The 57,671-nt window shown below is 49.6% G+C and carries 46 protein-coding genes and 1 pseudogene (2 of these 47 running past the window's edge); 33 read left to right on the top strand and 14 right to left on the bottom strand.

Annotation, left to right across the window (positions count from 1 at the left end; all coding sequences use genetic code 11):
* On the bottom strand, positions 1-1,469 hold the 5' portion of the coding sequence (locus Q7P33_RS04475) for a serine hydrolase (RefSeq protein WP_303867723.1). The gene continues 523 nt to the left of window position 1, outside the view; the window shows 1,469 of its 1,992 coding nt (coding positions 1-1,469); it begins with the start codon at positions 1,467-1,469; its stop codon lies off the left edge, out of view.
* 257 nt (positions 1,470-1,726) lie between these two features.
* Here Q7P33_RS04475 and Q7P33_RS04470 point away from each other — a divergent pair, with 257 nt between their 5' ends.
* On the top strand, positions 1,727-2,362 hold the full coding sequence (locus Q7P33_RS04470) for a nucleoside triphosphate pyrophosphatase (protein WP_303867720.1): 636 nt from the start codon (positions 1,727-1,729) through the stop codon (positions 2,360-2,362).
* A gap of 123 nt (positions 2,363-2,485) precedes the next feature.
* Here the strand turns inward: Q7P33_RS04470 and Q7P33_RS04465 are convergent, their stop codons facing one another.
* Complete coding sequence (locus Q7P33_RS04465) at positions 2,486-2,968, bottom strand: dCMP deaminase family protein (RefSeq protein ID WP_303867717.1); 483 nt, start codon at positions 2,966-2,968, stop codon at positions 2,486-2,488.
* 151 nt (positions 2,969-3,119) lie between these two features.
* Between Q7P33_RS04465 and Q7P33_RS04460 the strand changes: the two genes are divergently transcribed.
* Positions 3,120-3,578, top strand: coding sequence for a VanZ family protein (locus Q7P33_RS04460; RefSeq protein WP_303867714.1), 459 nt, complete (start codon positions 3,120-3,122; stop codon positions 3,576-3,578).
* Positions 3,579-3,645: 67 nt separating this feature from the next.
* Positions 3,646-4,521 carry a nitroreductase family protein gene (locus tag Q7P33_RS04455; protein WP_303867711.1) on the top strand — a complete coding sequence of 292 codons (876 nt, stop codon included), beginning with the start codon at positions 3,646-3,648 and terminating at the stop codon, positions 4,519-4,521.
* A 143-nt stretch (positions 4,522-4,664) separates the two neighbouring features.
* Here the strand turns inward: Q7P33_RS04455 and Q7P33_RS04450 are convergent, their stop codons facing one another.
* Positions 4,665-4,916: a hypothetical protein gene (locus Q7P33_RS04450; RefSeq protein WP_303867709.1), complete on the bottom strand. Its 252-nt coding sequence runs from the start codon at positions 4,914-4,916 to the stop codon at positions 4,665-4,667.
* A 327-nt stretch (positions 4,917-5,243) separates the two neighbouring features.
* On the opposite strand from Q7P33_RS04450, the gene recQ reads away from it, so the two are divergent.
* The 3 genes from recQ (at position 5,244) to Q7P33_RS04435 (ending at position 9,089) form a co-directional block, all read left to right on the top strand.
* The gene (gene recQ / locus Q7P33_RS04445) at positions 5,244-7,430 is read left to right on the top strand and encodes a DNA helicase RecQ (protein ID WP_303867706.1); all 2,187 of its coding nucleotides are present in this window, start codon (positions 5,244-5,246) and stop codon (positions 7,428-7,430) included.
* A gap of 12 nt (positions 7,431-7,442) precedes the next feature.
* The gene (locus Q7P33_RS04440) at positions 7,443-8,216 is read left to right on the top strand and encodes a TraX family protein (RefSeq protein ID WP_303867703.1); all 774 of its coding nucleotides are present in this window, start codon (positions 7,443-7,445) and stop codon (positions 8,214-8,216) included.
* Between the two features lie 102 nt (positions 8,217-8,318).
* On the top strand, positions 8,319-9,089 hold the full coding sequence (locus Q7P33_RS04435; protein ID WP_303867700.1) for an arylamine N-acetyltransferase: 771 nt from the start codon (positions 8,319-8,321) through the stop codon (positions 9,087-9,089).
* A gap of 243 nt (positions 9,090-9,332) precedes the next feature.
* Here the strand turns inward: Q7P33_RS04435 and Q7P33_RS04430 are convergent, their stop codons facing one another.
* A complete protein-coding gene (locus tag Q7P33_RS04430; RefSeq protein WP_303867697.1) occupies positions 9,333-10,253 on the bottom strand; it encodes a PfkB family carbohydrate kinase in 921 nt (306 codons plus the stop codon).
* 462 nt (positions 10,254-10,715) lie between these two features.
* On the opposite strand from Q7P33_RS04430, the gene Q7P33_RS04425 reads away from it, so the two are divergent.
* Positions 10,716-11,351 carry a hypothetical protein gene (locus Q7P33_RS04425; RefSeq protein WP_303867695.1) on the top strand — a complete coding sequence of 212 codons (636 nt, stop codon included), beginning with the start codon at positions 10,716-10,718 and terminating at the stop codon, positions 11,349-11,351.
* A gap of 32 nt (positions 11,352-11,383) precedes the next feature.
* On the opposite strand, the gene Q7P33_RS04420 is transcribed toward Q7P33_RS04425, so the two are convergent.
* Positions 11,384-12,295 carry an exopolyphosphatase gene (locus tag Q7P33_RS04420; RefSeq protein ID WP_303867693.1) on the bottom strand — a complete coding sequence of 304 codons (912 nt, stop codon included), beginning with the start codon at positions 12,293-12,295 and terminating at the stop codon, positions 11,384-11,386.
* Positions 12,296-12,677: 382 nt separating this feature from the next.
* On the opposite strand from Q7P33_RS04420, the gene Q7P33_RS04415 reads away from it, so the two are divergent.
* The 5 genes and pseudogenes from Q7P33_RS04415 (at position 12,678) to Q7P33_RS04395 (ending at position 15,982) form a co-directional block, all read left to right on the top strand.
* Complete coding sequence (locus tag Q7P33_RS04415) at positions 12,678-12,875, top strand: cold-shock protein (protein WP_070369908.1); 198 nt, start codon at positions 12,678-12,680, stop codon at positions 12,873-12,875.
* 115 nt (positions 12,876-12,990) lie between these two features.
* Positions 12,991-13,149 carry a hypothetical protein gene (locus Q7P33_RS04410; protein WP_303867692.1) on the top strand — a complete coding sequence of 53 codons (159 nt, stop codon included), beginning with the start codon at positions 12,991-12,993 and terminating at the stop codon, positions 13,147-13,149.
* A 97-nt stretch (positions 13,150-13,246) separates the two neighbouring features.
* A pseudogene (locus tag Q7P33_RS04405) lies at positions 13,247-14,550 on the top strand (DEAD/DEAH box helicase).
* 119 nt (positions 14,551-14,669) lie between these two features.
* Positions 14,670-15,533, top strand: a complete 864-nt coding sequence (locus tag Q7P33_RS04400) for a response regulator (RefSeq protein ID WP_303867690.1) — start codon at positions 14,670-14,672, stop codon at positions 15,531-15,533.
* Positions 15,524-15,982: a chemotaxis protein CheX gene (locus Q7P33_RS04395; protein WP_303867687.1), complete on the top strand. Its 459-nt coding sequence runs from the start codon at positions 15,524-15,526 to the stop codon at positions 15,980-15,982. The genes Q7P33_RS04400 and Q7P33_RS04395 overlap by 10 nt, the downstream gene beginning before the upstream one ends.
* 362 nt (positions 15,983-16,344) lie before the next feature.
* Here the strand turns inward: Q7P33_RS04395 and Q7P33_RS04390 are convergent, their stop codons facing one another.
* The 3 genes from Q7P33_RS04390 to Q7P33_RS04380 all read right to left on the bottom strand — a co-directional run bounded on the left by Q7P33_RS04390 (position 16,345) and on the right by Q7P33_RS04380 (position 20,778).
* Positions 16,345-19,320: a methyl-accepting chemotaxis protein gene (locus tag Q7P33_RS04390; RefSeq protein WP_303867686.1), complete on the bottom strand. Its 2,976-nt coding sequence runs from the start codon at positions 19,318-19,320 to the stop codon at positions 16,345-16,347.
* A gap of 346 nt (positions 19,321-19,666) precedes the next feature.
* Positions 19,667-20,200 carry a hypothetical protein gene (locus Q7P33_RS04385; RefSeq protein ID WP_303867685.1) on the bottom strand — a complete coding sequence of 178 codons (534 nt, stop codon included), beginning with the start codon at positions 20,198-20,200 and terminating at the stop codon, positions 19,667-19,669.
* Positions 20,197-20,778 carry a PadR family transcriptional regulator gene (locus Q7P33_RS04380; protein WP_303867683.1) on the bottom strand — a complete coding sequence of 194 codons (582 nt, stop codon included), beginning with the start codon at positions 20,776-20,778 and terminating at the stop codon, positions 20,197-20,199. Before Q7P33_RS04380 ends, Q7P33_RS04385 begins: the two co-directional genes overlap by 4 nt.
* Before the next feature lie 555 nt (positions 20,779-21,333).
* Between Q7P33_RS04380 and rsgA the strand changes: the two genes are divergently transcribed.
* From rsgA to zupT, 15 genes are all read left to right on the top strand, one after another.
* The gene (gene rsgA / locus Q7P33_RS04375; protein WP_303867679.1) at positions 21,334-22,410 is read left to right on the top strand and encodes a ribosome small subunit-dependent GTPase A; all 1,077 of its coding nucleotides are present in this window, start codon (positions 21,334-21,336) and stop codon (positions 22,408-22,410) included.
* A 31-nt stretch (positions 22,411-22,441) separates the two neighbouring features.
* The gene (locus tag Q7P33_RS04370; RefSeq protein WP_303867676.1) at positions 22,442-23,275 is read left to right on the top strand and encodes a lipase family protein; all 834 of its coding nucleotides are present in this window, start codon (positions 22,442-22,444) and stop codon (positions 23,273-23,275) included.
* 38 nt (positions 23,276-23,313) lie between these two features.
* Positions 23,314-23,790: a GNAT family N-acetyltransferase gene (locus tag Q7P33_RS04365; RefSeq protein WP_303867673.1), complete on the top strand. Its 477-nt coding sequence runs from the start codon at positions 23,314-23,316 to the stop codon at positions 23,788-23,790.
* Positions 23,791-24,285: 495 nt separating this feature from the next.
* Positions 24,286-25,749: an anthranilate synthase component I gene (gene trpE, locus Q7P33_RS04360; RefSeq protein WP_303867670.1), complete on the top strand. Its 1,464-nt coding sequence runs from the start codon at positions 24,286-24,288 to the stop codon at positions 25,747-25,749.
* Positions 25,749-26,327 (top strand): aminodeoxychorismate/anthranilate synthase component II, encoded by a 579-nt coding sequence (locus tag Q7P33_RS04355; RefSeq protein WP_303867668.1) that lies wholly within the window; start codon positions 25,749-25,751, stop codon positions 26,325-26,327. Before trpE ends, Q7P33_RS04355 begins: the two co-directional genes overlap by 1 nt.
* Positions 26,324-27,352, top strand: a complete 1,029-nt coding sequence (gene trpD, locus Q7P33_RS04350; protein ID WP_303867666.1) for an anthranilate phosphoribosyltransferase — start codon at positions 26,324-26,326, stop codon at positions 27,350-27,352. The genes Q7P33_RS04355 and trpD overlap by 4 nt, the downstream gene beginning before the upstream one ends.
* Entirely contained in the window at positions 27,349-28,131 is a 783-nt protein-coding gene (gene trpC, locus Q7P33_RS04345) for an indole-3-glycerol phosphate synthase TrpC (RefSeq protein WP_303867664.1), read from the top strand. Before trpD ends, trpC begins: the two co-directional genes overlap by 4 nt.
* Positions 28,132-28,151: 20 nt before the next feature.
* Positions 28,152-28,760, top strand: coding sequence for a phosphoribosylanthranilate isomerase (locus Q7P33_RS04340; protein ID WP_303867662.1), 609 nt, complete (start codon positions 28,152-28,154; stop codon positions 28,758-28,760).
* A 287-nt stretch (positions 28,761-29,047) separates the two neighbouring features.
* Complete coding sequence (trpB, locus tag Q7P33_RS04335) at positions 29,048-30,232, top strand: tryptophan synthase subunit beta (RefSeq protein ID WP_303867660.1); 1,185 nt, start codon at positions 29,048-29,050, stop codon at positions 30,230-30,232.
* A complete protein-coding gene (trpA, locus tag Q7P33_RS04330; RefSeq protein ID WP_303867658.1) occupies positions 30,225-31,013 on the top strand; it encodes a tryptophan synthase subunit alpha in 789 nt (262 codons plus the stop codon). The genes trpB and trpA overlap by 8 nt, the downstream gene beginning before the upstream one ends.
* 552 nt (positions 31,014-31,565) lie before the next feature.
* The gene (dhaK, locus tag Q7P33_RS04325) at positions 31,566-32,561 is read left to right on the top strand and encodes a dihydroxyacetone kinase subunit DhaK (RefSeq protein WP_303867655.1); all 996 of its coding nucleotides are present in this window, start codon (positions 31,566-31,568) and stop codon (positions 32,559-32,561) included.
* Between the two features lie 31 nt (positions 32,562-32,592).
* Entirely contained in the window at positions 32,593-33,231 is a 639-nt protein-coding gene (gene dhaL / locus Q7P33_RS04320; RefSeq protein ID WP_303867652.1) for a dihydroxyacetone kinase subunit DhaL, read from the top strand.
* A 2-nt stretch (positions 33,232-33,233) separates the two neighbouring features.
* A complete protein-coding gene (gene dhaM / locus Q7P33_RS04315) occupies positions 33,234-33,617 on the top strand; it encodes a dihydroxyacetone kinase phosphoryl donor subunit DhaM (RefSeq protein WP_303867649.1) in 384 nt (127 codons plus the stop codon).
* A gap of 181 nt (positions 33,618-33,798) precedes the next feature.
* Entirely contained in the window at positions 33,799-34,398 is a 600-nt protein-coding gene (locus tag Q7P33_RS04310; protein ID WP_303867646.1) for a hypothetical protein, read from the top strand.
* A 201-nt stretch (positions 34,399-34,599) separates the two neighbouring features.
* Entirely contained in the window at positions 34,600-35,409 is an 810-nt protein-coding gene (zupT, locus tag Q7P33_RS04305; protein ID WP_303867643.1) for a zinc transporter ZupT, read from the top strand.
* A gap of 47 nt (positions 35,410-35,456) precedes the next feature.
* On the opposite strand, the gene Q7P33_RS04300 is transcribed toward zupT, so the two are convergent.
* On the bottom strand, positions 35,457-36,512 hold the full coding sequence (locus Q7P33_RS04300) for a DUF3089 domain-containing protein (RefSeq protein ID WP_303867640.1): 1,056 nt from the start codon (positions 36,510-36,512) through the stop codon (positions 35,457-35,459).
* 561 nt (positions 36,513-37,073) lie between these two features.
* On the opposite strand from Q7P33_RS04300, the gene Q7P33_RS04295 reads away from it, so the two are divergent.
* Positions 37,074-41,162 carry a leucine-rich repeat protein gene (locus tag Q7P33_RS04295; RefSeq protein ID WP_303867637.1) on the top strand — a complete coding sequence of 1,363 codons (4,089 nt, stop codon included), beginning with the start codon at positions 37,074-37,076 and terminating at the stop codon, positions 41,160-41,162.
* Between the two features lie 113 nt (positions 41,163-41,275).
* On the opposite strand, the gene Q7P33_RS04290 is transcribed toward Q7P33_RS04295, so the two are convergent.
* Positions 41,276-42,532: a DUF3298 domain-containing protein gene (locus Q7P33_RS04290; RefSeq protein ID WP_303867635.1), complete on the bottom strand. Its 1,257-nt coding sequence runs from the start codon at positions 42,530-42,532 to the stop codon at positions 41,276-41,278.
* A 196-nt stretch (positions 42,533-42,728) separates the two neighbouring features.
* A complete protein-coding gene (locus Q7P33_RS04285) occupies positions 42,729-44,900 on the bottom strand; it encodes a lectin like domain-containing protein (protein ID WP_303867632.1) in 2,172 nt (723 codons plus the stop codon).
* A 565-nt stretch (positions 44,901-45,465) separates the two neighbouring features.
* Between Q7P33_RS04285 and Q7P33_RS04280 the strand changes: the two genes are divergently transcribed.
* From Q7P33_RS04280 to radC, 4 genes are all read left to right on the top strand, one after another.
* A complete protein-coding gene (locus Q7P33_RS04280) occupies positions 45,466-48,120 on the top strand; it encodes a methyl-accepting chemotaxis protein (protein ID WP_303867630.1) in 2,655 nt (884 codons plus the stop codon).
* 234 nt (positions 48,121-48,354) lie between these two features.
* Positions 48,355-48,981 (top strand): hypothetical protein, encoded by a 627-nt coding sequence (locus Q7P33_RS04275; RefSeq protein WP_303867628.1) that lies wholly within the window; start codon positions 48,355-48,357, stop codon positions 48,979-48,981.
* 169 nt (positions 48,982-49,150) lie between these two features.
* On the top strand, positions 49,151-49,594 hold the full coding sequence (locus Q7P33_RS04270) for an Hsp20/alpha crystallin family protein (RefSeq protein ID WP_303867626.1): 444 nt from the start codon (positions 49,151-49,153) through the stop codon (positions 49,592-49,594).
* A 172-nt stretch (positions 49,595-49,766) separates the two neighbouring features.
* Positions 49,767-50,453, top strand: a complete 687-nt coding sequence (gene radC, locus Q7P33_RS04265; protein WP_303867624.1) for a DNA repair protein RadC — start codon at positions 49,767-49,769, stop codon at positions 50,451-50,453.
* A gap of 63 nt (positions 50,454-50,516) precedes the next feature.
* Here the strand turns inward: radC and Q7P33_RS04260 are convergent, their stop codons facing one another.
* The gene (locus Q7P33_RS04260; RefSeq protein WP_303867622.1) at positions 50,517-53,048 is read right to left on the bottom strand and encodes an ATP-binding protein; all 2,532 of its coding nucleotides are present in this window, start codon (positions 53,046-53,048) and stop codon (positions 50,517-50,519) included.
* Between the two features lie 60 nt (positions 53,049-53,108).
* Complete coding sequence (locus Q7P33_RS04255) at positions 53,109-54,176, bottom strand: HD domain-containing phosphohydrolase (protein ID WP_303867619.1); 1,068 nt, start codon at positions 54,174-54,176, stop codon at positions 53,109-53,111.
* A 428-nt stretch (positions 54,177-54,604) separates the two neighbouring features.
* On the opposite strand from Q7P33_RS04255, the gene Q7P33_RS04250 reads away from it, so the two are divergent.
* Positions 54,605-54,763, top strand: a complete 159-nt coding sequence (locus Q7P33_RS04250; RefSeq protein WP_303867615.1) for a phage holin family protein — start codon at positions 54,605-54,607, stop codon at positions 54,761-54,763.
* A gap of 102 nt (positions 54,764-54,865) precedes the next feature.
* On the opposite strand, the gene Q7P33_RS04245 is transcribed toward Q7P33_RS04250, so the two are convergent.
* On the bottom strand, positions 54,866-57,671 hold the 3' portion of the coding sequence (locus Q7P33_RS04245) for a cadherin-like beta sandwich domain-containing protein (protein WP_303867613.1). The gene runs 920 nt beyond the window's last position; only the last 2,806 of its 3,726 coding nucleotides appear in the window; its start codon lies off the right edge, out of view; its stop codon occupies positions 54,866-54,868.

Raw genomic sequence — 57,671 nt, 5'->3', positions numbered from 1 at the left:
GCGGTTCGGGTTGGCAGCATGGTGGCATTGATCGAGCCGGTTTCTCCTGTCAGCGAATAATGCATCAGAAACTTGGTGCCAAAGTTTTCTTCCAGTTTCAGGCGTTTGTCGGTGCCATAAAAATAGCCGTCATCCTTATAGTTGAGCGTATCCACGAGGGTAAAGCCAGCATCGGAATTACTGTAGAGATTCATCACGCCGGCGGTTTGATTAAAGTCGAGTTTGAGAATATTGCCAGAGAGCGTGTAATATCCGGCATAGGCCAGCAGTTGCTCCGGCACTGCTGCAGCTCGTGGTGCGGTGGTGATGGTTGTTGATCCACTGGGGATCACGCCTTTTTCAGCGAGGAGGGTTTTTGCGATCACATCAGTGATTGCGGTGGTGTCCGCCGGTCCGGCAAAGGTCAGAGCGATGGTGATGTTCTGATCGGGCAGCAGATAGAGCATCGAATGATAATAACTGGTATCGCCACCTTTATAAATCAGGCGAACCCCCAGTTTTTCGTAGGCTTCATCACTAATACTGTCCCAGCCCAGTCCGAAGGCTAGCTTGGGGGTACCGCTGGGCACCGTCTGACTGCCATACTGGGCGGTGAAAGACTCGTCCACCCATTTGCGCTCAACGATTTTTCCAGCCAGGATGGCATCTCCAAATTCAGCCAGATCATGGGCGGTAGAGGCAATCCCCCCGGCACCAAGGCTGTTGAGATACTCCAGTGCGGCCGCAGTGCCGTCACTCGTGTAGGCCAGGGCCACATTATCATTGCCTTCCTTGAAGTAACAGCTGGTGTTGTTCATGTTGGCGACAGATAAAATGTTCTTACTCAGGTAATCAGCAAAAGGCATACCGGAAACCTTTTCAACCAGGGCCTGGGCCAGGGTGAAACCGTCATTGCAGTAGATGCTGATGATTCCGGGATCACCTTTTAATGAGGACTCGTTTAAATTGGCCAGAAAATAGTCCATGAATTCAGCGCTGGGTGCCGTTGTGCTGGTGTCATAACTGTAGGTGCCGTTTAACGCGGAGGTGTGATTAAGCAGCATCCGCACCGTGATCTGCTGGTAGCGGGGATCCTTCATGGTGAATTCCGGCAGATAGCCGGTTACCGGCTGATCGAGATCAAGCTGGCCGTCCTGGCAGAGCTTAAGCACCGCCATGGTGGCAAACATTTTACTGACCGAACCGACATTAAATTGGGTATTGGTGTCAACTGGAATAGCGGCGGTGCGGTTGGCCATTGCAAAACCTTCTTCGTAGACGATCGTACCGTCTTCACAGATTGCTACGGCGGCGCTTGACGCCCCACCGGCAGAGATCGCCTGCCATATTTCGGTTCGGGTGGCGGTGATGGTTTCTGGATACGCCGATTCTTTATTTGCTGCTGAGCCACTTGTCGTACAGCTGGTGGTGGTAAGAACCAGTCCGGCGATGAGAAGACAATAACCAATCCATATTATTTTTCTGTTCATATCCTGATCCTTTCATTATTTACACTTGAACATACGGGATTTGGCAACATTGTGGTCCGTTGTTTAGTCGTCCCGTGTGAAAAATCCAAAACTATTGTGTTTATAGACTATTTTAACCGAAATAAACGTAATTGATTGTTTTTTTTCAGGGGATTGCTTATGATTTTTCGTCGATGAAGACAAGAACATCGATGGGTGGTTTTGTTTATGAAAAAATGATACAATAGCGTTATCTTTTAAAAAATCGGAGGTAACCCTTGCAACCCCAAATCATTCTGGCCAGCCAGTCTCCCCGTCGCCAGGAGCTGTTTAAGCTGGTGCTCAGCAGTCATGGCATAAAAGAATTCGCTGTTCAGGCGGCCGAAATTGATGAAAAACGGATTGAAGCAGAAATTTTAAAAAAGTGTGATGAAGATTTTCCGGACATAGTCAAAAAACTGGTTGGTGAGCTGGCCGCTCGAAAAGCCCGGGTAATCCAGAAAATTAATCCCCGGGCGTTGGTGGTTGGTGCCGATACGATGGCGGTGTTGGGTGATCAGATCCTCGGAAAACCAGCTGACGAAATAGCCGCCTACCAGATGATTAAAGCGCTTGCTGGAAATACACATCAGGTTTTAACCGGGGTCAGCATCTGCTACCGGAATCATGAAGAGCGTTTTGTTGCCACCTCGACGATCCGCTTTTATCCCTGGGATCACCAGATGAAGCGGCAGGTGGCGGACTACGTGGCCTCCGGCAAAGCAATGGATAAGGCTGGTGCCTATGGTATTCAGGAAGAAGCCGGTCTCTGGGTTAAATGGATAAAAGGCGACTACAACACTATCGTTGGCTTGCCGATTGCCAAACTCAACCGCCGGCTTGGCGAACTGCTCACGCAGATCGCCAGCCAGTAATTTTTTGGCACCCGCAGTTTAGCAATACCCCCGTCATCAGGTAAAAATACTGTGGATTTTACAAAGATAGCACAGTAGCGGCACTGACCGGGGCCATTCGCTGCTGAATCATTTTACGGATTGTTAATACAGCGACAAGTCACTGTAGAAGGTGGGGTTTAAAAATTCTTTCAGGGTAATGCCAGCCATTTTAAAGAGCCTCCTGGAAACCTGGGTAGCATCAGCATCCGGGTATTTGTCTTCCAGATAGACCACCTTTTTTATTCCGGCCTGAATAATTGCTTTGGCACATTCATTACAGGGAAAACAGGTAACATACAAAATCGAATCAACCAGCGAGCGGCCATCAGAATTTAAGATGGCATTTAATTCAGCGTGGCAGACATAGGCGTATTTAGTCTCCTGAAATGAACCGTCCCGCTCCCAGGGCAGGACATCATCGCTGCAGCCTTTGGGCATGCCGTTGTAACCGGTGGATAGAATAATATTGTCCTTATTGACAATGCAGGCTCCTACCTGAGTGTTGGGATCTTTGCTGCGGCGGGCCGACAACAGAGCAATCCCCATAAAATATTCTTCCCAGGTAATATAATCATGTCGTTTCATGGCATTCTCCAGTTTTTTTCTTTAGTTTACCATAATTTCAGCTAAAAGGGGGACGGTGATGAAAAAAATAATGGATTGCCAGTGATTAAATAAATTAAAGAATCGGATAAAAAAATGATATCTGATGATACGGTCAGGAAAGGGTCACGAAATGAATAAAAAGCGATTAATGTTAGTTTTGACCTGGTCGGCTACCCTGATCTGGATGGGTGTCATCTTTTATCTTTCGAGTCAGCCAGCTACCCAGTCGGCGCATCTCAGCACCGGCGTTAAAAACGAATTACTGGGGGTATTGGGACATTTTATCCCAGGCATTGAAACCCTGGAAATTACCAGTCTCGATTTTTATATCCGCAAAAATGCGCATTTTATCGCATATTTCATACTTGCCGTTCTGATGCTGTTGGCGCTGCTTCAAAGCGCTGCTCCCAAACCGGTCTATCTGGCTCTGGTGATCTGCCTGCTTTACGCCATCTCCGACGAGTTCCATCAATTGTTTGTGCCCGGTCGCTCCGGTCAGTTCCGGGACGTGCTCATTGATGGGGCCGGGTCGTTGCTTGGCGTTTTAGTTACCGCCTTAGTAATTAATCGGATTTCACGGCGCTTTTAGGATTCCTCCGATTAATTCCTGTCAAAGGGGGTATATAATAAGCAGCCAATACAAGGAGGTCTAACTTATGAAATTCAGAGAATTTACGGTAAATAATCACTCAACGAGAGAATTTATGGATGAACGTGTGAACGAAGGGGATATCGGGGTAATTAAAGCCTATTTAGATGAGCTTAACAGCACGATCGGAAAAGAAAAGGGCTTTTCTCTGATCCTACTGGAAAACGGCGCTGATGTTTTTGAGGATCTGGAAGGTTTTGGTGGTTATGGTGGGGTAATGATCAAGGGCCCTCATTATATTGCTCTGCGGCTGGATCGGCTTGATCATGAAATTGAAGTTTATGGAGCGTTTTACCTGCAATCCGTGGTTAAAAAGCTCTATGACCTGGATCTGGGCAGTTGTTGGATCTCTGTTGATGGAATCATACCGTCTCAAGTAGAACGATTACTGGCTGGTCAACCGGGGATCATCCAGCATTTACTGGTGTTTGGTAAACCCGAAAAAAAAGAGAACAAAGGCGATAAACATAAAACGATTGTTAATTGTGATGCCAAGTATGAACAGGATCCGTATGGGTTGGCAATTATTTCCACACCTGATGAAAGTCGGTTGTCAGTGGTTGAGACCATTTTTCTTAAGACCTGGGGAAATGTGGCTCCCTACGAAGAAATGGAAAAGCGGGGAGTGTTGGATTTACTCTATTATGTCAGAAACTCACCCTCCTATCAAAATGCTCAACCGTGCCGGTTGATTCTTAAAGATGGTTATGGAGAACTGTGTGTGGTCAATCCGGAGCAGGAAGAAAACTATACTGATGCCGGGATCATGCTGTTTATCCTGGAGGGTCTGGCTAAAGAAATGAGTTTCCCTTCCAACTGGCATTTTATTCAGGATGATTCAGATAATAAAGACTATCGTCGGGTTGCCCATTTTGATCTGTAAGGGTGTAATTAAGAACGATTGTTAAAATAAAAAGGAGCTGTTGCCGCCGGTCACGATGGGCAACAGCTCCTTTAGTATTTTTATAGTAGGTAAATGCGAAACTGGGGGCAAAGCTCATGGTAGTTTCGCAGTTACCTATGTTGTTATAAGGTTTGGAGATGAGCATTGGAACGATTGAGATAGAGAAAAGCCAACTCCAGTTTCATTTCGATGCTATTTTTAAGATAATCCCATTCATCAGATCGTTGCTTTTTAGCTAAAGCAATTTCATTTTTTGAAGGCGTGCTGGTGTGACAGGGGGTGATCGTTTGATTTTTGCATGTTTTTAGAATCAGTGAAATATCGCTAGTCTCTGGATGGTTTTCATAATAAGTTGCAAATCGTGACTGTACCATTGTTATTTCCTTTCGTTAAACAAGATTCAATTGTAAAAGTAGCGAAAAATTTCGCTGCTTATTTGGTGTGTAACAGATCGACTGCTGATCTGTTTTTAAGTATAGACTAAATTTGTTAAGGACTTTTGAACAAAATGTTAAGCTTTTGTGAAGATTGCCAAAACGTTATTTCGAAGTGCCGATGGAGATTAATTCGATTGAGCCGTTGCAGGAGTTTATGAAGACACTGCATTCCTTGTCAGGGGTGCTTTTTTATCTTATAATAAATACTTAGATAAGCCGGTGAAATGATCAAGACAGTGATCGGGATGTATGAGGAGGTTACTAGTGACGCTAAAAAAAACTTTGAGCCAGTATTTTGGCTACGATACCTTTAAAGAGGGCCAGGAAAAAATCATCACCGCCGTCCTCAATGGCCAGGATGTACTGGGAATTATGCCTACTGGTGGGGGAAAATCGCTGTGTTATCAGCTCCCGGCCATCGAGTTGCCCGGTATCACACTGGTGATCTCGCCGCTGATTTCACTAATGAAGGATCAGGTCGATGCGCTGGGGGAAATGGGTATCCCGGCCACCTTTTTAAACAGCAGCCTTGATGAGCAAAGCTATCAAAAACGGCTGGCTGAGCTTCGGGCCAATCGCTACAAGCTCCTCTATATTGCTCCGGAACGGCTCTGTGCGCCGGGCTTTGTTGAGCTGATGGGAGCGCTTATCGTGTCGTTGGTGGCAGTGGATGAAGCGCATTGTATCAGTCAGTGGGGTCATGATTTTAGGCCCCATTATCGGGAGATTCCCGGTTTTATCGGGAGTCTTACGCCCCGACCGGTGGTAGCCGCCTATACGGCCACCGCCACGATCCCGGTTATAAAGGAAATCAAAACGCTGCTTGGTCTGCGTGATCCGGTGGAATCAATTATCGGCTTTGACCGGCCCAACCTGCTTTATCAGGTGGTTAAGACCGGCGATAAGTTTGGCTATGTCACAGACACCATCACGCAAACCTTTCCCGGCCAGTCGGGGATTATCTATTGTGCCACCCGCAAAACCGTCGAAAGCCTCACGGCCAGGTTGACTGGTTTGGGGTTTTTAGTCGGCGCTTATCACGGCGGCATGAGTCCCGAGGAACGGGAGCGTAATCAGCAGGATTTTATCAATGACCAGCTGCCGATCATGGTGGCCACCAATGCCTTTGGGATGGGGATCAACAAGCCGGATGTGCGCTTTATCATCCACTATAACATGCCCCAGAATATGGAGGCCTATTATCAGGAGGCCGGACGTGGCGGCCGGGATGGTGAGCCCAGTCACTGCACGATCCTTTATTCGCCGGCGGATATTGTTAAGCAGAAGCAGTTGATTGGGCTTAATCAGACCTCACCGGAACGGCAGACGCTGCTATTTGAAAACCTCCAGTATCTGGTTGATTATTGCCATACCAATGACTGCCTCAGAAAAAGCATCCTTTTGTATTTTGGCGAAGAGGCCGATTATGAGCGCTGCGGCAATTGCGGGAATTGTCTGGATCAGTCCGAAATGGTGGACATCACCCGGGACGCCCAGAAGATTTTGTCCTGTATTTACCGGATGAAAAATCGCTTTGGCCTGAATATGGTGATTGCGGTGCTGCGGGGATCGAAAAACAAAAAAGTGTTGGAGCTGGGCTTTGATCGGCTGTCCACCTATGGCCTGATGGCCGAACACAGCGCCGAAAGCCTCCGGGAACTGATTATGACCCTGGTGTCCAAAGGATACATCGTTGTTACCGCCGACGAGTACCCGGTACTGAAATTGACTAAAACGGCGGGCCGGGTTTTAAAAGGCGAAAAAACCGTCTATCATAAAAAACGCCTGCTTAATCTTACGACCACCAAAACCCGCAGCGTCGGTAAAAGCACTGTCCCGGTGGATTACAATGATGCCCTGTTTTCCGAACTGCGGGCCTTGCGACGGGAGATCGCAACGGATAAAGGACTGCCGCCCTATGTGATCTTTCCCGATGCGGCTTTAAAGGAAATGGCCGCCTATTTTCCCCGAACCGAAGCCGATTTTCTAAACATCACCGGCGTCGGCCAGGCCCGCTATGATCATTATGGTTCGGTCTTTATCGAAGCGATTAGCCGTTTTGCCGATAACAATCCGATTACCCTCCGGTCCCGGCCGGAACCAGCTGAGTCGGAACCCCGAGTGGCCCGGCCACAAGCGGGCGAAGAAGAGCTAAAGATCCCTTCCTGGGAAATCAGCTACGATTTATTCGCCGGGGGACTGTCGATTGCCGAGATCGCCAGACAGCGGGAGCTGACCGAAAACACCGTCCTGGGTCACCTGATCCGCTGTGATCAGGAAGGTCAGACGATTGATTGGACGGATTTGGTTGATCCCGAAAAAGAAGTGGCAATTATCAACGCCATCGGCACCGTCGGCTTGGAGGCTCTGCGGCCGATCAAGGAAGCGCTGCCGGAGCACTATTCCTACGCGGAAATTAAAATTGTGATCCAAAAAAATGGTTTGCAGTAGAGGGGAGAAGCAATGAACTCGACATGTTTAAAACTGATTGCCCTGATTTTGATGCTGCTGGACCACATCGGACAGTTTATTCCGGGCACGCCGCTGTGGCTCCACTGGGTGGGGCGGATTTCAGCACCCGTCTTTATGTTTTGTATGGCCTGGGGCTTTTATTACACCCATGACCGCAGGAAATACCTACTGCGGATGTATTTTTTTGGTGTGGGAATGGCAATGATCGCCCTTATTTGTAATAATATTGTGGCTGATCCTTACGCCATGATGACCAACAATATTTTTGTGACCCTGCTGCTGGTGGCGGTGATTGTCTGGCTCATTGAGCTGCGAAAAACCGAAAAGTCCAAAGGCAACCGCTATCTGGCTTTGTTCGCCGGCTATCAGGTATTGACAACGATTCTTTGTATCGTGATTGCGCAGGTCGTGCCGCTGATGGGGATGATGAGTTTTGTCGGCGCCATCACCGGCAATCTGATTTTTAATGAAGGCAGTTTCATTTTTGTCTTTCTGGGAGTGCTGATCTATTTTAACCGCACCGACAAGAAGCGGCTGATCCTGTCCTATGGGCTTTTCTGTCTGGCTTTCCTGGGGCTGGAGTGGTCCCTTGATCCCCGGCCGACGGCACTGCTTTACAATAATTATCAGTGGATGATGATCGCATCCCTGCCGCTGATGCTGTCCTATAATGGTGAAAAGGGGCGGGGACTGAAATACCTGTTCTATGTTTTTTATCCGTTGCATATCGTGGTGCTGTTTTTTATTGGCAATCTTTATTATTAGCCAGGCGGTGATGCTGTTCGGCGGTGAGCTCAATTAGCTATTGTTTTTCCGGTAATTCTGGTATACTAGCCATATCTTTGAAATGTATAAAGAGGAGAAGCGATGCCAGATAAATTATTTAACCTTGAGGACTATTTTAGACGGATTCATTACAGCGGTGGCACCGAGGTGTCGGCGGCAACCCTTACACAGTTGCATCTTGGCCATGTGATGGCGATTCCCTTTGAAAACCTGGATGTTTATGCCCAAAAACCCATTTCTCTGGAGCTTGATGCGCTCTTTAGAAAAATTGTCATCAATCGTCGTGGGGGCTATTGTTTTGAGATGAACGGATTGTTTGCAGCGGTGTTGACCGAAATGGGCTTTTTGGTCAGCAGCCATCTGGCTCGGGTCTATCAGGGTGGTTTTGAGCATTCGGGAAAAACCCATCGGGTGCTGCTGGTAAAAGCCGATGGCCAAGCATGGCTCTGTGACGTGGGCTTTGGCGGCAATGGTCTGGTGGCGCCACTGTTGTTTGAAGAAGGTTTGGAGCAGGAGCAGTTGGGCCGCTGCCATCGGGTGATGGCCGATCCGGATTACGGTTACCGGGTGGAATTTAAGACCCCAGGCGGGTTTGAACCAATCTACGCCTTTACCCGGGAAAACTGCAGTCCGGCCGATTATCTGATTGCCAATCATTATACCTCCACCTATCAGGAATCCTTTTTCCGGCAGGCACTGATGTGCACTTTGGTCACCGAAACCGGTAAGATTACCTATTTCGATGGCCACTTAAAGATCATTGACGGTGAAACCATGACCGAAACCACCATCACCGGCGAGGCCACCATCAAAGAGGCCTTGAAAAGCTATTTCGGGCTGGAACTGGCATAAAAACTGGTACAAAAAAAGCAACAAATTGCGATGGTGGTTTGTTGCTGAGGTTAGCGAATACTTCCGTACCGACCAATTGTTAATCCGTTGTTCGCCACAAGCTCGGACAGGCGTTGCCGTGTCCGCCTTGATGCGTACAACATGATGTAACAATTGTCGGTACTGGGTCGTGCTGCTAAACAAACAATATACTAAAAAAGCAACAAACCTTAAATCGGCTTGTTGCTTTTTGCGTTATATGACTTATTTCTGGGTGGCCAGGAAGGCATCAATTTCGGCAGCGGTAGGCAGCGATGGTTGGGCGCCTAACTGGGTACAGGTCAGAGCCCCAGAAGCGCTGGCATATTTGGCCGCGGTAACCAGATCCCCCATTTCCACATAGGCTTTCGCCAGGGTACCCGTAAAAGCATCCCCAGCGGCGGTGGGATCGATGGCATCAACTTTGTAGGGGGGGATCATCACATCAAGGCCGTCGCCATAGAGATAGGAGCCGCGATCGCCCAGTTTCAGAACCACGAATTTACAGCCGTTACGTTCCATCAGTTTCTGGGCAGCGTCTCGACAGGATGCGTGATCGGCGGGATAGATACCGACCAGAGCCTTGGTTTCGGTTTCGTTGGGAGATAGGATGGTGACCGGGGGTAGTTTTTCAAGTGGATAATCCTGGGCTGGACCGGCATCCAGCACGGTGATGATACCCTTTTTATTGGCCAGTTCAATGGCTTTGGCATTGGTTTCCAGGGGAATTTCAAATTGTAGCAGAACCGCATCAAAATCATTTTCAAATACTTTTTCCAGTTCATCGGGAGGAGTCAGCATGTTGGCTCCGGGGAAGATGATCAACCGATTCTGGCCGTTGTCTTCCAGGGTTATGGCCACAAAACCGGTGTTGGCACCAGGCTTGGTGATCGTAAAGGTGGTGTCAACCCCTTCTTTTTTCCAGCAATCTAACAGATATTCACCATTGGCATCATCGCCGATGGTCGCATAAGCAGAAACCTGGGCGCCGGTACGGGCGGCTGCCACTGCGGCATTGCTGCCTTTGCCACCGGGCGCATTGCGGTAATCGTGTCCTAAAACACTTTCACTGGGTTCAGGTGCCCGTTCACACCGAAGAATTAGATCCATCATTACGCTACCGACCAATAAAATTTTAGCTGCCATAAAAAAAGCCTCCTTTTTATTTACCGGGTCATTTCAGAACAAATCACACCATCCATAATGATGAGAGTACCAGACCATCAGTTAAACAGATTGATCCCACTGAACTGAAAATATTACATACATCCCGGCGGTTTGTTTACATATGCAAACATTATCATGAGATGAAGACGTTGTCAAATGAATTGAGTGAAAAAATATCAACTACAATCTGGAAATAATTGCAGATTCTAAAAGTAAAGGAAGAATATTTTGTTTTGGGATCGTGAGACGTCAAAACGACAGCGATTATGGGAGAACTAAAGCGGATGTGTTCTTTAGAATTGACAAAGGTATCGCTTTTGTTTAGAATTAGTTCAGTGAAAAGTGTTATTGTAGAGACGTATGATATCACTTTTTTGCAACGGGTCGTGACGCTCTACCCGTGTTGACACAATTATTGAATATAAAACAGGAGAAGATTTGATGAAATTAAAAATTCCAACAATGGCGAACAAAAAAATTCCCAAACCACTACTGTTTGGTGGTATTGCGCTTATTATTTTAGCTGTTGTGGCTGTTGTGGTGTTTGTAATATTCGGTGGCGCCAAGAAAGAGATCAGCACCGATCCCCTTAACCTTTATAATCAGGTGCTGGTGGGAATGACCAAAGACGAAGCAGAAAAAACGTTGGCGGTTGAGGGTTCAGCCAAGGGTAAAGGCTTTAACTATATTGATGAAAATACCGGGTATGGGGTGACCGTCAGCTATGATACGGTGGCCACCACCGGGGCTGAAACGTCCGATTCGGAAGAAGCTCCGGAGATCGTTGTTTTCAAACAACTCTATGTGCCCGACGATACCTATCTGGACGGTCTGGTCAATGCCAATGTCACGGCGGATCAGGTTAATTCTCTTAAAGAAGGAATGGCGTATGAAGAAGTTAAGACCATTATGGGCGGCGTCGACGGAACCGAAATCAACTCAGCCTATAACAAAAAGGATCCCGCCAACTCCTATTCGGTGATGGCCTGGTTTAATCCCGATCACTCGGTGGCCTACCTGACTTTTCAGGGATATAAGGGCTCCCTGAAGGTCTTTGAATTCCGGCCAGCGAAATAACAAAAGCGCAACCAGTAACGGTTGCGCTTTTTTTATGCGCCCTTTAGCACGTCGACAATGGCGGTGATGGTGGCATCGGCATCAGCGTAGGGAACCTGGCAGGTGCCGACCATGTGATGGCCGCCGCCGCCGTATTTGAGCATCAGTTTACCGATGTCAGCGGTGCAGCTGCGGTTTAAGATACTGTAGCCGCAGGCAATCGAAACATTCTGTTTTTGCTTGCCATCGACAATCCAAAGGCTGACGTTCTGGTCGGGGTAGAGGCTGTAAATCATAAAACGATTGCCGGTGTAGATGGTTTCCACGTCCCGCAGATCAGTGACGATCACATTTGCTTCAATGCGGGTATGGGCATGAACCATTTCTGTAAAAAGGCGGGTCTGATCGTTGTAGAGTTCAACCCGTTCTTTGACATCCGGTAATTGCAGAATCTCTTCAATGGACAGGTTACGAAACAGGTTAATCAGTTCTTCCATTAACTGATAATTGCTGATCCGGAAATCCCGAAAGCGTCCCAAGCCGGTGCGGGGATCAGAGATAAAGCCCAGCAGAATCCAGCCGGTGGGGTTTAAAATCTCGTCCCGGGTCAGATTACCGGAATCCACCTTATCAACAGAAACAATCATATCACCGTAATGGGGGAATTTTTCGGCGCCGCCGTAATATTCGTAGATGATTCGGGCGGCTGAGGGAGCCAGACGGCTTTCACCGGCCACTCCGGGGTGCCACCCCATCCGATCCTGCTCGGATGAATGATGGTCAAACCACATCCCGCAACCGGGAACATAGGGAACATTGGCCAGCACATCATTTTCAGTGGGGGAAAAGAGCCCGTCCTGCAGGTCTTTGGGATGTACAAAAATCCAATCGTCAATAATGCCGGCTTCTTTTAAAAGCATGCCACAGATTAAACCGTCAAAATCTGAACGAGTAACTAAACGCATATGAAACCTCCTAAGAAAAAATACTAGCTAAATGCCACCTTAAATTTAAAAGCCTCCAGGCTGTTAATGTTCAGTAAGAATTTAGAAACAGTTGTTATATTGTACCATTTTAGAGAACGATTTGCCATCCTTTCGAAGAAAAAATAGTGGAACAAGGGGGCGTTTAATTAAGTGTTTTAAGTTAGCTAAAAAATAATTGCGTTAATAGTTTGCATAATTAATTATTTCGTGTTATTATGAATAAGAACTTAAATTAACAGTAAATGAATTTAACAGTTTTATTTTTAATTGGTACTATGCTTTACAGTATTATCCTAATTTAGAAATGTAGTTGTTATCCGTATTACCAGGATTTAGGGAATAAAATTAGGAGGTACGCATGATGAATGGTACAGTAAAATGGTTTAATGCAGAAAAAGGATTTGGTTTTATTACAGGAGAAGATGGTAAAGATGTATTTGCACATTTCTCACAAATCCAATCGAGCGGTTATAAAACATTAGAAGAAGGTCAGGAAGTTTCTTTCGAAATTACACAAGGACCAAAAGGCCCACAAGCCGAAAATATTCAAGTTATTTAAGTAACATGAACGTTTAAACTTATGCCTGAAAATGGCATAAGTTTTTTTTTATCCTGTCATCTATTTTGCACGTGCCCTGAGGTTACCGTTAAAGACTTGAGAAATGAGGGGTTTTATGTCAATGAATAACATTGAAGCAATGAAAAAAATTATTGAAGCGAAGAAAAAACAGAGTGCTCAGCAAGCCAACAAGACTGACAAAGCGGGTCAAACCAGAATCAGCCAGCGAAAAGCCTTTAAAACGACCAAGCGTGGCGGCTTCTTCGACAAGTAAAGAAATTTTCTAAAGAACGCGAATGGCGTTCTTTATTTATGATCAGGGTTGTTCGATTACGGATCACCCATAGAGTATAGATAAAAAGGAGAACCGATTGCAATTTGAAAATATAAATATTATCCAGCCGATTCAGAAGGCTTTAAAAGCTGAAGGTTATACCCAGCCGACGCCAATTCAGGAGCAGGCGATTCCGCCGTTGTTGGAAGGTAATGATTTATTGGGCTGCGCCCAGACCGGTACCGGTAAAACCGCTGCCTTTGCGATCCCGATTTTACAAAAGCTTTCCTATCAACAGCGAAATCTTAAGGGTAACCGCCCGATTAAAGCACTGGTGCTGGCACCGACCCGGGAGCTGGCTCTGCAAATCAGCGATTCCTTTAAAGCTTATGGCAAGTTCCTGGGGCTTAAAACCCTGGTAATTTATGGTGGTGTATCGCAGAATCCCCAGACCAAAGCCTTATCCGCCGGGGTTGATATACTGGTCGCCACTCCAGGCCGACTGTTGGATTTGATCAGTCAGAAATATATCCGTTTGAACCAGATCGAGTCTTTTGTTCTGGATGAGGCGGATATGATGCTGGATATGGGGATGCTCCAGGATGTCCGGAAAATCATCAAACATATGCCAGTGGAGCGACAGAATATGCTTTTTTCAGCAACCATGCCGACGGAAATTGCCAAGCTGGCAGGAACGATGTTAAATAAACCAGTCAAGGTTACGATTACTCCGGTGTCATCCACGGTTGAAGTGATTGAGCAGAATGTTTATCATGTCAATAAAACCAATAAGATCAATCTGTTGATTCATTTGCTTAAAAACAAGGAAATCGTTTCGGCGTTGGTTTTTTCCCGGACCAAGCATGGGGCGGACAAGATTGTCAAGCTTCTGGAGCGATCCGGGTACAAGGCCCAGGCCATTCATGGCAACAAATCCCAGAATGCCCGGCAACTGGCCTTAAACAACTTCAAGGAACGCAAAATTCGGGTTCTGGTGGCTACCGATATTGCCGCCCGAGGGATTGATATTGACGAACTGTCCCATGTTTTTAATTATGACCTGCCAGAAGTGCCGGAGACCTATGTCCATCGGATTGGCCGAACCGGTCGGGCGGGCCTGGGGGGGGCGCCATTTCCTTTTGTGACCAGGATGAAATGCCCTTATTGGCAGGGATCGAAAAACTGACCTTAAAATCCATTCCTGTTGTGGCCGTCCATCCCTTTCCACTGGTACCAGACCCAGTAGAAATCAATCCCGGTGCATCCCGACGCTTGCCCGGCCATCAGGGAACAGCCCCCAAAAATCGGCGCAGCCATGGTGACAGTGGCGGCAAAAAAGAGCGGGATCGATTTTATAGCAAAAACAAGCAAAAAGATAATCGCAGGAGCCTGAATAATTAGGGTGAATCTGGGTATCAAAAGATTGACTGCACATTAAATAGTGCTTGACGAACGCTGCATATAACCAGTAAAATTAGTAAATAGGAATTTTTTGATTCGATTGAAAAGGCGGTAGATTAATGGAAAATATTAGAGTGATGATAGTCGATGATTCAACTTTTTCAATAGCAGTGCTTAAGCGGATGCTCCAAAAAGATGGAATTGAAGTAGTGGGCACGGCTCTGAATATGAGCGAAGCAATCCAGAAAGCACAGGAAATCAAACCAGATTTGATAACAATGGACATGACCTTACCGGATGGTGATGGCATCGAATGCTCAAAACAAATTTTAAACCATTTACAGGACACCAAAATAATTGCTATCAGCGCCATGATGGATGAGGAGATCATTCAGCGGGCCAGAAAAGCCGGGATCAAAGGCTATCTGCAGAAACCGGTGGATCAGACCGATCTGGATGCTGCCATTGAACGGCTTTTTGAGGGTGATGAGCTGTATGGAATCCTAAAAAATAATTTCGAAGAAGCCTTTAAAGAATCAATTTTTAGTTTTCTAAAACGGGAAATTGGCGGGGAAGTGGTTATTGATAAGGTCGCAGATCATCCGATGACTACCTGTTCTTCGGGAATTTCAGTGGCCATTGGGATCATTGGTCGTCATGATGGTCGCTTGATTATGGATATGTCTGAAGATACAGCGCTGGCAATGACCCGAAAAATATTACAGGATGATGGTCAGCAGATCGATGAGGCGATTAACTTTTTAAGCGAATTTACCAATGTCATTGGCGGCAATGCCTGTTCCCTATTAAATGGCCTTAATCGTTCCTTTGGTCTGCGGGTTTCACCGCCAACCGTATTTCGAGGCAAGGATATCATTATTTCAATTGGGGATATAATGAGTGAGTCCTTTGTGATTAAAACCGATCTCGGGGAAGTCTTTATGAATGTTGGTTTTCAAAAGGGGGTTGTCGAATGGATGTAACAATTATCAACCCTTTTATCGCTTCAATTACTGATGTGATGCCACAACTGGGTTTTCAGAACATTAATTTAAAAGAGCAAAGCGAAAAAACAAAAAAAATTGTGGCCAGCGGGATTGTTTTAACGCTGGGGATTGTTGGTGATAAGAAAGGCAATGTCGCCTATGCCATCGATACGGAAGGGGCAAAACAGATTGCCTCAATTATGATGATGGGGATGCCGGTGGAGGAACTCGATGATATGGCCAAGAGTGCTATTTCCGAGCTGTCCAATATGCTGACTGCCAATGCTGCCATTAATTTTTCCAATGATAATATCGTCGTTGATATTTCACCGCCAACGATGCTGACGGGTGAAAGCATTGAGCTGAGTATGAGTAGGGATCAGGTCATGTGTGTGGAGTTTGATGTCGATGGCATTAAGATTGAAATCAATGTCGCGCTGGATTAATCAGATTATTGCTAAGCTACCTTATCGACCAATGACCAAGGGGTCAGACCCTTGTTAATCTGTTGTCTGCTGCGCCATGCGAAATCAGCTACGCTCCTTTCGCTTTGGTCACGGGCAGTCGCCAACTATAAGCAAGTTTATGACTGGCTCGTTGCTTTCGCGAAGGATCGGACAGGCTATCGCCAGGTTCGCCCCGATGCAGAGGGACTGACCTCTAGGTCACAACAAGTTGTAACTATTGTCGGCACTACAGATGCTTTAAAAACCAACATCGTTTTTTAACGGTGTTTTTTTTATTTGCAAAATAAAAAAACGTGATGCCGTCTTGGAATTCGGCATCACGGAGGTCGAGCGTATACTGTTTACTTGGATAATTCAAACTTACTGACCATGTTTTTAAGCAGCTCCGCCTGGCTGTAGAGTTCTTCGCTGGCAGCGGCACTTTCTTCGGCGGTGGCGGAGTTGGTTTGAACCACCTGGGCCACCTGATCGATCCCAACATTGATCTGATTGATGGAGGCGGTTTGTTCATTTGATGCGACATCAATTTTGCTAATCAGATCAGCGACCATGGCCACGCCGGATACAATTTCCTCGAGGGATGCGGCGGTATCGTTGGCGATCCGGGTACCCTCGGAAACCTTGGCAATGGAGCCTTCAATCAGCGCTGTGGTTTCTTTGGCGGCTTCGGCGCTGCGACCGGCCAGGGTCCGGACCTCTTCGGCAACCACCGCAAAGCCCTTGCCCTGTTGTCCGGCCCGGGCCGCTTCAACTGCGGCATTTAAGGCCAGGATATTGGTCTGGAAGGCGATATCATCGATAACTTTGATGATATTGGAAATCTTCGCTGAGGCAGCATTGATTTCGGCCATTGAATCCAGCATTTGGTGCATCTGCAGATTGCCGTTTTCAGCATTCTGCTGGGCGGTGAGGGTTAGCTGATTAGCCTGGTTGGCGTTAATGGCGTTTTCCCGGGTTTGGACGGCCACCTCTTCAATGGAAGCATTGAGCTCCTGCATTGAGCTGGCCTGCTCGGTGGCACCCTGGGCCAGGGCCTGACTGCCATCAGAAACCTGCCTTGAACCGGAGGCGACTTCATCGGCAGAATGATTGATGTTGCCAAGGATCTCGTTGAGCGAATTCATCGTATCATTTAAGGAATTCTTGATAATCGCATAGCTGCCCAGATAATCACCCTCCATCGGTTGGGTCAGATTACCGTCGGCCATCTGGGCCAGCACCAGAGCGGCTTCGTTAATCGGCTGTTCAATGGCGTCCAGGGTCTGGTTGAAGCCCTGAACAATGTCCCGATAACCGCCGGAAAAGCGGGCGGCATCGCTGCGTACTTCCAGATTACCATTGATTCCGGCCTCGGCCAGATTTCGGGATTCGGCAATCAGATTATCGATGGTGGTCAGGGTGGCAATGATTGAAGGGATCAGCTTGTCGTTATCAGAACGCTTTCCGACAGCCACAAACTCGGGCAATTGGCTGGTATCGCCATTGGAAATATCAATAAAGGCATCCTGAACGGTAAGGAGTCGGGCATGAACCAGATTGATTTCGGCGGCAAACTCATTCATACTGCCCTGATAATGGCCAGTCATGGAAAGGGTATAATCATTGGCGGCCATTTTAGTCATCACCTGGCGGGCTTCGTTAATCGGTGCCAGCAGGGAGTTGAGGGTGTTGTTAAAGCCTTCGATTATACTACGGTAGTCACCGCTATGTTTGGTGGCATCGGCCTGGATTTCCAGTTGACCGGCGGTGGCCGCCTGGGCCAGCATGTCGACATCGGATACCAGGGCCTTGATATTATCGACACAGGCATTCAGATTTTCTTTAATGGTATTAAAATCGCCGTGATAGGTGGCGGTGATTCTTTCCGGCAGCTGGCCTCGACTGATCTTATCGACGTAGTCTGCTGACATATTAAGCGGCTCAACCACGGCATCCAGGGTATTATTGATGCCAACTACAATATCCTGGAACTTGCCCTGGAATTTATTGGCATCGCCGCGGATTGATAAGTGACCATCAGTGGCCGATTGGGTCAACAGGTTGACTTCGGTTTCGAGGTTCTTAAGGTTGTCCACCACCTCGATCAGGCTTTTGGACTCGATGTCTTTGTCGGATTTGATATCGACGGTGACGTTAAGGTTCCCCTGAGAAATCTGTTCCAGAGTGGCGATATTTTCCTGAATATTTTCCGACAGTTTCTGGAAGGATAGCCCCAGTTGTCCCAGTTCATCCTGACGGTTGATAATGTCGGCGGGGATTTCGCTGTCAAAATCACCCAGTTCGGCTTTATGGAAGAGCTCGGTAATTAAGACAATCGGATTGACCACTCCTTTGACCTGTTTGATGATGATAAAGCTCAGAACGATCAGAGTCAGTAAAAATAGACCGATGAGTTGGAAAATCATCATCGTAATTGGGGCGTTGAGTTCGCTTTGGGGTTCCATAATGGCCAGCGTCCAGCCAGTGGCGGGAATTGGCGCATAATAGATGTTGTTTTTACCGGCGGCATCCGTGAACGCTCCGGAGCCGGTGCTCCCACTGAGGATGCTTTCACTCAGGCTTGCCAGGCTGGTGTTGGGATCGTCCCGCAGATTGACGCTCATCGCCTTGGCGGTATCGGCATCGGCAATATAAAGGCCGTCCCGATCCACCAGAAAGGCCCGGCCCGTCTCACCGACCTTGATCTCACTGATCATCTGTTGCAGATTGGAAAGATCAATGTCGCCAGTGACCACGCCTTTAAACTGCTGGTTGCTGTCATAAAAGCCCTGGGTGGCTGTAACCAGGGAAATTCCTAGGGTTTCATCCCGATAGGGTGGTGACCAGGCCACCGTTTTGCTGTCGTTTTTCCCGGCCAGATACCATTCCTGGTTGGGGTAGTCGTAGTCGTCGGTGCTGTACAGGGCTTCGGCAAAGCTGATATTATCGCCATCCCGATAGGCATAGGGACCGAAATACTTCATTCCCGGCTGATAGCCGTTATAGTCATACCAGACACCGACCCCATAGGTATCGGGATTCAGGGCCACAAATTGGGTCTGCAGGGTACTGTATTCGGCCGGAGTCATCTGGATGCCAGTGACCCCAACGGTGGTACCGAGGCTTTCAACCACTTTGCTGTGATTGTCCAGCGCCTGTTCAACCTCGGTGATGGTCTGGTTTAATTGCAGATTCATCCGTTCTTCAATTTGCTGGTTTTCGGTGGTGATGTTTAAGACAGTGACGGTGATGCCAATCACCAGCAGGGCCAGGGCGACAAAAATAATCACCATCGAGGTGATTTTATTACCGATGGAATGCTTGTTTAAAATTTTCATTGTGATTTCCGCCTTTTCTTTTTTGAGAGTACGTAAGTACTGTTGGGGTTGCGAGTGCCGTGAGCTTTAGGGTCAGTTTCGCACGAAACACTTTCTACACTGTACGTCGAACAGGCTATCGCCTGTTCGCCTACACGTTACGAAATTGTTTTCGTGAAGGCAATGAGCCAATCACATGTTTGCTTGTAGTTGGCGACTGTCCGCGAACCAGTAGAAATTCGCATAGCGATTTCTGCTGGTTGTGGAAAATAAAGCAATCATTGTTCGTAAGTTCCTTCGTGACGCTTTCTTTATACCACATTTTAGCGCATACTAAACGAGAGTTCCATAAAATTCCGGTTAAATTTTAGAAAGTCTGGAGCTGTAAAAAATTCTGGCCCAGGGCTTTGCCGATGTTGGGCAGGCCAAAGCTGGCAAAGAGATCCATCAGAGCCGACCAGTAGGGCGGGTATAGCCCCTGGCCCCGGGAATAAAAGGGTTGCTGGTGATCGAAGCTGATTTTTAGATCCCAGCCAAAGGCGCTAACGGTTTTTTCGCTGTCATGGTCCCGATACTCGGGTTGCCAATCCAAGATATAAAGCTGATAAAAATCGGCCAGCAGCTGTTGCCACTGTTGAGGGTCGATGTAAATCTCCGGCAGATCCGGGTAGTAACAGAGAAACGGCCCTTCAATGGTGGCCCCGGCCGGGGTTCGGGTAAAGGTCAGATTCTGGCTGGCCGCGCCATGCTGATGGGTGTTCAGGACGATCTGGCGGGTGGTTGCCAGTAGCTCCTGGTGATCGCCGCCAAATTCAGACTGGCAATCCTGGCAATACAGAACCAGCTGGGTCGCCGGACTGGTGTTGGTACCGCCGCATCGTGGGCAGATAATTGGGCTCATAAAGACCTCCTTTCGTCACCATAGATACGGGTGTTGGTGGTGACTTCTTCGATGCATTCGCAAAGCCAGTCAATGTAGGATTTTTCACGTTTGATGGCTGACTTCAGGACAATGTAGTCACCGTATTCCGGGCTCTGTATTTTGGAAATGTCTTTGGTGTCCAACAGTACCGTCATATTGTGCTTAAGCTTGTGCAGTTTCTCCTGGCGCTGGGTCAGCTGATAGTTGAAGTGTGACAGGATTTCGTCACGGGACAGGGATTCGATAAAATAAGCTTTCAGTCGAAAAATATCCTTGGGAGTGGGCTCCAGCAGATCCTGCTGTAAAACCCAGTTATGAAATTCCTGGCGGCCTTTTTCAGTGATCGAATAAATTTTTTTGCGGAGCTTTTCGTCTTCTGGTAGAATTTCGTAGGTGATCAACCCTTCGTCGGTGAGTTTTTTGAGTTCCGGGTAGATTTGGCTATGTCTGGCATACCAGAAATTGACCAGCTCCATATTAAAGACTTTCATTAAATCGTAGCCAGTCATGGTTTCCCGGTTAATTAAGCCGAGGATGGCGTATTTTAGTGTTCTCATTGTGTTTAAGCCTTTCGTCATATAGTATTAAGTTCTATTTTATCCGATTTTAGATAGGAATGCATTTGTTTTCTTGGGGAGTTTTAAGATTCTCCATTAAAAAGCAATTTATTTACCTTGACTTGATTAAAAAGAATCATATACAATGATGGCAGCGTGTGTTAATCGAGATATGCAGTGCTACCGTACCGACCAATTGTTAATCTGTTATTTGCCACAAGCTCGGACAGGTCGATGACCTGTTCGCCTTGATGCGTACAACATGATGTAACAATTGTCGGTACTGGGATAGGCTCTCGTTAACAAGCTGGAATTTGAATTTAAATAGAATGGAGAATTTATGAAAAATATCAATCAAATGGATCGTGTCGTGACGCCGGAGGGCAAAGTACGATACTAGGCCTTTAGCCCTCCAATCGGATGAAATTTATATAGGTGGTTGCGTCATGCTGAAAATAAGAACAAAAGTTGCTTTGATGTCGGTTTCCGCAAACCGGCAGCGAAGCGCACGGCAGTCTCGCAATTATCTAGATCAATAAAATTTGGAGGATAAAAATGAATAAAATCGATTTGGAAAATTACGGATTGGACCAGCGCTTTTTGCAGGAAGCCAGTTTATATAGCAATTTGTTTGTGGCACGAGTGACGGAACAGCATCGGGAACTGTATAAGGTAGTGGCTGAGGAAGGTGAACTGTTGGCCGAGGTATCGGGGAAGTTTGCCTTTGATGCCGGGGATAGTACCTGTTTTCCAGTGGTTGGCGATTGGGTGATGATTGATCGTACCGAGGCAGATTCTGGACATGCAGTGATTCATCAGGTGTTAAGCCGCAAGTCGTTGTTTGAGCGCAAAGCGGCGGGTACCAGTGGCGTCAGCCAGATTGTGGCGGCTAATTTTGATCTGGTGTTTATTTGCATGTCACTCAACAATGATTTTAATCTGCGACGGTTGGAACGCTATTTATCAATTGCCTGGAACAGCATGGCCCGGCCGGTGATTGTCCTGACCAAGGCCGATCTCTGTGATGATTTAGCAGCCCGGCTTAGCGAGATTTCGACGGTTCGGGTCGGCACTGATGTGGTGGTCTGCTCCAGTGTCGATAACCGTGGTTACGAACAGATTGCCGATTATCTGGCCCCGGGCAAAACGATTGTCTTTCTGGGCTCATCTGGGGTTGGAAAATCAACCATTATCAACCATCTGATTGGGACTGAGGTGTTGGCAACCAAAGGCTTAAGAAGCGATGACAAGGGTCGGCACACCACCACCCATCGGCAGTTGCTGCAACTTCCCGGTGGCGGGGTGGTTATTGATACCCCGGGGATGCGGGAGCTTCATTTGGACAGTGCTGATTTGTCCCGATCCTTTGAGGATATTGAAAGCCTGTCCACGGAATGCCGCTTTGGCGATTGCAGCCATCGTGGTGAGCCAGGCTGTGCGGTAAAAGCCGCCGTTGAATCCGGGTTGTTGTCTGAAAAGCGACTGGAAAATTATCACAAACTGCAAAAGGAATTGGACTATGAAGGGCTCAATTCCCGGCAGTTGGAAGCTGAAAAGATCAAAAAAATGTTTGGCAGCAAAGGCGAAATGAAACAGCTGATGCGCCAGGCGAAGAATAAAAACAAACGCTAGCACACTTTTATGAAATCAAAGGAGAATGACGATGAAGCAAGATAATCTGCCGGAAGCGTACAGTAAACAGGATGCCATTTTAATGGCTGGTTTTTGTTATCAAACTTATCCGTTTTTTGATCAGCAGCAGCTTTCGCTGCCGGCGGGTTTTGAGTTGCGCGCATCATTTAAGGGTCAGGCCGGGGTGACCGAAAAAAGTGAAGAAAATTTTGGGTTTATTGCTGAGTCAGCAGATCGGTTGGTACTTGCTTTTCGGGGATCGGATTCTACACCCAATCTGGATTCGGATTTGGATCTATTTCAGATTCCCTATCCCTATGTAAAAAACGCTGGCTTTAGTCACCGGGGCATCACCCGAGTGTATCAGTCACTGCGGGAGGACGTAATCGACTTGATTCGTCGCTGCGGGGATAAGTCACTCTATATCACCGGCCACAGTCTGGGTGGGGATCTGTCGATTCTGGCGGCCCTGGATTTTGCTGTCAATGCGGCCAGACCGGATGCAATTGTCTATACCTATGCCGTCGGGAGACCCGGAGACAGGGTTTTTGCCAGGGCATACAACAGCCAGGTCAAAAACAGTTATCGGATTTATAATGTCCATGATTTCATACCGACCCTGCCAGCGGCCGAATATCCGCCGCCGTTTACCGAAACCGGATTGGTATATGAACACATCGATGCGCCGGTGCCGATTGGTTTTCAGCTGAATAATCTGTTTTTAAACCACCGGATCAATTGTTATTTCCAGAAACTGGGTGAGCAGGATATCAATTACATGAATGCCTTGCGGATGGATAGCCCGGGTTTCTGTCCAGAGCCGGTTAATTTGACGGCGTTGGCCGATTCAATCAAAAATAATTAGCGGGTTTATTCAAATAGACATCAAGGAGAGAGGGTTAGATGATTAAAAAAATTGACAATACTGATTTAGAAGCTGCAGTGAATCTGGCCAATCAGGTTTTTAGCGAATTTATTGCCGATGGTTACAGCGAAGAAGGCCGCCAGACTTTTACCAATTATCTGGACTTCAAGCTGGAGGAAATGAACGAAGATCTCGAAAGCGGCCATAAAATTCTATGGGGGTTTTATGAGGACGGCCGGATTGTCGGGGTGATTGGTACCCGGGATGAATTTCATATCTCGCTGATGTTTGTCGACAAGGATTATCACCACCGGGGCATTGCCCGGGCGCTTTTTGAGACGGTACTGACCGAACTAAAACGCCAGCACCCGGCAGCCCCCTTTGTTCTAACGGTAAATTCGTCCCCCTATGCAGTGGCAGTTTATCACCGCTTTGGCTTTGTGGACATTGCCGAAGAACAGGAAAACAACGGCATCCGCTTTATACCGATGAAACTGACGGTCAGTGATTGCTGACGAACAAAGCTCACGGCAGAATTGCAACTGCCTCTAAAAGCCAGTTAAGACATTTACCTATGGTAAATTCTTAATGAAGGCGTTATCAGAAAAATTTAGTTTGACAAAAGCGGTCATATCGATTATGCTTTATTTAATTGAATACATCAATAAACCGTTGACGTGGAGATAACGGTGTATCGTGCAGTTACAGAGAGCGGGGAAGGCTGAGAGCCTCGCACAACGCAGAGCATCAAATGGACCACTGAGGGCGCAGTCAAAGGAAAGTAATTTCTGAGTATTCTGCGACGTGACGCATACGTCAGTTGCGAGGGATATGTTAGTATCCTGCAGAGTGTACAGGGATTTTTCTCTGTAAATTAAGGTGGTACCGCGGGTTTGTAATTTTTACGCTCGTCCTTGATTAATTTTTTATTAATCAAGGACGGGCGTTTTTTATTACTAAAAAAACGCATAAATAGTAGAGACAAAACCAACGAAGGAAAGGATACGATTATGATTAAACCATCGATGGAAGAGGCCAGAGGGTATTGCAATGATTATCAGAGCATCCCGATTAGTCTGGAGCTGTTTTCGGATATCAAGACACCGATCGAGGTGCTTAAAATTTTAAAAACCACCAGCAAAAAATGTTATTTACTGGAGAGTGTTGAAGGAGGCGAAAAATGGGGGCGGTATTCGTTTCTCGGATTTGACCCAACCCTGTCTGTCACCTGTCTGGATGGCGAGGTGGTGGTCAAAAATGGCAAGACCAAGGATACCCTGGCCGATGATCCCCGAACGGTGCTGCGGGAAATTCTGGCCGGTTGGAAAAGCCCCAAGCTCGATTTTCTGCCGGTGTTCACCGGCGGGTTTGTCGGTTATATTGCCTATGACTTTGTCAAATATACCGAAACCAATCTGGTGCTGACAAATGAAAATACTGAAGACTTTGATGACCTGAATCTGATGCTCTTTGACAAGGTCATCGCCTATGATCATTTGCGTCAGAAAATTGTGATCATCGTTAATATTAAAACCGACAATTTTGAGAAAAACTATATCGACGGGGTCATTAAGCTTAAGGAAATTGAGGCGCTGATTAAAAACGGAAGCAGCACCGCGGCCTTCCGGGGGCAGGTGACCTCAGAGTACCGCTCCCTGTTTAGCAAAGACTATTATTGTGACATGGTGGAAAAAACAAGAGAACACATTTATCAGGGGGATATTTTTCAGGCGGTGATTTCCAATCGGCTGGCAGCTGACTTTTCCGGTGATCTCTTATCGGCTTATCGGGTGCTGCGGACGATTAATCCATCACCCTATATGTTTTATATCGACTTTGATGGGATTCAGGTGGCCGGGGCTTCGCCGGAAACTCTGGTATCGCTGAAAAACGGCCAGCTATCGACCTTTCCAATTGCCGGCACCTGTCCCCGGGGCGCCACCCCGGCCGAAGACGAGGCGTTGATTGCCGAGCTGTTAAAGGACGAAAAGGAACTCAGTGAACATAACATGCTGGTGGATCTGGGTCGCAACGATCTGGGCAAGGTCAGTGAATTTGGTTCGGTCAAGGTAGAAACCTATAAAGAGGTGGTTCGCTACTCTCATGTCTCCCACATTTCCTCGACCGTTACCGGCACCCTGAAAGCGGGGCTGGATCAGCTGGATGCCCTGGGAGCAGTGCTTCCAGCGGGAACCTTGTCCGGGGCACCCAAAAAGCGGGCAATTGAAATTATCGATGCGTTAGAAGGCCAGAAACGGGGCGTCTATGGTGGCGCCGTGGGGTATATCGACTTCTCCGGCAACATGGATATGTGCATTGCCATTCGGATGGTGGTTAAAAAGAACGACACGGTTTATGTCTCCGCCGGGGCCGGGATCGTCGCCGACAGCATCCCCGAAAAAGAGTACAACGAATCCCGAAATAAGGCCCGGGCGATGTTTGAAGCCCTGGAACGGGCTCAGGAGGTGGAATAATGATTTTACTGATTGACAATTACGACAGCTTTTCCTATAACCTGTTTCAATATGTGGGGATCATCAATCCGGATATCCGGGTGATCAAAAATGATGAGCTCAGTCTGCCGGAAATTATTGACTTGCAGCCGGATCACATCATTGTCTCGCCGGGGCCGGGACGACCAGTCGATGCCGGAGTCTGTGAAGAGGTGATTGCTTATTTTAAAGATAAAACCCCGATTCTGGGGGTTTGTCTGGGGCATCAGGCGATTTGCGAAGTTTTTGGTGGTACCATCACCTATGCCAGTACCCTAATGCACGGAAAACAGAGTACGGTTCATATCGCCAACGGCAGCCCGATCTTTCGGGGGTTGCCGCCGATTATTGCAGCCGGTCGCTATCACTCCCTCAGTGCCGAGCGGAGTACCCTGCCGGATGAGCTGCTGATTATCGCCGAGGACGACGAGGGCGAGGTCATGGCGGTGAAACATCGGAGCTATGATGTCTATGGGGTGCAGTTTCATCCCGAATCAATTCTTACCGAGGCCGGTCACCAGATGATTGAGAACTTTTTAAAGATTGGAAGCGAAAAATGATTAAATCAGCCATATACGATATTGTCAACGGCAAAGACCTTTCGCTGGAGCGAACCCGGGAGGTCATGAATCAGATTATGAACGGTGAGGCCACCAATGCCCAGATGGGTTCATTTCTTACCGCCATGCGGATGAAGGGGGAAACCATCGATGAGATCACCGCCTGCGCCATGGTCATGCGTGACAAGTGTACCAAAATCCATCCTAAAACCGATGTGCTGGACATTGTCGGTACCGGCGGCGATGAGGTGGCCACTTTTAATATTTCCACGGTATCCGCCCTGGTGATTGCGGCTGGTGGGGTTCAAGTGGCCAAACACGGTAACCGCAGTGTCTCCAGTAAATGCGGATCGGCTGATTTGCTGGAAGCGCTGGGTGTAAACATTGAACTGTCGGCCGAAAAAAGCGCCGTGCTGCTCGACGAGCTGGGGATCTGCTTTATGTTCGCCCCCACCTATCACGCCTCCATGAAATACGCCGGGCCGGTTCGCAAGGAACTGGGAATTCGGACCATCTTTAATATTCTTGGCCCGCTGGCTAACCCTGCCGGGGCCAATATGCAGCTGCTGGGGGTTTATGATGAAAATCTGGTGGAGCCACTGGCCAATGTGCTCAATAAGCTCAACGTCAAGCGGGGGATGGTGGTGCACGGACACGATGGTCTGGATGAGATCACCCTGACGGATACCACCACCATCTGCGAAATTGCCGATGGTAAGATTAACAGCTTTTTTATTACCCCGGAACAATTGGGTCTTAAGCGCTGTTCGCTTAGTGATCTGATTGGCGGTGAAAAAGAAGAAAATGCCGCCATTGCACTAAGCATTTTAAACGGTGAAAAAGGGCCCAAACGGGATGTAGTGGTGATGAACTCGGCGTTTTGCCTGTATATGTCCCACAACAATATCACTCTCCGGGATTGTGTCAAGATGGCTGAAGATCTAATTGACTCCGGCCAGGCCAAGGATAAGTTGGATGCCTTTGTCAAGCGCAGCAATGCACTGGCCATTGAGGTGCTGGCATGATACTGGAGAAGATTGTCGCGGCTACCGCCGGGCGGGTGGCGGCGCTAAAAGAAACGACCAGTCTGGAGGACTTAAAAAGCCAGGTACACCCACCAGAAAAACCGTTTGCTTTTGAAAAAGCCCTGGCCAGACGCCGGGATGCCGGGGCGATGGCGTTTATCTGCGAGGTTAAAAAAGCCTCGCCGTCGAAAGGGGTGATTGCAGCGGAGTTTCCCTATCTGGAGATTGCCCGGGACTATCAGGCCGCTGGCGCCGATGCCATTTCGGTGCTCACCGAGCCGGATTTTTTTCAGGGGGCCAATGCATTTCTGACCGAAATAAAACAGCAGGTGAGTATCCCGGTGCTGCGTAAGGATTTTATCATCGACCCGATTCAGATTGTTGAAGCCCACCAGATCGGCGCCGATGCGATTTTGCTGATCTGCGCAATTCTCACCACCGAACAGCTTCGGGAATACCTTGCCCTGGCCGATGAATTGGGCTTATCGGCTCTGGTGGAAGCCCATGACGAAGCGGAAGTTAAACAGGCGCTGGCGGCCGGTGCCCGGGTGATTGGGGTCAATAACCGCAACCTTAAAACTTTTGAAGTAGATTTAAATAACAGCATCCGACTGCGTCAGCTGGTGCCCCCGGAAATTTTGTTTGTATCAGAAAGTGGGATACAAACACCGGAAGACATCGAGAAACTTCGGGGAAATGGGACCAATGCGGTGCTGATTGGCGAAACCCTGATGCGAAGTGGGGACAAGAAAGCGGCGCTGGATCAGCTGCGGGGGTAATAAAGAACGAGGAGGTTACCATGACAAAAATAAAAATCTGTGGCCTAACCCGCTTGGCAGACATTGAAGCGGTAAACGCCGCTCATCCGGATTATATTGGCTTTGTCTTTGCCAAAAGCAAACGCCGGATCGATAAGGACACCGCCAGAATGTTAAAAGCGGCGCTTGATACGGGCATTGCTGCGGTGGGGGTTTTTGTCAACCACCCGGTAGCCGAGATCATCACGCTAGCCAACCAGGGCATTATCGACATCATTCAGCTGCATGGAGATGAGGATGAAGCCGCGGTGCGGCTGCTGCAGGATCAAACCGGTTTGCCGGTGATTCGGGCTTTCCGGATCAGTAGCCCGACTGATATTAACGAAACGGTCGCTGATTACCGGCTGTTTGATACCTACGATCCCACCCAATACGGCGGCTCCGGTGCGACCTTCAACTGGGAGCTGCTGGACGGCGTTACTGGGGACTTTTTTCTGGCCGGGGGCTTAAATTGCGGCAACATTGAAGCTGCCATCAACCAGGTGCGCCCCTACTGTGTTGATTTAAGCAGTGGCGTCGAAACCGATGGGGTCAAAGACCGGGATAAGATTATAAATATAGTGGATATTATAAGAAAAATAGCTGATTAAAGAAATATAAAAAAGCAAGCATTGCTTTTCTGTCGGTTCAAAAAAACAATTTTGTTGAGTTAAGGAACGAACATAGTAATTATACATAACCAAGTACCGACAATTGTTACATCATGTTGTACGCATCGGGGCGAACACGGCGAAGCCTGTCCGATCCTGCAGCGAACAACAGATTAACAATTGGTCGGTACGCCAGCGAAGTGCCAACCTTAAGTTCACCAAAAATTGTTCCATAAAACCGTCAGCAAAGCTATCGGCAGTTTAGATATAAAATAAGGAGAAAGAAAATGAGTAAAGGAAAATACGGGATTCACGGGGGGCAGTACACCCCCGAGACCCTGATGAATGCCATTATCGAAGTGGAAAAAGCCTATGAACACTATAAAAACGATCCAGCTTTTCAGGCCGAGCTCACCGAGCTGTTAAATGACTACGCCGGGCGGCCTTCCCGGTTGTATTATGCCAAGAAAATGACCGCTGATCTGGGTGGGGCCAAGATTTATTTAAAACGTGAAGATTTAAACCATACCGGTTCCCATAAAATTAATAACGTATTGGGTCAGGCATTGCTGGCCAAGAAAATGGGAAAAACCCGACTGATTGCCGAAACCGGCGCCGGTCAGCATGGGGTGGCCACGGCCACGGCGGCGGCTCTGATGGGGTTTGAATGTGAAATCTTTATGGGCAAGGAAGACACCGACCGTCAGGCCTTAAATGTTTTCCGGATGCGCCTACTGGGCGCCACGGTACATGTGGTCACCTCCGGTACCATGACCTTAAAGGATGCCGTTAACGAAACCTTCCGGGAATGGACGACCCGGGTGGACGATACCCATTATGTGCTGGGTTCGGTGATGGGGCCCCATCCCTTCCCGGAAATGGTTCGGGATTTCCAAAGTGTCATCAGTCGTGAAGCCCGGGAGCAGATTCTTGCAAAAGAGGGCAAGCTGCCGGATGCAGTGATCGCCTGTGTGGGCGGCGGCAGTAATGCCATGGGTGCTTTCTACAATTTTATTCCGGATGAATACGTCCGTTTAATCGGCTGTGAAGCAGCGGGTAAAGGGGTGGAAACCGAAGAACATGCCGCCACTATCGCCCGGGGCAGCCTGGGAATTTTTCACGGCATGAAATCCTATTTCTGTCAGGATGAATACGGCCAAATTGCCCCGGTATATTCGATCTCCGCCGGACTCGATTATCCCGGTATCGGTCCGGAGCATGCCCATCTTCATGATACCAAACGGGCCGAGTATGTCCCCATCACCGATGATGAAGCAGTAGCGGCCTTTGAATATCTATCCCGCACCGAGGGCATTATTCCGGCCATTGAATCGGCCCATGCCATTGCCTACGCCATGGTGCTGGCGCCGACGATGACAAAAGATCAGATCATCATTGTCAATGTGTCCGGTCGGGGGGACAAGGATGTAGCGGCAATTGCACGATATAAGGGGGAAGATATCCATGAGTAATCCAAACAACGTCAATCAAATATCCCGGATCTTTGCCGATCAGAAGGCCTTTATTGCGTTTCTGACAGCCGGTGATCCATCGCTTCAAAAAACCGAAGAATTTATATTGGCAATGGCAGCGGCCGGGGCCGATCTGATTGAAATCGGGATTCCTTTTTCGGATCCCATCGCCGAAGGGCCGGTGATTGAAGCCGCCAACGAACGGGCTTTGCGGGCCGCCACCACCACCGATAAGATTTTTGCCATGGTTGGGCGGATCCGGGAGAAAACAGCAATTCCGCTGGTGTTTTTAACCTACATGAACCCGATTTTTGTTTATGGCGGGGAACGCTTTTTTGCCACCTGCGAGGAAGTGGGGATCAATGGGGTGATTATTCCCGATTTGCCCTATGAAGAAAAGGGCGAGATCCGGGAGCTTGCCGGTGGCCATGGGCTGGACGTAATTACCCTGATTGCTCCGACCTCTCAGGATCGCATCCAGATGCTGGCGCGTGACGCCACCGGGTTTATCTATCTGGTGTCGTCGATGGGGGTTACCGGGGTGCGCAGCGAGATAAAAACCGATCTGGCCGCCATCGTTGACGACATCCGCCAGGTATCAAAAACCCCGGTGGCAGTGGGCTTTGGGATCGCCACCCCGGAACAGGCCACGGCAATTTCAAAGCTTGCCGATGGGGTCATCGTCGGCAGCGCCATCGTCCGGATCATTGCCGAGCATGGCGCTGCCGCCACTCCGATTCTTAGTGACTACGTCCGCACGATGAAAGCGGCGCTGGTATAGGGAAAGAGGTTGGCGTGAGATGCTGTCCTGACCAATGACCAGGGGGTCAGATCCTTGTTAATGTGTTGTATGCCCACAATTCTGACAGTTGCGTATTCAGTTTTTATTGGAGCAACAACGCGTTTTCGCAACTGTTCGCTTTGAGGTGCAGAGTCTGCCCCCTTGGGTACAACATGATATAATAAGTGTCGGTACTGGATTTGTTTTCAAACACTACTTCCGTTTCAGAATCCGAGCGCTGCCTACATTCGTAAGATGAAGGCGGCGTTGCTTTGTTACGGCAAAAACGCAAGGGTTTAAATATAGCGTTATCCATCATTAAACGACTTATACACTGCACAGAATTTACAAAAGATTAACACAAATGAGATATTATTTGCTCCAACCATCTTGACGGATCGATTTTTTGCAGATTTAATCAGCTGTTTTTCTGAAATGACGCAGCATTGGCCAAAATAAATCAGTTGATATCGTTTTTTTTACCTGCCAAATGGGTAAAAACATGTTATAGTATGGTTTAGAGTACTAATAATGTTTATAGGAGGAAGTCTTATGAAAAAATTTATTAACGATGTCGAAAATGTGGAAAATGAAATGCTGGAAGGTATCGTTCTGGCTCACCCTGAATATGTTGCCCGTCTCGAAGGTTTTGACGTGCTGGTCCGAGCTGACAAAAAAGTCGGCAAGGTAGCGTTAGTCAGCGGTGGTGGCAGCGGCCATGAACCATCTCACGGCGGATTTGTCGGCACGGGGATGCTTGACGGCGCAGTTGCCGGTTCTGTTTTTACTTCTCCCACACCTGACCAGGTATTTGAAGCGATCAAAGCGGTTGATGCCGGTGAAGGGGTATTATTAGTTATCAAGAATTACACCGGGGATATTATGAACTTCGAAATGGCCGCTGAACTGGCCGAAGCCGAAGGCATCAAGGTTGCCAACGTGGTTACCAATGATGATGTTGCCGTTGAAGATAGTCTTTACACCACTGGCCGTCGAGGCGTGGCCGGAACGGTGTTTGTCCATAAAATTGCCGGTGCCAAAGCGGAAACCGGTGCCAGTTTGGACGATGTTAAAGCCGTGGCCCAAAAGGTTATTGCCAATGTCCGCACCATGGGTGTTGCGCTAAAACCGTGTACCGTGCCAGCCGCCGGAAAACCGGGTTTTGAATTGACTGAAGAAGAAATGGAACTGGGCATCGGGATTCACGGCGAACCGGGAACTGAACGTAAACCGATTCAGACTGCTGACCAAATCGTTGATTATCTGATGGAACGGATCTTAAACGATATGAATCCCGCTGCTGGCGACGAAGTAGCCGTCATGATCAATGGTGCTGGCGCAACCCCACCAATGGAACTGTATATCTTAAACCGTCGAGTGCAGCAAATTCTGGCTGACAAAGGCATTAAAGTCTTTAAAACCTTCGTTGGTGATTTCATGACCTCCATCGATATGGCTGGGGCTTCGATCACGCTGTTAAAACTGGATGACGAACTCAAAGACCTTTTATTGGCAAAAGCTGATACCATCGGCTTTAAAATGTACTAAAAAAGACCAAAAATAGAAACGAGGAAAATACATGGCAACAAAGGCAGACGTGCTGGATTTTATCCGGGTTTATGCGGATAAGATGGCTGAACATCGACAAGAATTGACCGATTATGACCAGGCCATTGGTGATGGTGATCATGGCATTAACATGAGCCGGGGATTTAAGGCGGTCATGGAAAAATTACCGACGGTAGAAGAGAAAAATATCGATGATATTTTAAAAGCAGTGGGGATGACGCTGGTTTCCACCGTTGGCGGGGCTTCCGGCCCGCTTTATGGAACGGCATTTATGAAAGCTGGAGCAGCAGTCAAAGGCAAAGAAGAATTGTCCAATGAAGATATTCTGTTGGCGCTGGATGAAGCAGTGGGTGGTATCCAGTTTCGGGGTAAAGCAGTTGAAGGTGAAAAAACCATTCTCGACAGCATGATTCCTGCCATCAACGCCATTAAAGCCAGTCTGGCAGATGGCAAAACCATGGCCGAGGCTCTGGTGGCGGGTGAAAGTGCTGCCTGGAACGGGGTCGAGTATACCAAAACCATCATTGCTACTAAAGGCCGGGCCTCTTACCTGGGAGAACGCAGCATCGGGCATCAGGATCCCGGGGCAACCTCAATGGCGTATGCCTTTCAGGCCATTAACGAAGTGGCGCAAAAGGCAGGTAACTAAAAGTGGTTGGAATCGTAGTTGTTTCACATAGTCAGAAAGTCGCTGAAGGAGCCGTGGAACTGGCCCGGCAAATGGCGCCGGAAGCTCGAATTGCCGCTGCTGGTGGGATGGAAGATGGCAGCATCGGCACCGATGTCTCCAAAATTCTAGCCGCCATCGAAGCAGTAGAAGAAGGCGATGGCGTGGTGATTCTGGTAGATCTGGGCAGTGCGGTGATGAGTTCGGAAATGGCCATGGAAATGCTTAATGACAGCAGTCATGTCAAGATCATCGATGCACCGATTGTCGAAGGCACCATCTTTGGTTCGGTGGAAGCATCCATCGGCTCCTCCTTTGAAGAAGTCGTTGAGGTGCTGGCCGGTGCCAAAGCATACAAAAAGTTTTAACCGATAAATGATTAAAACACCCTGGCTCGCTGGGGTGTTTTTTTATGAGAGAAATGCCGGTGATTTTACGAAAATTGATGAAATTTGCAACGATCTGTGGTATAATACAAAAAAATAATGCGATCATTTTCAGATGCCGAGTCAGAGGGTCTGAGAAAAATGCCGGGAAAGGAGAATCAGGATGGATCCAATAATTCTTAACGCCGCTGCGCCACAGGCTGCCGCCAGTTCGCTGGCCAAGAAAGTTGAAACAGTAACCGTTAAGCCTACCGCTGACAGTGTTAACCCCCAGCAGGCCGCCAACGAAGCCAATTCCTACTACAAGTTTGACAGCATGGAGCTGAGCCGGGAATATGTTGGTTACCGGATGAAAAGCGAGAACAGCAACATAAACAGTGATACCAACCAGGAGACCTCCACCATTGATCAGAAGCTCAAGCGCATCCCCGGCGATGACGACGATACCAGCGAGGAGAAACACAACCGCCGCCAGGCTGCCAAAGCCGAGCAGACCGAGGACGAGGCCGTTGCCAGCAATCAGTTGAGCAGCTACACCAATTCGGAGCTGAAGGGTCTGGTTTTAGCGGGTAAGATTACCATGGCCACCTATAATGCCGAAATCAAAAACCGCCAGGAGAAAGAAGCTGCAGCGTCACCTCAGGCGGCCGACCTGACATCATCCGTTCTACCGACCCCGCCATCTCCGCAGCAGCAACGTCAGCAACTGCAAACCCTAGCCGCCGGTCAGCTCCGCCGCAAGGCCACCAACAGTATTATTTAAATGCTTGCATTTTTAATGCTTAGATAGACAAGCATAATCCCGAAAAGAAGCTCCGGGCCGGATCTCTATCATCCGGTGAACGCTTCTTTTTTTATGCCTGTTTCCGAAGTGTGATGACTTTTTACTGTTTCATTTTTTAGCGATTCGTGGTATATTATTTTTGTTGCGCTATTTTATTAGTTACCCATAAGGATGTGAACCATGAATTTTTCTAATTTAGGCGCAGCCATTCTGCTGACGGTGCTGGCCGGATTATCCACCGGTATCGGCGGGCTGATTGTGCTGCTTTTTGAAAAGACCAATACCAAACTTTTATCCATCGCTCTGGGGTTTTCGGCCGGGGTGATGATTTATGTCTCCTTTGTGGAGCTATTTTTTGAGTCCCGGCGGCTCCTGATTGCCAATCTGGGTGCGGAGACCGGGGTTTGGGTCAACGTCATTTCTTTTTTCGGGGGAATGCTGTTGATTGCCATCATCGATAAGCTGGTGCCGTCCTATGAAAACCCCCACGAAACCCGGATGCTCGAAGAAACGGCGTCCTGTCCGGCGGATGGTAGCCAGAAACTATTGCGTACCGGGATTTTTACAGCTGTAATCATCGCCATCCATAATTTTCCTGAAGGGATGGCCACCTTTGTTTCAACCATCCAGCAGCCGTCCCTGGGATTGGCCATTGCCATTGCGGTGGCGATTCACAATATCCCTGAAGGGATGTCAGTGGCGATTCCGGTGTTTTGTGCCACCGGATCCCGAAAAAAGGCTCTTGGTTGGTCGCTGTTTTCGGGGATGGCCGAGCCGGTTGGGGCAATTGCCGCCTATTTTATTTTGCTGCCTTTTCTCAACGACACTGTCTTTGGGATTCTCTTTGCCGGGATCGCCGGTATTATGGTCTTTATCTCGCTTGACGAGCTGCTCCCCACGGCCCGGGAATACGGCGAACACCACCTCTCCATCTACGGCCTGATTGCCGGGATGATGATCATGGCCCTGAGCCTGATTGTGCTGATGTAAAAAAAACCGCCACATTTAAATGGGCGGTTTTTTTATTGGGTATTTTGCTATTTCTGGTGGGCTTTTAAGTAGTTGGCGACCCGTTCTTCGGCGTTGGCCTGGATATTGTAGTAATAGAAGGGGTAGTCGTAGCTGTGGAAGACGCCTTTGCCAAAGGCGGCACTGCCGGGGGCGTAGGTGTCCACATCGACGGTGCTGCAAATCAGTGCGCCTTTTTCGATATTGACCTGGGCATCGGCAAGGTTCATCACTTTGACATTGCTGCCATCGGGATTTTTAGCCACGGTACCATCGGCATTGATCTGCAGTGAACCAAGGTTGGCACTGGCTGGTGCCAGGGTTTCATCGGTCGTCCAGGTTAGCGGGTTGATGACATGCGCGGTGGGCAGCACCACAAAATCGGTGCCTTCAATGGTGGGGGCCTGGGTATTGTAGGAAATGATCACCCCGGTATCCCCGGATCCGGTAGCAAACGTAAGGTTGGGATTATCAGCCAGATAGTCATCGGTGATGGAATAGCCAATAATATAGGCTGCCACCATCTGCTTCTGAGCCTCGGGATGCGCTTTCATATAGTCTGACAGCAGATAGATCATCACATTGGAGCCCTGGGAATGGCTGGCCAGAATAAAGGGGCGGCCGTTATTGTAGTGCTCCATGTAGTAGTCAAAGGCGGCGGTGGCATCGGTTAAGGTGGTCCCTTTTAAGACATCCTGCTGTTCGTCATAGGACATGTTGGCGGTGGCGGACGCATCGAACTGCCGATAATAGGGGGCATAGATATTGGCCGATGTTTCAAAAGCGGTGGCCTGACGGGCATAGGCCAGATTGGAATTGGTGATCATAACCGGATCATCAATGGTGCTGATAATTGGGGCATCGGCATTAGCTCTGGCCCAGGCAGTGGGGTAGAGATAGAAAACATCGACATCCTTATCAAGCGCGGTGGGTAGGGCAAGCCAGTGAGCGCTGTCACTGTAGTCGGTGGGGACAATGGCATCCGACGTTTCGGTCTGGGGGGCTTTGTCCTGGGCAGCGGTGCAACCGCAAAGAATCAGGGCCAGCAGAGAAACCACCAGGGGAATCCATTTTTTTCTTTTCATGAGGTGCTCCTTCAATAAATTTGGTTTAGCTAACTGCAAAACTGCTCTGAGCTTTGTGCCCAGTTTCGCACGAAACAATTGTTACACTGTACGGCGGACAGTTCTCTGAACTGTTCGCCTACACGTTACACAATTGTTTTCGTGAAGGCAACGAGCCAATCACAAGCTTGCTTGTAGTTGGCGACTGCCCGCGAACAATAAGAAATTCGCATTGCGATTTCTTATTGTTGTGGAAACTGCTCCCAAAGCAACGATTGTTCGATGTTTGTTCATTTCGCAATTACCTGGAAATTTGGTTGTACAGGTTATTTGATCTCGGGGCGGGTAAGGCTTGAATCGGCTGGTTTAAAGGCCCGCAATTGAGCCTTTTTCACACGGTTGTTGTGATGCTTCCAGTATAACAGAATCTGCCAAATTGGTACAGTGGCTTCGGGTCGGATTGGCAGGAAGAATTAAAAAAAATACGCCATTTGAACAGAAATATACGCCTTTTTGAGAATCGACTCTGTGATATGATTAAACCATTAATGGATTCGATGTTAAAAAAATGGAGAAAAGAAAATGAAGAAGAAATTCGTATACTGGTGTGCCTGCTGGGCATTGATTTTTATTGTGGTGCCGCTGTCGGCCGCAGCGGCGGAACAGCCAGTGGGGGTCGCCTACCGGGGACACATTCAGGATCGGGGGGACTATCCGCTTGACGGCAGCTGGGTGGACAGCCCTGAGATCATTGGCACGGTCGGTCAAAGCAAGCGGATTGAGGGGTTTGAGATTAAACTCACAGGCGAGACGGCCGATACGATGGAGCTGCGTTATAATGTCCATGTTCAGAATAGGGGCTGGCTCTATGACGAAAATGACCCGACGGACTGGCCTCGGGATGGGGCCTATGCCGGGACCCGGGGGGAAAGCCTGCGGATTGAAGCAGTTAAAATTGTGCTGACTGACAGCGCCGGAAAACCGGTGCCGGGGTATAGTGTCGAGTACCGGGGCCATGTTCAAAACGTTGGTGATCAGCCCCAGGCGGCCGACTGTTGGCTGGCTGATGGTGCCCAGCTGGGGACCGTGGGAAGCTCGCTGCGCCTCGAAGCCCTGCTGGTGAAGGTGGTTAAGAATAATGCCGATCTGACGGCTTACAACGCTCTGGTGGCAAAGATTGCCAAGCTCAATGAAGATGATTTTACAGCCGAGTCATGGGGAGCTTTGCAAACAGCCATAACAGAACATGTTGTTACTGCCAACTTGCCGCAGATAGAGGTGGATGCGGCCGTAGCGGCGATCCAGGCGGCTTATGAGGGACTGAAAAACGAACCGACGGTCTATGCTAAAACGGGTACCTATGGCCCAGCTTCCGGTTCCCAGACCATTAATGGCGATGTGACGGTAGATGGCGATGGGGTGATCCTTCAGAATCTGGTCATCACCGGGGATCTGTTAATCAGTGAGGCGGTTGGCAACGGCACCGTGACTCTGAACAATGTGACGGTGGATGGAGATACCCTGGTTCGGGGCGGCGGTGCCAACAGTATACATATTAATGGTGGCAGCTATAGTCGCATTGTGATGGAAAAAACCGCCAGCGGAGCGGTGCGGATTGTGGCGAAGGACGTGGATGGTCTAGATGTGGTGATAGCCGAAGATGCCACTGGTGAGACGATTATCTTGGAAGGTGCTTTTGATAGCGTGGAAGTTAACGCGCCCAACATGACTGTGACCACCCAGGGCAATACCACCACTATTGGCAAAATGACGGTAGGAGAAGCAGGGGCGGGCAGTACCGTGACCGTGAATCCCGGTACCACGGTTAGTGATCTGGTGCTTGATGGCAAAGCTGCCGTCAAAGGTCAGGGTACGGTGGTCAAGGCCGAAGTCAATGCCGACGGTGCGGTTTTTGATAAGAAACCGGGCAGTTACACGGTGGAGCCGGGGGTTGTGATTCCGCCGGTCTTCCCCACGCCGGACAATGGCGGCGGCAGTGGCGGGGGGTATACCCCGCCAGGGCCGGTGGCGGTGACCGGGGTCAGTCTCGATAAAACCGCCAGCACTTTGGCGGTTAATGATGTGGACACCCTAGCTGCGACGGTGGCACCGGCAGCGGCCAGCAATAAAGCACTAAGCTGGTCATCCAGCGATGAGACCATTGCGACGGTTAATAGCAGCGGCAAGGTCACGGCGCTGAGCGAGGGCCAGGCGACGATCACCGTGACCACTCAGGACGGCCATAAAAGTGCCACCTGTGTGGTTACGGTTAAAGACCTGCAACAGACCATTGCCGGTATCACGGTACCCTTTGCCGGAGAATCCCCGGTGACGGCGATCACCGCAACCAGCCAATTTAGTGGCACGGTCAGCTGGCAGAAAAAAGATGGCAGCAACCTGACCCCACTGGCGGTGGGCGAGAAGTTTGTTGGCACCAGCAGCTATCTGGCCACCATTAATTTGACCATGAAAGCGCCCTATAGTGCTGCGGATATCCCGGCTAACTTCTTTGCCGTAGCTGGGGCAACTGCCACCAATGACGCCGGGTCGCTGGTGATCACAGCTGAATTTTTACCGACTGATCAATACAAAACAACTGAGCTGGGGGTAATTACCGCCTATTCCGGCCCCGGCGGAAACGTTACGGTACCGGAGACGGTCAATGGTATTGCGGTCACCGGGATTGGCGCCAATGCCTTTAAAGGCCAAACCAACGTGACATCGGTGTCAATTCCCCAAACGGTGACTAGCATCGGGAACGGTGCATTTATGGAGTGTTCCAACATGACAAGTCTGACTTTTGCGGGAACCTCACAATTGACGGCCATTGGCGACAAAGCCTTTCAGGGCTGTCAAAAACTGGAAAGTGTCAGTCTCCCTGCTAGTGTAAAGACGATCGGGGCATCCGGATTTTTGCAGTGTCTAGCTCTGAAAGATTTAAATTTGGGGAGCGTTGAGATCATTGGGGCAAACGCCTTTTATGAATGCACAAAATTGGTTAATTTAACCATTCCCAATACCGTGGCTAGCATTGGAAGCCAGGCGTTTAGAGCGTGTACGAGCCTGAAGACGGTGCACTTTATCGGTGGCAGCAATCCCCAGTACCTGTTTGGATATACATTTTCGGGGTGTACAGCTCTGGAAACCGTGACCTTTGAAGACAACTCTAAAGCTACTTTTCCTTACTGGGGGATTTTTGCAGGCTGTGGCAAGCTGACCAGCGTGACCCTGCCGCCGGGACTGACTAAGATTCCTAGTTTTACCTTTGAAAGCTGTACGGCCCTGACCAGTCTGACGATTCCGGCAACGGTCACCACCATCGAGGTAGATGCCTTTGCCAACTGCCCGGCGAATCTGGTGCTGCGGTTTGATGGCAATGCCCCGAGTTCGGTTTTCAGCCCTTTCTTCTCCCCCGGGACGACTTTTGCCTACTGGGATGGTAAAACTGGCTTTACAGGGGATCCCTGGGAAAATAGCGCTTTTCATTTAGTGCTGCGCAATGCCAGCCTGTCACAGACCGCTGTGACCATCAATTCGGCCAGCTTCAGTTTTGACGCCCAGACCGATGCGACGGCGGTGGAACTGCAGCAGAAAACCGTCGGTGGCGACTGGACGCCAGCAACGACGGCGCCCCTTAATGAGAGCTCCGATGCGGCCACAGCCACCGGGCTAACCCCCAACACCAGCTATGATTTCCGGTTGTTGATCACCGGCGGCGATAACCCTGGGCCGTCAATAGTGGTCAATCTGAATACCCTTGTGGCGGTGACGGGCATCACCTTGAATAAACCGAGCCTGGAACTGAGTGCAAACGGCAGTGAGACCTTAACGGCGACCGTGGAACCGGCCGATGCTGCCAACCGGAACCTGAATTGGACGACCAGTAATACAGCTGTGGCCACGGTGAATACCGACACCGGTGAGGTGACAGCCGTAGGTGCCGGCGCCGCAACGATTACCGCCACTGCCGCCGATGGCGGTGGTGCAGACGCTTTCTGCACGGTAACGGTATTGCCCTATAAAACCAGCGGAACAACAGAATTAACCATTACTGAATATGGGGGGAGTGCAACGACTGTTTCGATCCCCGAGACCATTGGCGGGAACCCGGTGGTGGCGATTGGTAAAGAGGCATTTTACAATAATAAAACCCTGACCGAAGTGACCATCCCTGCTACTGTTACCAGGATTGGCGTAGGGGCTTTTCATAATTGTAATAATTTGATAACCGTTCATTTTTCCGACGGTTCACAGTTAATCGGCATTGATTTAGATGGTTTTTCCGAATGCCCGCTAACCAGCCTGACGCTGCCGAGTCAGTTAAGAGTCATCAGTAATTACAGCTTCTATAATAACTGCTTAAGTGGCAGTCTGACGATTCCGGCGACGGTAACCTATATCGGTGAAAATGCCTTTGAAGGAAAAATGAAGGATTCAACCCATCTGTCAAGCCTGGAAACCCTGACCATTCAGAGCAGCGACGGTGTAATTATTCGGCCATTAGCCTTTAAAAACCAGCCCCTGACCACCATAACCCTGCCTACCGGGGCGGGAATTTATGGGGATGCCACAACCATGGGAACCAATGGCACCGGATTTCTGTTAGCATATCTATTAAATGATGCCGGCACCTATACGTATAATTCAGGAACAGCGACTTGGTCTAAATAGTAATCAAAAATCCCCCCGCCCCTGCTATTTGCTGGGACGGAGGGTACCATGGCGGCCGTTGGCCGCTATTTTTATACAGATTTTTGGTTAAACGAAAACCGGGCGGACTCCGTTTAAATCAGGGTTTCCACATCCACTACCAGATCGGTGCGGGTGTAGGGGATTTGCAGCTCGACCCGGCCGAGGGCGCCGGGGGCGACCTCGTAGGGGTTAAAGAAAACGCAAACCCCGGTGGTGGTGAGATAGTAGGGAGAGTTGGCCCCCAGCTTGCTGGCAATGGCGGTGAGGTCAATGTCGCTGTAGTTGGGGTCGCTGTTTTTCAGCTGCTGGAATTCGGCGGTCAGCTTGGCGCTGATCTGGCTATCGGGGATCACCAGCACATCGCCAAGGGTCAGTTCATCGCCGGTTTTGGTGCCAAAGCTGTGGGCGGTGAGCTCGCTGTTGCCATGGGCGCCGCCGTTATAGCGGTACTGTTCCTGGGTTACCGAGATGATGTTGTTGTTATTGTAGGTTATTGCTGCGGTGACATTGTTTTCGTATTTGCCGATGAGGTTCTGGCGGAAGCTGGGGTCGGTGGTGTAGGACTGGACAAAGCTCATGTAGTCGGCGTTGTTGGCCTGCACCCAGCTGTTTTCCAGGGCTTCATAAAAGACGTCCAGTTTCATCTGCACCAGGCTGTTGTCGTAAAAAACCGGCCGTTCGTAGCGGGAGCCGTAAACCCAACGCAGGGTATCGATGTCATAATAGTTCTGATCCTGGGTTTTTGCAATGCCCATGTTGTAGACACTGACAAAGGGTCGCAGGGTCGAGCCGGGAGCCGCCCCGTTTTTGGCAACGATCACAATTTGAATCGCTTCCAGCCGGTAGCTGAGCCCGGCGGAACCGGCACTGTCGCCGTTTTTCGCCCAACCCAGCCAGCCCAGATTTTGGGCGTGAACCCGGTAATAAATATCAAAGAGATTGGCATCGTTGCCGCTTAAAAAGATCCGGATTGCTTCAAGTCGCAGCGATTGACCGGAGGTGCCACTGGTTTCACCATTGTATTTGAGTTCCTGCCAGCCGATATTCTGGACGTGGGTCTGGTATGCGACCCCCAGATCGTAGCCCTGATCATTTAGGGTTATCTCGATGGCCTCCAGCCGCAGCGACTGGCCCGAGGTACCACTGGTCTGGCCGGCACTTTTCCAGTCCTGCCAGCCGATGTTCTGGACATGGGTGCGATAGGTGGCGGTGGGCAGCAGCGTAGCGGTGTCGATGGTTTCAGCCGGGATCGGTTCTGTTGCCGCTAGAATGCTCTGAGGCAGAGCCAGGATCAATAGCATCAGAAAAGCCAGCAGCATGCCCGGGAGTCGGTCGAATTTATTTTTCATTTTATTTACCTCACTTTCATTGGTTTGTCTTGATACTACAAACTTCAAAAAACTAACCCAGTACCACAATTGTATATCATGTTGTGACCTAGGTGTCAGACTCTACGCATCGCAGCGAACAACAGATTAACAAGGGTCTGACCCCTTGGTCATTGGTCGGTACGGTATTGTGCATCAAATTCAGCCCGGTCAGTGCTCAATTAGCTACCGCATAAGCCGGTTGCCCGGCGGCGTCAACGCTAAAGTAGGTGCCCTTGGGCACGACCTCGATCTGAATTGCTTCGAGGCGGTAGCCGTAGCCGGAGGTGCCGGCCATTTCGCCGTTCTTACCCCAGCCCATCCAGCCGAAATTCTGGCAATGTACCCGGTAATAGACATCAAACTGGTTGGCATCATTGCCAACGAGCTGGATCTCAATGGCTTCCAGCCGCAGACCCATGCCGGAGGTGCCGCTGACCTCGCCGTTATAGCGCCAGGGTGCCCAACCAATGTTCTGGATATGGGTATGATAGGCAATGCCAAGGTCGTAGCCGGATTGGATCAGCTGCATCTGAATCGCTTCGAGGCGGTAACCGTAGCCGGAGGTACCGGAGACTTCGCCATTTTTGCAGTCATACTGCCAGCCGATATTCTGAATATGGGTGCGATAGTAGACATCTACTCCGGTGGTTTGGGCACTTTTAACGGTAATCGTGTAGCTGGTGGTTTTGCCCCCGATGGTGATCGTCAGGGTTTTGGTACCGGCGCTGGCGGAATCAAAGCCGCTGACATTGGTGGCGGTGACCGTTTCGGTGCGGGTGGAGCCATCGCTGTAGCTGCCGGTGACCACCAGACCGGAAAGATCGAGGGACTCGCCAATCTGATAGACCAGCTTGGTGGCCGGGTTGGTAATGGCAATGCTTGTCAGGGTGATGGCACTCTGGCCGCCGGTAAAGGCCTTGATGCAGACATTGTTGCCATCTTTGGCGCCAGTGTCATACCAGCTGCTGTTAAGGTCATAGCCGATAAAGCTTTCGCCGGCATTGGCGCTGGCCCTGCTGGTATAATTGGAAATGACGGTTTCCATCGGAATCGGCGAACTGGCCTGGGGACTTGTGTACTTGATGACCACTGCAAATTTCTGATTGGCGGTCAGTCCCACCGGGGTGTTGAGATCAACGGTGTAATAGCCTTCATGGGCAAAAGTGGCAGTCTGGGTGGTTCGCAGCTGACCGCTGCTGGGGTTGTCGGCCGAAACGTCGGTATAGATCCGGATTTCGGCGGTGGTATTGGGGCCGGCTGAATAGGTGGAAATGGCGGTCAGGTTTTCACTGGCGGCGGCGGTAAAGATATTGGCCCCCCAGGCTGACCCGTCGGGGGTGTTGTAGCCCTGGGATGCCGTCCTGCCCAGGGGATCATACTGGTAGATGCGGTTGTAGTTGGTGGTGGCTTCGGCATTGTTAAAGGCGGTTAAAGCGTGGGTGGCGTAGGTGTCGTAGTAGGAGAGGTAGAAAAAGCCATCATCACCCCAATCGCTACCCCAGCTGTTTTTGATAATCCAGGCGCCGTTTCCCGGTGGTGGGGTGGCAAAATTGCTGCGGTCGTAGTTGTCATCCCAGCCGACCACCAGCACGGCGTGATCGGTGCTGGCTGAACCGTTGTAGTAGAGGGCTGAGGTGTTTTGGTTAAAGTAATACGGGTTGTCAATGGCACCGGCGTAAAGGGCGGTAAACACAGCGCCGCCATCCATCAGTGCCTGCTTGAGTGCGGCGTCGGATTCCGGCAGGAACTCGGCCTGCTGGATGTGATAAACAGGTGTCAGACCGGTTTTTTGGCCGGTGGGGTAGGGGTCGCTGCTTTCACTGACGGGGCCGTTCCAGCGGGCCATGTAGGCCAGCGACATGCTGGCATTACCGCCGCTTTCGGGGCCGTTGTCAAAGCCGTGATTCCAGCGGATGTTGTTTTCGGACAGATCGGCGGTAACCGTCGGCCGCAGCGTCGATTCCAGCGAACCGAGGCTGGCAAAGGTCCAACAGACGCCTAAGGTACCCTGATGCTTAACAGCAGTGAGGCGGCCGGTTAAGCGCAGATCATAGCTGGCCGGGAAGCTGGCGGTGTCGATGCTGTCGGTGGTGACCGTTTCGGCCCGGTTAAGCGGTTCGGGAATATAGCCCAGACCATAACCGGTGGCGGTAGTGGTGGGAATCGATCCGGCTTCCAGATCAGACAGATACTGGACAAATTCAGGGTTTGCGGGGGCTTGGGTGAGGGTGGGGGGATCATCTGCCCAGACACCGGGCGAGACGATCAAAAAACTGGCCAGACCAATGAGGAATACGGTCAAAGCGTGCTTGACCCGCCGTTTCATTTTGATCATCCTTTCTTTCATACACGATCAGGTTGGGTCATTGCAAAACTGCCGTGAGCGTTGCGATCAGTTTCTCGCGAAACACTTTCTACACGGTACGTTGTACAGTTCTTAAAACTGTTCGCCTACACGTTACGAAAGCGTTTGTGGAGACTGTACCCAAAGCAGCCAGTGTTTAGTGTTTTTCATTTCACAATGTCCAAACAATCAGGTGTGAATGAATCGGGCATGGCAACGAAGGATTACGTGGTGTATTGAAGGATTGTTATTAGTGATATACCACCTTTCTGGGGTTTTATTCTTGCTCGCAACAAAAACGTGGGGTATCGTTATGGTAAATATTTGTCTTTATTTTGTACAAAGCAAGCCAGTACAGGCAGGATTTCTGGAAATTTCAGTTAAAATTTACAGTAATATTTTGTTGTTTAAGGATAGATATTTGCGCTGAGAAGGGATATAATATAGATTGTAGAAAATTTAACAAATGTAGACCTTATACTTGCTTAAGCGATCCGGAATGACCGCATGAATAGATCAAAAAAATTTTCCAGGGCACAGCAAAGGATTACATGGAAAGGGATTATGTATGAACGAAAAACAAAAACCAATGATTCATCCGGTGACCGATGCCGATGCCGGACCGGTAACGGTGGCGCAGCCAGTTGCAGCTCATCGCAAATCGCGGATATCCACCAAGCTGCTGTTATTGACAACCGCCTTGATTGGTCTGGCGGTGCTAGTGCTGGCGATGCTGGCCATTAATCTGGGGGCATCGGCTTTAACCGATCCAGCCACAACCGATGTACAGGTTACGATTGCCAATCTACGCAATCAGATTTTATTAAGTGCCCTCGTTATTATTTTAATTGGCGGAGCCTGCGCCTATGTGATAGCACACACGTTTTGCAGACCGATTACCCGAGTCAAAGAAGTGGCCGATCAGGTGGCGCTGGGAAAGGTTGAGTTGGATTTAGAAATTACCGCCCATGATGAACTGGGTGATTTAATGAAGACTTTTGAAACCATCATTCAAAACAATAAAGACCTGGCAGAAACCGCCAAACGAATGGCTCAGGGCGATTTTGGCGTGGAAATCATCCCCCGTTCAGCCGATGATGTGCTGGCATCGTCGATGATTGCGGTCCGCCAGGAAATGAATCGGGTTCACGATGCCATCGTAAAATTTGGGCATGCCGCCACCGACGGTCAATTGAACTACCGGGGCAATACCAATGAGTATGCGGGTGGCTATAAAGATATGATTATTTCTTTGAATAATGTCATCAACACCTTTGTTAAACCGCTCAAGGTTGCCAATAAGGCGATTGAACGGATCGGCAACGGGGTGATTCCACCGAAAATCACCACCGAATACAAAGGTGATTTCAACGATCTTAAACGTAATATCAACGCCTGCATTGACGGACTGGGAGCCTTGACCGAAACCGGTGATGTCATTTCGCGCCTGTGCCTCAATGATTTTTCAGCCCGGGTTGAAGGCAACTATTTAGGCATCTATGGTGATCTGGCGATATCGGTCAATGAGATCCACGATAAGCTCAACCATATTCATGCCATTGTTAACAATGTCGCCAATGGGAATATGCGGGACTACGATGAGCTGGTAGCCACCGGAAAACTTTGTGATGCGGATGCGTTTATACCCAGTCTGATTCAGATGATTGAAAATATCCATGCCCTGGTCAGAGAAGCCGATCAGATGACCCAACTGGCAATTGCCGGCGATCTTGATCATCGTGGTGATCCCGCCAAGTTCTGTGGTGATTATGCCAAGGTCATTGCCGGCTTCAATCAGACCCTGGATGCCGTGATCGAACCGATCCAGGCGACTGCGGAAGCCTTGGATGAACTGTCAAAAGGAAATCTGAGCTTTACCATGACTGGCGAGTATCAAGGGCAGCATGGCAAAATTAAAGAAAACATGAACCGGACCATCAACTTCTTAAAAAATTATGTGGCGGACATTACCGAATTGCTGCAGCTGATCGGTGAGGGCGATCTGTCCCAGGAAATCCGGGCTTATTATCATGGCGACTTTAATGCCGCCAAGCTGGTCATCAATAGTATTACCACCAGTTTAAGCGGATTTATGAAGGAAATTGATGATTCCGCCGAACAGGTTAATGCTGGTGCCATCCAAATATCGGATGGCGGTCAGGCCTTAGCCCAGGGCACCACCGAACAGGCCAGTTCGATTCAGGAACTCACCGCGTCGATTGAAGAAGTGGCGGCGGAAACCAAACGCAACGCCAAAAATGCCAACGAAGCCAACCAGCGGGCCCAGGAGGTGCGCAACAATGCCGAAGTGGGGAATTCGCAAATGGCCAAAATGGTATCGGCCATGGTCGAAATCAACGAATCCTCCAAAAATATTTCCAAGATTATCAAGGTGATCGATGATATTGCCTTCCAGACCAATATTCTGGCCCTCAATGCGGCAGTCGAGGCCGCCCGGGCCGGACAGCATGGCAAAGGTTTTGCGGTCGTGGCCGAAGAAGTCCGAACACTGGCGGCCCGCAGTGCAGAAGCGGCTAAGCAAACCACCGGTCTGATTGAAGGCTCCATCGACAAGGTAGCGGCGGGCACCAGGATTGCCGATGAAACCGCCGAAAGTCTGGTTGAAATTCTCAATGAAATTGAAAAAGTGACAGGTTTGGTTGGCAACATTGCCCGGGCCTCCAATGATCAGGCCTCCGAGATTGCCCAGATTACCAAAGGCATCGAGCAGGTCTCCGTTGTTGTCCAAAGCAACTCGGCTACTGCCGAAGAAAGTGCCGCATCGGCTGAAGAGCTTTCCGGCCAGGCTGAAATACTTAAACAAATGATCAGTAGCTTTAAACTTAAGAGCATCAAACAAACCAGTACCGAGGACGATAACAAGGCACTGCTGTTACTGGCTGAAATGGCCAAGCAGGCGCCGGTCATCACCATGAACTGGCAAGTCCAGGTGGACACGATTGCTGCTGAAGTGGTCCCAATGGGGTATCAGGATATCGCAGTCATGGATCTGGGCGGTCATGCCAAGTACATCAACGGTGGTGGCGAGTTTGATGCCTGGGGTGAATTCTGGTATGAGGCGGGCTTCAAGGGCGAAACGGCCATTTCAGAAGAGACGATCAGTAAGGTCACCAACGAAGCGGTTATCTTTGATGTTGCGCCGATTAAACAAAGTGGCCAGGTTGTCGGTCTGCTGGTGGGCCGACGGGCTCCTCAGCAATAGCCATCCGCTTGATCAAAAGACTCGCAATCAACAGTCAAACCGCCTGGAGGCAAGAAAAATGCTTGTCTCCGGGCGGCTTTTTTTAGTGCTAGGCGATGTTGGTTGATTAAAATACCGGGGTGGGGGTATCAATAGAGGCAACCGAAAGATTTGTCGGTTGTTGTGAAACAGGGCCCACTGGCCCGAACCGTTTCGCAATGAACCCGGTTACTTTTTAAAAAGGGGGAACTGTTGATGCGATCCTTAAAATACGAAATGGTGCTGCTGGGGGCCACCCTGATATTGGGGGGGCTGCTGCTTGGTGGCTGCAGTACCGCTACGACCGCCACCAATAATCCGACTAAAATACCAGAACCCACCGTCACCACTACGGTTAATCCGGCCAATGCGGCGGCAGCTCAAGCTGCCATGAAATTTTATCTGGCAGTGGCCCTGGATCTGCCCCGGGCCCAGCTTGAAGCGATGCTGGCGGTGCCCGGGGAAGTCCAGGCCGATGGGCAAGTGGCCTATCGGGATCCGATAAACGGCTATGGGGTTCTGATCCGCTTTGGCGAAGACGATGCCGTTTTTGCCAAACAGCTTTTACCGGCGGGCCGATCCCCGGAACTGGCCGCACTCAACCCCTTTCCGGTGACCGACAAACAGGCTTATCGGATGGCCGTCGGAATGCCCTTCTACGAGGTTCAGGATGTGATGGGCAGTGATGGCATTGAAGTCAGCCTAAGCAAACCGGAAGCCGGCAGTACCAAGCAGGTTACCGGGTTGGGCTGGTTCAACCCCGATGGCTCCTATGCGGTTGTTTATCTTAACCTGCCCCAGGGTCTGGTGGTCGGGTCGGAATTTGTGGCTGGCCCGGTCTAGGGGGCGGCGACCAGATTCAGCCCCGGTTTTGTCAGTGACGACACAAGCTTCCGGCGGGATGGTAAAAAATTTGACGCAGTCGTTTATTCGTCTGGTCAATGGGTATACAAAGAACGAAACAGGTCACTCCGGGCGGAGTGATCAAACAAATTAAAGGAGGCGTTTTTTAATGTTTGGAATTACACCGTTTAAGAAAAATGAGGTAGCCCAGACCGGCGATGTCGTGGATTTTTACAACCTGGTTGACAACTTTTTCAACGACCGGCAATTTCCCATGATGAGCTTGAAAAATGACACTTTTAAAGTCGACGTAAAAGAAAACGACACGGAATTCATGGTCGATGCGGAAGTCCCCGGCTATGAAAAAGGTGACATTCATATCTGCTATGACAATGAAAACCTGATGATTCAGGTTGAGAAAAAAGAAGAAAAGGAAGAAAAAGGTGAAAAATATATTCACCGGGAACGATCCTTTTCCTCCATGCAGCGGGGCATCTATCTCCCCAATGTGTTGGAAGATCAGATCAAAGCCAGCTTTGAAAATGGGGTGCTAAAAATCACCGCCCCCAAAGGCCAGGCTCCCGAAAGCAAAAAAGAAATCCCGATCGAATAAGAAGGGGATAAAATAGTAGGGCATTAAAAGGCGGCTCCTAGGGGGCTGCTTTTTTTTGCGCTTCACAAAAATTGCCATCAGGCCAATTTTATGTTTGCATCCGAGGGTAGATGGCTTATAATGAAAGCAATGCACACCAACGGCAAACGGTGCATCAGGAAAGGGAGACGCTATGGATAAAAAGCCTAAAAACCCCCATCAGGGTCACCGCCAGCGGCTTAAAGCCCGGGTGATCAGCGAAGGAATCGACAATTTTGAGGACCATCAGATTCTGGAGCTGCTGCTGTTTTACGCCATCCCGATGAAGGACACCAATGCCCTGGCCCATCGGCTGATCGGCCATTATGGCTCGCTGGCCGGGGTTTTTGACGCCGATCCCCGGGATCTCTGCGCGTTGGTTGGGGTCACCGAAAACACCGCTCTGCTACTGAGCCTAATCCCGGCGCTGGCCCGCCGCTACCAGCAGGGCAAGCTGGCACCCAAGGCGGTGCTTGGCAGTACCACCGCCGCTGGCGAATATGTCGTGTCGTTATTTACCGGGCGGCTTAACGAGGCCTTCTATGTGATCTGTCTGGATAGTCAGAACAAGGTCAACCAGGCAAGCCTGCTTCACGAGGGCACCATCAACGAAGCCCCGGTTTACCCCCGGCTGATTGTCGAAACGGCGCTACGGCATCAGGCCGCCAGCATCATCCTGGCTCACAATCATCCCGGCGGCAGCCAGCGGCCCTCTCAAGCCGATCTTGATGTCACCCGGAGGATCAGGCAGGCCACCGAGGCCATTGCCATTCCGGTGGTGGATCATATCATTGTAGCCGGGGATGGCTATTACAGTTTTGCCGAGAACCGGGTCTTGTGAGGGGCCGATCAAAAAAGCACCAACCCAAAATGGTTGGTGCTTTTTTTGCCCTGAGGGCACGCTTTATTTCGTCTGGCTTAACAACGCTTGAATTCGGGTTAAAAACAGCGGGACGTTCAGGGGCTTGGTGAAATAATCGGTAAAGCCCATGGCAATGCCCTTGTCGATATCGGTTGGCATGGCGCTGGCGCTGAGGGCTACCACCGGGATCATGCGGGTTTCGGCAGTAGCTTTTAGCTGTTTTAACACCGCGTAGCCGTCCATTCCGGAGAGATGGATATCCAGGATAATTAAATCCGGTTTTTGGCTGTGGGCCAGCTTAAGTCCCAGCTCGCCGCTTGTTGCTGTTAAAAGCTCAATGTTGGGAATCTTGGCAAGGGCTGCTTCCATTAGTTTCAGGTTGGTCTGATTATCTTCTACATACAGCAAAAGGTAGAGCTGGCCAGATAGCGTCTGGAGGAGATCAGAAGCGATCTGGTCGGTTTTTTCTGAGTTATCAGTCCGCTCCATAAAGGGAATTTCCAGACAAAAATGACTGCCTTCGCCAGGGGTGCTCGTCACATCAATGCTTCCGCTAATCAGTTGGCATAACTGTTTGACCAGGGTTAAGCCGATGCCGGTGCCTTCGACGGAGGCGCTGGTTTCGGGAAGCCGCAGGAAGGGGTCAAAAATCGCGGTTAGCTGGTCAGCGGGAATGCCCAGACCGGTATCGATGACGTCAAAGCGCAGGTGATCGACGGTTTTTTCCAGGCGGATGGTTACCTGGCCGTTCGGGCGGTTATACTTAATGGCATTGGAGATCAGATTGATCAGGATCTGTTTGAGACGAGTTCGATCAGTCACAGTGGTCAGGGTAGCCGGTTCCGGGCGCTCAAAGCTCAGTGTGACCTGGTTTTGGTCAGCCAAAGGTTGCATCAGCGAAAGGATTTCATCCACCAGCGTAAAAAGATCAACCGGTTCATTGGACAGGGAAAAGCGTCCGGATTCGATCCGGGACAGATCGAGAATTTCATTGATCAGATTGAGCAGATGATCCCCAGCCCGGATGATTTCAGTGACATATTGCCTCTGTGATTCGGAAAGCGGTTCCTGAGGATTCATTTCCATCAGCTGGGAAAAGCCCAGAATAGCATTAAGCGGTGTTCGCAATTCATGGCTCATCTGGGACAAAAATTCTGATTTGGCCCGATTGGCTTTTTCTAGGGCCTGATAGGCATCCCCCAATTTTTGGCCCATGGCAATCAGGTTGTGGGCGGTTTCTTCGAGCTCGGTCACCGGCATTGGCGGTTCCGGCTGATAATAATCACCCTGACCGATCTGATCCAGAACGGCATTGATTTTATTGAGCGGCTGCGAGATATTTCTGCTCATGGCATAGGAACGTTTGGATAAAATATAAAAAAACACCGAGTAAAACAGAATCAACCCGGCAATCATCAACAGCCCGATTTGAATCAGTGACTGGTTAATGGCATTGGTATGCTGATAGACATTGGCCTTTGGGACAATCACCAATAGTTTCCAACCAGTTTCTGAAACAGTATTCCAGGAAACCAGTTGTGGTTGGTTGTTTAAGGTGATTTGGGTTGCGCCATTTTGAGAGCGTTTTAACTGTTCGGCCACGGCAGCAAATTCCGGCCGTTTGTAGACATTAAAATCGTCTGGTTTAAAGGTGTCCTGGGTAATGGCTTCTTCATAATGATGGTCGGTTAATTCCCGCAGTCCCCAGTCGGCCTCACCTTGTTGGGGCAGGGCAAGAATGGCGCCATCCTTACCGACCAGGATGCCATAGCCCTGCCAGGGGAATTCCCAGTTGAGGATCTGATTGGCAATCGTGCTGATGGTGACATCGATGCCGACCACCCCTTCTAGAAAATCGCCGTTATAAACCGGGGCAATCGCCGAAGCCATCCAACCATGACCGGCCGGATCAAGATAGGCATCGGTCCAGACCACTTTTTTCTGGGCATTGTGAATATAATCAGCCTCATAATAAAAATTGTATTCCGGGATGTTCATTTTTTCCGGGTATTGTTCCAGCACATTGAAATAGGGGTAGATGACATTAAGGGAATCAAAGCTGTTAAAATAAACTTGTGTCGTTAACGGATGGGTAGAAATGATGTCTTTCATCAGTGGTTGCAGCGCCAGTAGCCGGGCGACTTTATCCCGTTCGGGGGCATTAACTGGCATGACGCCGCTGTAAAAAACCGCCGCCCCGCCAGTGGCCGTATCGCTTGTGGTGACATAGGCGCCGTTATCGGCGTAGGCCAGTCGGGCAGCATCGTCACTGTCTAAAGCCGACGGTGTTGCCAGAGCCTGACTGGTTTGCTGCTGATACAGAGCCGCCACATGGGCGAAATCGTAAAGTTGTTTATTAATCAGCTCGGCTTCTTTTTCAGCCAGCAGGTTGAGTTCAAGATTTACGGATTCCTCCAGAGCCGCTTTGGTTTCCCAGCGGGACCAGTTATTGGCGCTAAAATAGATCCCCACAAAAACCAGCTCGACTACCACCAACGGGATCAGGGCTGTGCGAAGATAGGATTGCCAAATCCACTTAAAGACCGAGATCGGTTCGGTATTATTTTTTTTCATTTCTCCAGTCTCCTTGGTGATGGTTAGAAGTGCCTACTAAAAAAGTCTAAGCGCTCCGGATCAATTGGTACACTCGTTATAGATTTTAATGAAACGGTCAACATTGTCCAAAAACAGCTGCAGCAGCTCCGGATCAAAATGATGCCCGGCTTCCCGGGCCATTAAGTCCAGGGTGCTGTTCATCGTCCAGGCCGGTTTATAGGGGCGTTCTGACAATAGCGCATCAAATACATCGCAGATGGCCGTTATTCGACCCTCAAGCGGAATGGCATCAGCCGCTAATCCGGCCGGGTAACCGCTGCCATCCCATTTTTCGTGATGACTCAAGGCGATAACCTCGCCCAGCTGCAGCACCGTCGCAGCGCTGCCGGTTAAAATATCGGCCCCTTTCTGGGTGTGGGTTTTCATGATTGCCATTTCCTCAACAGTCAGAGGACCGGGTTTTAACAGAATGCCGTCAGGGACGCCGATTTTTCCGATATCATGCATCATCGCCGCCTGAGACAGGAGCAGACAGTCGCTTTGATCAAGCCCCCATAGCTGACCCAGCACGGCAGCATACTGACCAATCCTAAGGATGTGATTGCCGGTGTTGTCGTCCCGGAATTCGGCTGCTATCAGCAGTTTATTGACCAGCTCCAGCTGGATGTTTTCGATTTCCCGGGTACGTTCGGTGACCCGTTCTTCCAGCAGGCGATTATTTTCTTTGGTGGCGTTATGGAGCAGGCGAATCTCGAGTAGATTAGTGACCCGCATGATCACTTCGGTATGATCAAAGGGTTTACCGATAAAATCCCGGGCTCCCAGCTCCAGCGACTTGAGGCGGTTTTCTTTATCGCTCTGGGCGGTAATCACAATCACCGACAGATAGTCTTCGTTCTCTAGCGCATTTAATTGCTTAAGAATGTCAAAGCCGTCAAGATAGGGCATTTTTAAGTCCAATAGCAGTAGATCCGGCTGAAACGTCTGATAGGTGCTAAGCACCTCCCGGGAATCCGTTAGGGTGACAATATTGGTATAGCCACTGAGTTTTAATAATTGTTCCAGTAAAAAGACATTGGCTGGCGTGTCATCGACAATCAGAATCCGGGAAGTCTGCTTAATTAAGGTCATTGTTTTGGTTAACATGTGATTACCCCCATTCCTTGAGAAATAGCCAGAAGCGCTGTTATTTATTTTATCACAACGAGAAAACGATTTCAATCATTCTAAATTAGTCTGAAGATAATCGATTATCTGGTTGTCTCTGGCAATACCATCATTGATGTTAAATGTGGCCGTGATGGACATTTGAGTTCCCATCCGATTGAATAATAAGAAATGCTAGACGGTTTGGCTTAAAGGTCGGACCAGCAACAAAATACTAAACAGAGACGATGTGAAATAATACTGAGTTAAGATGCGCCTGTTTAAGCAGAGTGACTAAAATACCGGATGTTCACAAATTTTGGGAAGTGGCCCAGAAGTTTGTGAACATCCGGTTTTTTGCGTGTTGACGAGCCGAAAAATGGGACGTGCTTGAGAACTTTCCGCCATCTCTTTGGCCAAGCCGCTAATTGATACGCACCGGGGCACCACTGCGCTCGGCGATGATCTTCTTCTACCTCGCCAACGAGGGTCTGAGTATTTGTGAAAATCTGGCCGTCCTCGGGGTGCCCATCCCCAAACGCTTAAAACAGGTGGTGGCCGAACTGGGAGAGGAAGAAGTGCCTTAAAAGAATACACCACCGCCCCCCTCATGATCGAGGAAGGGCGGTGGTGTTTTTTTGCGGCGGTTTTATTTGCGTAAAGCAAACCACCAATCAGTATTAATAACTTCACTGTACAGTAACGGTATTGATAGAAGGATCAGAGACATTTCCCGCCAAATCGACCGCATAAACTTTGTAAGTCCCGGGACTAAGCCCGGCAGTGGCTATCGATATATCGGTGTTAATTGCGCTTACCGCTGCACTGGTTGCCTTGCTTGCAGTGACTAGCGCATCCAGTGACGCTTTATCGGTAACTGTTGCGGATTCGATGACCAGATAAAGCCTGCCCAACTCGTTACTCCGGGCGCCGGTAATCGCTGTGCCAACATTTACCGTCTGTGTTGGTACTGTTGGTGCTGCCGGGGGGGTATCATCAATGGTTATCGTATGATATGACATGGCCGACAAGTTGCCTGCTTCATCGGCGGCGACAACCTTATAGGCCCCTTCGCTTAAGTTGGTTGTTGCAATTGCCGTTGCCGTAGAACTTGCTGTAATGGCCACTGCGGTGGCGGCACCGTTTGTCACTGCCAACTCTGCTGCCGCCTGGGTAGTGATGCCCGAATTCGCCAAAACCAGATAAGCCTTGCCTTTCTCGTTGCTTGTGACATTGACAGATACCCCGGAATGGACACTGAGATGATCGCCTTGCGAAACAAAGGCTTCTGGGGGAGTACTATCCCAGGTATAGGTGGCGGTAGTGATGGCACTATTGGTATAGCCGGTTTTGGCGGCCATGACTTTTAAGGTAAGGGTGTTGCCATTGTTTGGATTTAGGGTACTGAAGTCTACTGTGGTCGCTGATGTGCTTGCAGTTGTGGGCTCGGCTACCGTTGTTCCGATGGCCGCGTTATAATAACAGGTGGCATCGCTGGTAGCCGTTGTCAGTTCGATTATTTTCGCCGGTCCGATTTTTCCGGAAGCCGGGCTGACAGCAGGTGTCGCCACAATCGCGGCCGTTGTGGTGCACGTCAGGGGACCGGTTATTATGCTGGTGTAGGTGATCACCTGCGTTTCCAGACTTGAATCGTCAAAGGTGGTGCCGCTCCAGGTGACCGTATCACTGGCAACGGTTTTGCTGATGCTGAAGCTGACCTTTGACCCACTGACAACCAGACTGCCGGGGGCGATTGGCGTATTGCGTAGCGGGATCACCGGATGATCGGAGGCATAGGCAGCACTGACGGTCCCCCAGGAACCAGTCCCATTGTCGGCAGCAGTCGTGTAGTTGACCGTAAAGTGGGCGCTGGTTAAAGTTGTTTCATCATTAATGGTCTGGCCGGTGTAGCTCCCGTTGACAAAGAGGTAGCGTGTCCCGCTTTGCGCTGTCAGGGTGTAGACCCCGGGACTAACGCTTGCAGTCATGGCAACCGGAGCAGGGGTATCGGCCGACGATCCCAAAGCGACACTGGTTGGATTTGCCGCGACTCCATCAATTGTGATGGTAACATGAGCGGTATAGTTCACCGCAACGACGGCAGAGATGTTGACAAACTGGATCACCTTATCAGCGCTGTCGACGGCGGCAATGCCAATGTTTTTGCCGTTGGCGGCGGTGACTAAATTCGCGGCTGTCGGATTTAGCTGATTGGCAACATGGGCAGACCAGTCGGCACCGACATCGGGGGTCGGGACAGCCTGATCATCGCTGCTGATCAGATACAAAAATTTAGCTGAACCAGACGGCAGGGCCGGCATGGTAATGCTGGTTTTATCACTGCTGGCACTGTCATCAGCAATCTGGACGCCGGCAAGGGTGGGTGTCGCTGCCCGGTTGATCGTCAGTTCATAATGCCTGGCCGAGGTGGTGTCTTCAGAGGTGATTCTCAGATACGCTTTTGTCGCACTGCCGGAAGTCAAGGTGAGTGGACTAGTCTCGGTTGCAAAGTTACTGTCTGAAAAGAGCTTAACGGTTGCGCCAACATCGGCGGTGATATCGGCAAGCTGGATCGTATTTTGACTATTTTCAACATCCAGATTCACCTGGATGGGGCTAATTGGTGTCCCGGTGCCCAAACCTGTCAAAACGACCTGCCCAAAAACAGTTCGCAGAGTTGCGCCAAAGGAGAGAATGTGGGTTGCGGCACTGGTAACGGTGCCACTGTAACTGCCGGCACCAATAAATTGAACCTTATAATATTTTCCGGCGTCGCTACTAATGAGTGAATAGGTTTTCTCAGTCAAGCCGGGAATTGCCGAATAAACCCCGTTTTCGCTATCACTTCGCAGCCACTGATAGCTACCCGTTGCGGCAGCGGGGGTTGGCTCAGCGGTCAGGTTCTGGCCGTTTACCGGCGTACCGGTAATCGCAATCGCCGTGACCGGGGTGGTGCTGCTTCCGCCGCCACCACCAGGCGCAACCGGTACAACAACCGGCGGTTCAGTAACCGCGGGATCGACGGTTTGATTTTCGGGCTTGACCTGGTAGGTGACACCATCGGCATTGACATCAGCCTGGTTAATTGTGCCCTGTCCTTTTACAGCGGCTGCTTCATCAAAGACCATTTGGCCAACCGTCGAACTGTAATCCATCTGGATTTCACAGTTCTTTGCGCCATCGCTGACAGTCATTGAAGCAATCAGTCCGTCGCGGGTTTTTACAATGACGTCTGAGGCATTGATGCTGACTCGGTCAAAATCTCCTTCCAGAAGCACTTCTTCGCCGGCTGTGGTATTGTCAATAATAACGGTTGCGCCGGTTAAATCGGTTGCCACAACCCGGATCGCGCCCGTTGGGGTGCGTTCAATCACAATTTCATGGTACTGCCCGGCATTGATGTGAATGCTGTTGATCCCGCCGCCGCGGATAAAGGTTTGCCCTAAAACTGTGACATTGTTGAGCGTTACGTCACCATCACCGACTTCTTCGGCA

Source organism: Acetobacterium wieringae, from assembly GCF_026646375.1.
Lineage (GTDB): Bacteria > Bacillota > Clostridia > Eubacteriales > Eubacteriaceae > Acetobacterium > Acetobacterium wieringae_A.
Note: the sequence above shows the minus strand (reverse complement) of the source record. Positions and strands in the feature narration are given on the sequence as shown.

Excerpts from the sequence above, each read along its gene's own strand:
- Q7P33_RS04385 (WP_303867685.1), bottom strand. The coding sequence starts at position 20,200 with ATGAGCCCAATTATCTGCCCACGATGCGGCGGTACCAACACCAGTCCG.
- Q7P33_RS04275 (WP_303867628.1), top strand. The coding sequence starts at position 48,355 with ATGCGATCCTTAAAATACGAAATGGTGCTGCTGGGGGCCACCCTGATA.
- Q7P33_RS04310 (WP_303867646.1), top strand. The coding sequence starts at position 33,799 with ATGGATCCAATAATTCTTAACGCCGCTGCGCCACAGGCTGCCGCCAGT.
- Q7P33_RS04395 (WP_303867687.1), top strand. The coding sequence starts at position 15,524 with ATGGATGTAACAATTATCAACCCTTTTATCGCTTCAATTACTGATGTG.
- Q7P33_RS04410 (WP_303867692.1), top strand. The coding sequence starts at position 12,991 with ATGTCAATGAATAACATTGAAGCAATGAAAAAAATTATTGAAGCGAAG.
- Q7P33_RS04400 (WP_303867690.1), top strand. The coding sequence starts at position 14,670 with ATGGAAAATATTAGAGTGATGATAGTCGATGATTCAACTTTTTCAATA.
- Q7P33_RS04425 (WP_303867695.1), top strand. The coding sequence starts at position 10,716 with ATGAAATTAAAAATTCCAACAATGGCGAACAAAAAAATTCCCAAACCA.
- Q7P33_RS04430 (WP_303867697.1), bottom strand. The coding sequence starts at position 10,253 with ATGGCAGCTAAAATTTTATTGGTCGGTAGCGTAATGATGGATCTAATT.
- radC (WP_303867624.1), top strand. The coding sequence starts at position 49,767 with ATGGATAAAAAGCCTAAAAACCCCCATCAGGGTCACCGCCAGCGGCTT.
- trpD (WP_303867666.1), top strand. The coding sequence starts at position 26,324 with ATGATTAAATCAGCCATATACGATATTGTCAACGGCAAAGACCTTTCG.
- Q7P33_RS04450 (WP_303867709.1), bottom strand. The coding sequence starts at position 4,916 with ATGGTACAGTCACGATTTGCAACTTATTATGAAAACCATCCAGAGACT.
- Q7P33_RS04365 (WP_303867673.1), top strand. The coding sequence starts at position 23,314 with ATGATTAAAAAAATTGACAATACTGATTTAGAAGCTGCAGTGAATCTG.
- Q7P33_RS04295 (WP_303867637.1), top strand. The coding sequence starts at position 37,074 with ATGAAGAAGAAATTCGTATACTGGTGTGCCTGCTGGGCATTGATTTTT.
- Q7P33_RS04370 (WP_303867676.1), top strand. The coding sequence starts at position 22,442 with ATGAAGCAAGATAATCTGCCGGAAGCGTACAGTAAACAGGATGCCATT.
- Q7P33_RS04260 (WP_303867622.1), bottom strand. The coding sequence starts at position 53,048 with ATGAAAAAAAATAATACCGAACCGATCTCGGTCTTTAAGTGGATTTGG.
- Q7P33_RS04300 (WP_303867640.1), bottom strand. The coding sequence starts at position 36,512 with ATGAAAAGAAAAAAATGGATTCCCCTGGTGGTTTCTCTGCTGGCCCTG.
- Q7P33_RS04420 (WP_303867693.1), bottom strand. The coding sequence starts at position 12,295 with ATGCGTTTAGTTACTCGTTCAGATTTTGACGGTTTAATCTGTGGCATG.
- trpC (WP_303867664.1), top strand. The coding sequence starts at position 27,349 with ATGATACTGGAGAAGATTGTCGCGGCTACCGCCGGGCGGGTGGCGGCG.
- Q7P33_RS04270 (WP_303867626.1), top strand. The coding sequence starts at position 49,151 with ATGTTTGGAATTACACCGTTTAAGAAAAATGAGGTAGCCCAGACCGGC.
- Q7P33_RS04465 (WP_303867717.1), bottom strand. The coding sequence starts at position 2,968 with ATGAAACGACATGATTATATTACCTGGGAAGAATATTTTATGGGGATT.
- Q7P33_RS04280 (WP_303867630.1), top strand. The coding sequence starts at position 45,466 with ATGAACGAAAAACAAAAACCAATGATTCATCCGGTGACCGATGCCGAT.
- rsgA (WP_303867679.1), top strand. The coding sequence starts at position 21,334 with ATGAATAAAATCGATTTGGAAAATTACGGATTGGACCAGCGCTTTTTG.
- Q7P33_RS04355 (WP_303867668.1), top strand. The coding sequence starts at position 25,749 with ATGATTTTACTGATTGACAATTACGACAGCTTTTCCTATAACCTGTTT.
- Q7P33_RS04455 (WP_303867711.1), top strand. The coding sequence starts at position 3,646 with ATGAAATTCAGAGAATTTACGGTAAATAATCACTCAACGAGAGAATTT.
- trpE (WP_303867670.1), top strand. The coding sequence starts at position 24,286 with ATGATTAAACCATCGATGGAAGAGGCCAGAGGGTATTGCAATGATTAT.
- trpB (WP_303867660.1), top strand. The coding sequence starts at position 29,048 with ATGAGTAAAGGAAAATACGGGATTCACGGGGGGCAGTACACCCCCGAG.
- Q7P33_RS04380 (WP_303867683.1), bottom strand. The coding sequence starts at position 20,778 with ATGAGAACACTAAAATACGCCATCCTCGGCTTAATTAACCGGGAAACC.
- trpA (WP_303867658.1), top strand. The coding sequence starts at position 30,225 with ATGAGTAATCCAAACAACGTCAATCAAATATCCCGGATCTTTGCCGAT.
- Q7P33_RS04255 (WP_303867619.1), bottom strand. The coding sequence starts at position 54,176 with ATGTTAACCAAAACAATGACCTTAATTAAGCAGACTTCCCGGATTCTG.
- Q7P33_RS04290 (WP_303867635.1), bottom strand. The coding sequence starts at position 42,532 with ATGAAAAATAAATTCGACCGACTCCCGGGCATGCTGCTGGCTTTTCTG.
- Q7P33_RS04435 (WP_303867700.1), top strand. The coding sequence starts at position 8,319 with ATGCCAGATAAATTATTTAACCTTGAGGACTATTTTAGACGGATTCAT.
- Q7P33_RS04440 (WP_303867703.1), top strand. The coding sequence starts at position 7,443 with ATGAACTCGACATGTTTAAAACTGATTGCCCTGATTTTGATGCTGCTG.
- Q7P33_RS04285 (WP_303867632.1), bottom strand. The coding sequence starts at position 44,900 with ATGAAAGAAAGGATGATCAAAATGAAACGGCGGGTCAAGCACGCTTTG.
- Q7P33_RS04460 (WP_303867714.1), top strand. The coding sequence starts at position 3,120 with ATGAATAAAAAGCGATTAATGTTAGTTTTGACCTGGTCGGCTACCCTG.
- Q7P33_RS04415 (WP_070369908.1), top strand. The coding sequence starts at position 12,678 with ATGAATGGTACAGTAAAATGGTTTAATGCAGAAAAAGGATTTGGTTTT.
- zupT (WP_303867643.1), top strand. The coding sequence starts at position 34,600 with ATGAATTTTTCTAATTTAGGCGCAGCCATTCTGCTGACGGTGCTGGCC.
- dhaL (WP_303867652.1), top strand. The coding sequence starts at position 32,593 with ATGGCAACAAAGGCAGACGTGCTGGATTTTATCCGGGTTTATGCGGAT.
- Q7P33_RS04390 (WP_303867686.1), bottom strand. The coding sequence starts at position 19,320 with ATGAAAATTTTAAACAAGCATTCCATCGGTAATAAAATCACCTCGATG.
- Q7P33_RS04340 (WP_303867662.1), top strand. The coding sequence starts at position 28,152 with ATGACAAAAATAAAAATCTGTGGCCTAACCCGCTTGGCAGACATTGAA.
- dhaK (WP_303867655.1), top strand. The coding sequence starts at position 31,566 with ATGAAAAAATTTATTAACGATGTCGAAAATGTGGAAAATGAAATGCTG.